The sequence below is a fragment of the Paenibacillus sp. CF095 genome (assembly GCF_900101225.1).
Lineage (GTDB): Bacteria > Bacillota > Bacilli > Paenibacillales > Paenibacillaceae > Paenibacillus.
This window is the reverse complement of the sequence record NZ_FMZN01000001.1, coordinates 1,038,087-1,095,757: the sequence shown is the minus strand read 5'-3', so window position 1 is coordinate 1,095,757 and position 57,671 is coordinate 1,038,087. Positions and strand designations below refer to the sequence as shown.

The window sequence follows — 57,671 nt, the reverse complement described above, 5'->3', positions numbered from 1 at the left end:
GATTTGCCGGCGCTGAATGCTCCAAACAGCGCCAGAGTGAACGTGCCGCCCGCAAGCGAAGCCGCGCGTGCACGAAGATCCCGTACCGCCGACCCCATGGCGGGGTACGGCTCCACCAGCGCAGCAGCGGCTTCGAGCCGTGCCGCTGCTGCGTCCAGGCGTCGGCGGCGTTCAGCACCAGCCGCCGCCGATGGCCCAGGCACTGCCGCTGCGGCTGCGCGCTGCGCTGGCGGTGCCTCTGACGTCTGTGGCTGCGCAGCCACAGACGTTGACGTGCCCGCATGCGGACCGGGTGCTTCGCCCGGTTCAGGCACCGCGGGCACGTGCGGGCCCTTCACCTCCGGCAATAGCCCGGAGGGGAGGGGGCCCGCATCGGGCAGCAGGCTGCGTAGCCCTGCTGCCTCTGCGGCGGCGCTGCGCTGGAGCGCCGTGTAGCGCGCCGCCGCCGCGGATTGCGCCAGCAGCGCTGCGCGGCTGGCGTCCAGCGCCTGGAGCGCGGCTTCGCCTCGCGCGCCCAGCGCTTCCAGCATGCGGTCGGCCAGCATCATGGCCGACTTGCGATAGCGGGCCTCAATCTCGCCCCGCACATCTTTACTGAACTGAATCACATACTCTGGAGATACCTCTGCACTCGCACTACGTTTCATCTCCAATAGTGCTTCATCTACAGCAGGCAGCTCCGTATTAAGCGCTTGCTCCCACTCCGCTCCCCATAGCTGATGGGATTCACCCAGCTGTCTAAGCATCGTACGAATATGTACCTCAACTTGTCCGGAAGCCTGATCCTGTAACAGTCTTACCAGCTCAGAAACACGGCGTTGTTTCTCCTGCTCGGTTTTGCCACCTGAGAACAATAAACCTACCCTGAAGCCCGGTTTGCGGCTCTCCAAATAGGCAGCAGCAGACGTACGAATATCCGCAGGAGTAAGATTTGCATTCGCCAGAAGAGGTTCCAGCTCTGCCCGGAATTTCTCACGCACTCGCGAAGGCCCGGTACGAATGTCTGCTGCTTGTTGATCAAGAAGCTCCAGCTCTCGTTCCAAGCGTTCAATTCCTTCCTTGCCACCAATCTCATCCAGCAGGGAATTCTCTTCGTCTTCACGTTTCTCCGCTTCTCTCGTCAGGTGTTGCTCCGTTACATGACTGGCCGAACTTGCCAAACTGTGCGTAATTAACGCTTCCTTCTCTTGCATCATGTGTTCAATAAGTTTCGGAAGCACATCCCACTGGTTGTAGCGATGCTGCTTGTCGCGGAGGGAAGTAAACAACAGTCCGTCATATCTGACTTCCCAGGCCGCAAATATAGCTTCGACACCTTCGGTATATTGGTCAAAAGAGAGCTCACGCTCCCGATGCTTGTCGATCTGGTTCACGATCAAAAACAACGGTTTGCCCCAATCCGACAGACTCTTGGCAAATGAAAGGTTTGTCTCGGACTGAACATGATTATAGTCCATGACATAGAAGACCACATCGGCCAGATGAAGCGCGGAATGGGTTGCGAGACTATGTCCGCGATCTGTTGAATCCACACCTGGTGTATCCAGCAGGACAGCATCATCTTTCAGCAAAGGAATATCATCCCACACCTCAATCGAGCTGTACGCTCCACCATTTTTGCAATACGCCTCCAATTCCTCTGGAGAAACTTCAAGTGTTCCTGCTCCATTGTCAGCGCTTACGTTTGGAGTAGTATAAATAAGCGCTCTTGGCTTACCATTACGTATGGATACCACATTTGCACTTGTTGGCACGGGACTTGAAGGCAACACCCGCTTACCGCATAAACTGTTGATGAGACTCGATTTGCCTGCAGAGAAATGACCACAGAACGCAATCGTCAGATGTTTCATTTCCGCCTTGCATATTAAATCCGTTAAAGCCTGTACAGCCGTATGGTCCCCTGTCTGCTCCATCGCTTCACGCAGCGGAAGCAGAGGTTTGGCCATTTCTTTTGGGTAATCTGTTCTGGACATGACTGGCCTTCCCCCTGGCTCCTCTAATTTGACATCCGTTTCGACGTCTATCTCTTTTACAACATTTATTTTAACATTATCAAGTTTGAATTTGAACGGTTGGAATTGAATATACATAAATGAACGTATAAATCTATAATCTAAAAAAAATAAAACCGAACAAGTCGGTTTTATCTGTAATACGTTTTATACTCGGTATTTAGCAAATGCTTACGCCAAGTGTCTGTTGCATGAATGCGATGCGATCATCTTAACCACAACGATCCTCATGACATTAATACAACAGAACCCATAGTGTAATCACTTCTTATGAAACTGCGTTCTCCATGGAAGGCAGCAAGATTTCAAATACTTGTCCATGTTGCAGAATTGTAATGTCTCTGCCTTTGTCTCTCATAACAACAACTTCTGGTTTAACGGACATACGCTCCAGATAATGTTCAGGCACGTCGCCAGAGTGGCTTACTGTGATGCCTTCTACTTCTTTTTCTTCATTTTCAGCCATTTCCTGTTCAACGATTTGTTCAAAGATATCGGAGAAGGCCTCAAAATTGTCAGTGTACACGGAAATGCATTTCATGATTATTCATCCTTTTCTGCTCATTAATTTATTTTTCGTTTTCGGGTGGTGACACGTTCCTTATCTTTCCTGATTTGGGACGTTTTCATACGTTTTTTCCCTTCCCTGCATATGTCCAACAATGGACAGATATGACACGCAGGGTTCTGTGCCTTGCAATGGTAGCGTCCAAAAAATATAAACCGGTGGTGAGTTAAAGTCCACTCGTCCCGGGGTACGCGCTTCATTAGTTTCTTTTCGACTTCAAGTACGGAGTCATCCCAACCTGCAAGCGCCAGCCGCTTGGATACACGTTCAACATGAGTATCTACCGCAATTGCCGGTACTCCAAACGCATTGGAAACAACTACATTCGCGGTTTTCCGCCCGACACCTGGTAGCGTCACAAGCTGATCATGTTCCTGCGGTACATCACCGCCATACTGCTCTATTAAAATTCGGCACATGTTCTGAATATGCTTGGCCTTGTTCCGGTACAAACCGATTCGCCGAATATCCTGTTCCAACTCTTCGAGAGGAACCGCCAGATAATCTGCTGGGCTTCTGTACTTCTGGAACAAATCTGCGGTTACCTTGTTCACCGTTTCATCGGTGCACTGGGCAGACAAAAGGACAGCTACCGTCAATTCAAATGCATTGCTGTGATTTAATTCGCAATGTGCATCAGGAAACATTGCTTCCATAGTTTCGAGTATATGTCTAACTGTCGCTGCATTCATGAAGAGCTACCTCCCACAAAATGACTCCACGCTGCGGAGCCTTACTTCGAAGCTTCATCCGAGTACTTTGCGGGGACCTCAAAAAGCTTGCAAAAAAAACGTCTTGATGCGGGAAAGATCCCGTATCAAGACGGTCATTCTTTTGATCCTCGAAAAGAAACGATTACTGTTTTTGAATCTCCAGAATAACATTGTTCAGGAGATACAATACAATATTATCATTATCTCTGAGAGATTGCACGCTTAAAGTATTGTCACCCTGGTGAACAAATACACTTGATCCGAGTGCAAAACGATAGTTCGTGTCTGCTGTCGTTTCCCGTTTAACCAAAATCTGGTTACCAACGCCATCATAAGACCAGAATTGTTTGCTCATGACAGTTAATACTCTGAAGCGTGTGGAATTATCCGTATCTTTTGTCATTTCCACACGATCTCCGACCGTAAGACTAGTCAATGAAGTTAATGTGGAGCCAGATTTTACGACTTTAACAGAACCGCTAACAGGTACGGTTTCAGTCTGGCCGTTATTAAACTGCTTGAGCGTTACAGATGAAGCATCCACCGCTGTAACTTCAGCCAGCGTACGCTTCACGACTTGAACCGCTTTTGGCGTAGCTCCTTCAAACGTTACATTAATCAGGTTGCCTGCTGTCAGTTGTGAAGGCGTGATCGTCTGACCACTCTCTCCTGTCAGTACCGCTTGATCCACGTAGAACTGACTTGTCAGCAGATCGGATTTTACTCGAATACGACTATTTGCTTCCAAGGCAACCACTTCGAATTGAGCCACAGTGTTCAGTGCAACCTTCTGCACTACATCCTGATTTGCTCCAAGCGTTACGGTCACTTTGTCACCAATCTTCAAATCTCCCAGACTTGCGCCCGATTTGTTATAGATCTCAACCGTAGGTAAGGTAGTATAAGGCACTGTAATCGTCTGATTACCAGACAACAAACTGATTTTTCTGCCCGATGTGTCAATGTTGCTGATCGTACCTTCGTACTTGTAAATCACTTTAACGGACAACGCACGTGTTCCCACATAGGTCAGATCCAATTTGCGACCATCATTTAAAATCGACTCCAGACCAGCGAGTGTAGGTTTGGTCGTATTGTAGTCCAGTTTGGTTTTTTCGTCCAATGTAAATACAAACGGTTTTTTGTTGTTGTCCAGTACGGTAAGTACCTTTGTTTTGCTGTTGTAAGATACAACCGTTACCCCGTTCATAGGTTCCATTTGACGTCCAATCACCTGAATACGCGTAACCTGATCGTCAGCGTTTAATGACAACTCAACCTGATCCCCGTTCGTTGCATCTGTGATGAGATCATTCAACGTTGCATCCTGAATGCCATTAATGATGACTTCCGGCTTTTCAATCAGCAATTTCGCCTCAAGGGAACCCCCTTCACGTTTGAACGTTAACGTGGACTGGTTGCCACCGATCTCAACCAATGTTCCGCGCACAGATTGCTCCACACCTTGAGACAATGTGATAGTTTGCAAAACACTGTCCTTTACGGTGTATTTCACGGCACTGCCGGCTTTGAGATCAGCCACTGACATGATACGGTTTTGATATGTGATAAGCAGATTGTCATTGTACGCAAACTGTTCTGTAGCACCCGCTGTATTGACAAGTTTAATCGTTTTGCCAGAAGTGGATACTTCAGCAATTACGCCATTGTCACTCTTGTTAACAATGCCGGATTTCACACGAATAGCGACTGTTTTTTTGTCAGCCGAGAACGTCTCACGCTGTACTTCGATGATGCTATCTGCCGTAATATCGGACAGTTTGATTGCATTACCATTCTGATCGATGAATGCAGTTGCCTCATCATAACTGTACGTTTCGTAATTCTCGCCCACAAAGATACCAATTTTATTACCAGACAATGAACGTGCAAATGTACCTTCAACACTTTCCACCTGCGGTGTAGCATCAACAACTTCCACATAGGAAGCCCCACCTGCCGAACCTACAACCATAACTTTCGTATATAGCTTCACATCTGTGGCGGAAGCACGAGTTTCACTGTCTTTCGTAAAGTAAGGCGTACTGCTGTTCACTGCGAAGTTAACGGCTTTGCCGTCCACAACCAGCGTGATCTGCCCATCTTTCAATCCTGTCACATAACCCGTGGATGTGTTCGGGTACGTTGTATCCGTTAACGATTCACCACGACTGAAGAAGGTAGCCAGTTGAGCACGGGTTACGGAACCGGTTGGATTGAATTTGTTGCCTTCCACACCTTTGGCCAGATCCAGGCTAACAGCCAGATTGACATAACCTTTACCACTTTCGGAAATACTTGCATTATCAGCAAATCCGGTAGATTGATTATTTTGTGCCTTCGCTTCAGCATCCTTGTCCAATGAACGGATTAACAATTTCGTAATCCATTCCCGTGAAGCCGGCTTTTGACCCCAGGAGGTCTTGGATACATCCACCGATGATTCTTCCGTTTTGTCAATTAGTCCCAGTTGAAGTGCCAGCGCGACATATGGCTTGAAATAATTTCCCACTTCCATGTTTGTCGGTAATGCCGCAGCCGTGTCGGTATTCAACTGCCCCTCTTGATTCATAAAACGGATTGCCATCGTTACAGCTTCTTGCTGTGTTACCGCGTCTCCTGGACGGAACAGGCCGTTGTTACCGAGAAGAATACCTTGATATGCCAGTTTGTACACATGTTTCTCAGCCCAGTATCCGACCTTGATGTCACTGAACAAACCAGTTGGTGCAGCCGTATTTGTTATTGCAGCAGTCTGACCCTGCCCTGTTTCTGTTGATTCTGCTGCCATGGCAGCTCCGCCGGCGCTAAGGGCCATCATGCCTGCAAGCACGGCTGATACTACTTTTTTAGAGTGTGATGGATTGTTATATTTAAAAGTCACCTATGATTCCCCTCTCTCATGTAAAACGACCCATATTCCGTGGATTCACGGTACAACAGCATGCTGTACAGCCTATTCGGATCTTGTCATTGGATGTTCAAGATCCACATGGCCCATCAGACTCTCAGTCTGCTGACCATCCACCAGTAAATCAAGTGATTTTACTTCATCAAACTGGAAGAACGTTTGTTTTAGTGCATCCAGCGCATAAGATTCTCCACCTGCTCCAAGACGCGCCGTATCTGGCATATGAATATCCAGCGTAAGAGCTCCATCCTTGAACTGAACAGACTTCAATTCAATTTCTTTAGACCACAGCGGAACCAGTTTAGCGTCTTTGCTCTGTTGCAGTGATTCAAAGGCAGCTTTATATTTGGCATCATCCGATGCGTATGAAATCTCTGCCGAAGCTTTGTGCAACTCCAGTTCTTCTTCATCCGTATAGAATACAGTGATCGTTTTCTTTTCATTACTTTCGGAAGTTGCCGGCTTCTCCGTAGACGTTTCGCTTGGCGGAGTAGTTGTAGTCGCTTCCTCTGAGCTGCCTTCCTCCGTGGATTCTGTAGGCGTTGTATTCTCTTCAGGCTCAGCAGTTACTGGTTCGGTAATTGTTTCACCTTCAACCTCGGTTACATTGTTTTCAGTTCCTGCGCCTTGCGTCTGATTCGGAGCAGCTGTTGGCTTGCTTCCACATCCAGCAGCAACTGCCATAACCGTTACCAGCAAGGCTGCAATCCATATTTTCTTGTTCATTCTAACTCCGCCTCCTCAACATAAGGGCTTGTCCCTTATTTAATTCCCAGATACTCCTTGATTCCTGCAACAATCCCTTTGGCAACACTGTTCTGGAAACTCTCAGTGAACAGGGCTGCTTCGTCGCTCTTATTGCTAAGGAATCCACCTTCCAGCAGAACTGCTGGCATTGTCGTTTCACGGGTCACATGGAGACTTGCCGTTTTCACTCCACGATCTTTCAGTCCGGAAGACTGTAAAAGATACTTGTGCATCACTGTAGCAAGTGCTTTGCTGTTGGAGCGTGTATAGAATGTCTCTACACCGTTCGCAGCAGCAGGGCCACTGTTAGCATGAATGGAGATGAAGATATCCGCTTTTATGTCTTGTGCAATCTTCACACGTTCTTTCAATGCCAAAAATGTATCATCGCTGCGCGTTAACACAACGTCAATTTTGGATTCTTTTTTCAACAAGGCTTCCACTTTCAGAGCCATTGCCAGATTGAAGTCTTTTTCACGTTTACCAGTTACACCGATTGCCCCAGGATCATGATCTCCGTGACCTGCATCGATAACGACAACTTTTTTGCCATTATTACCAACCGGAGGAGCAGGTGTACCACTTTGATTGTCGAGGTTAATCATAACCAGTCCGGAATCATTTTGCACACTGTACCCTTTTGAACTGGACAGATCTATTACAAAACGAATTGTAGATGGACTGTTGCTGTATAACGAGTAACGAATCTTCGACACATCCGGATAGCCGCTAACGACGAGTTGTCCATTCTGGTTGCTGTCTAGAGCCTGTCCTTCACTGAACGAATCAGCAAATGCGGTATTCGGCAAGTCTATAACGATTCGATCTGGTCCTGTCATCGTGAAGACGTTCGGCTTCGTACTTCCGCTTGTTGCAATCATGAAGCGGTTGTCGCTGAAGCTGATGCCGTTCACCAGTACAAGACCTTCTTGATCCGATCCTCCGCCTTCATTGCCAGAGTTCGGAGGTGTGGTTGTCCCGTTTCCGGAACCTGAATTCTGGGTAACTAATGTTACCGTCTTCGTGGTATTGTTCCAACCCACCTTAAGACCCATTTCCTCACCAATAAATCGAAGAGGTACGAGCGTAGTACCATTTTTCACGAGTGGCGGGGCATCCAGGTTTACGTTACTGCCGTTCACCGTTGCCGTCTTCTGTCCAACAATCATCTGCATGGCAGTGTTGTCTTTGCTAATAGTCACCGTTTGCGTTTGCTGCTTCCACTCCACGCTATATCCAAGATTTTCAGACACAACCCGGATCGGAACCATCACCTTGCTGTTGATAATTTCCGCTTTTGTGTCCGATGGCTGTACGATTTCTTTTCCGTCTAGGATAATTTTCGTGTCTGTTGCTGCGTGACTATAGCCCGGGAATACGAGCCCAAAGACAAATAACAGTACCAAAAAACCGAACTTCTTCATCCTTCACCCCTACCATTCTCATATTTTTTTGCCGCATGTTGTCATTTTCCAACTCCGACTGACCGCTTGGGCATTACCAGACACCTATTAGACGCCCCTCACTCTCAAAAGTTGCGAATATATTCCAACATAACAGAAAAAAAACGTTGTCAGATCAAGCTTTTTTTACATTTTAATGTCTTCTTTTTTCCTTATTTATCAAATATACATCTCTAAACAACGTACTACCCTAACCTTCATATTTGCGCACAATTCAATTTACAGTCCCAAAAATTCAACAATTCCGTCCACAATCGCCTGTGCACATTTGTCCTGGTACTCTTCCGTGAGCATAACCGCTTCATCTGTAGGGTTACTTAAAAAACCAAGTTCAAGTAACACAGCAGGCATGGTTGTTTCACGCGTCACATGCAGACTAGCCGTTTTAACCCCACGATCCTTGAGTCCTGTCACCGGCAACACATATTTGTGAAGAGTGTCAGCCAAAGTCTTGCTTTCTTTACGACTGTAGAGCGTTTCAATGCCGTTTGGTACCGGTGTAGTGAATTTGTTTCCATGAATGGATACAAAAACATCTGCCTGATTCAATTCAGCAATATCCACACGCTGTTTGAGCGAAAGTTCTGTATCATCCTGGCGTGTAATTACCGTTTGAATATTTTTGTATTGTTGAAGGATTGCCTGTACCTTCAGCCCTACAGCCAGATTGAAATCCTTCTCATAAGCACCTGACAAACTCACTGCACCCGATTGACGACCACCATGTCCCGGATCAATGACCACAATCGTTTTACCATCATTCGTAGGTACTGCCGGTTGGCTTGTCGGTTCTCCACTCGTGGCTGTCAGGTCAACGAGCAAGACATTGTTATCTCCAACAGACCATTTGGCTGTAGCCGTCTGACTCAGATCCAGAACGACACGCACGGTAGAAGGCGATTTACTGAACATGGCATAACGGACTTTGGAAACTATTGATGAATCCATAACGAGAATCTGTCCACTGCCATCCGGATTAGAGGCTTGTCCCTGAATGAACTCCTGAGAGAATGTCGCTGAAGGCAGATCAACAATAATTCGGTCTGGCCCACCAATACTGGATACTTTGGGGCTAATATTACCGTTTGTTGCTACAATCAAGCGATCTCCGCTGAAGCTGATGCCTTGAAGTTCTGTCAAACCATCCGGGACTGGTGCCTCGACGGGGTCACTGTCACTTTCCGTTTCAACTACGGGAGGAATACTAAATAGGCTTACTGTCTTGGTTCCATTGTCCCAGCCAACACGCAGACCCATGCCTTCCCCAACAAAGCGTAACGGAACAAGCGTAGTTCCCTGTTTGACCAGTGGGGGCGAATCCAAGTTCACCACGTTTCCATTCACTGTAGCTGCATCTTTGCCAGCCGTCATTTGGATCATGCTGTTTCCTTTTTGAACCTGGACTGACTGAGTTTCCTTCTCCCACTTCACCTTATAACCCAGGTTCTCGGATACAATTCGAATTGGAACCATGACCGTTTTCCCAATATTCTCTGCAGGTGCACCCGTCTGCTGGTTAATGGTTACACCGTCGAGTACAATCGAGGGAGTGGTGTTCGCATGGGCCATGACTGGGAATAAACATAGGAACAGAAGAAAAACGACTGCTGCCGACCATTTTTTCATACCTCATCCACCATTCTTTTTGTCTTTTGAACATCCGACCTGATTCTCTGCAGCGTAACATCAATGACAATATGTAACCTTCCATAATCTACTAATCAGTTTATCAGATATTGTCCCTTCATCCGGTTACAACGTTGTCATATTCAGTCGGAAATAAGATAAAAAAGCAGATCACATTTAAGAACATAATCTCTTTTACACGAATGTGTATCGATTTCGTATCAGTGATGTCATAAATTGATGAAATTCCATCTATTAATGTAACTTTAAAGTATACATATATCGGAATAGGAAGTATTACAAAAAAGACTGATCATTAGATCAACGTACTCTTTGAGATGGAAATGAATACTCACACGATTATGCTCAAAGATAGACGCGATTGGATTATACTCCAATCAAAGTTGCCTCCCTAGAACTGAATAATGGCCAAGATTGCGTGTTGAAATATTCCACCAAGAAGGATCAGGACTTCTATGTATAGAGAACTCATTAAGATAATGTACTTCTGAAATTACAAAAAGCTTCTGTCTCACCGCTGGGAACAAGATCCCTTCGGCGAGCAGAAGCTTTCTGCTATACGATACTTTAGACTTTAGAGATTAACCGAACAGTTTTGCCGCGTGGCGTTGCTCATACGCAGCAATTTCATCGTCATGTTGAAGAGTGAGACCGATATCGTCCAGTCCTTGCAACAGGAATTGACGACGATGCTCATCCAGATCAAAATCGATATGCAGTCCGTATGCATCGGTAATCGTTTTGTTTTCCAGATTTACATTCATCTCATAACCTTCATGTGTAGCTGTACGTTGGAACAAGTCTTCAACTTGCTCTTCTGACAACTTGATTGGCAAGATTCCGTTCTTAAAGCAGTTATTATAGAAAATGTCTGCAAAAGATGGAGCGATCACACAACGGAATCCATAGTCCATAATTGCCCATGGCGCATGCTCACGGGAAGATCCACAGCCAAAGTTGGCACGTGAAATCAGGATGGATGCCCCTTCATAACGAGGTTTATTCATTTCGAAGGAAGCATTATTGTTGCCCTCTTCATCGAAACGCCATTCATAGAACAAAAATTGTCCAAATCCGGTACGTTCAATCCGTTTCAAAAACTGTTTCGGAATGATTGCGTCTGTATCTACATTGACCCGGTCTACCGGTGCAACGATGCCTTGTAATGTTTTGAATTCTTCCATATTAAACGTTCTCCCTTCTGTCTGTTATAGATTAGATCGCTGCTTCTGTTTTGAAATTCCAGTCCCGTACGTCCACAAAGTGACCCTTAACTGCTGCTGCTGCTGCCATTGCCGGAGATACCAGGTGCGTACGTCCTCCACGTCCTTGGCGTCCTTCAAAGTTACGGTTGGAAGTCGAAGCACAACGTTGTCCTGGCTTCAATACATCCGGGTTCATCGCCAGACACATACTGCATCCCGCATCACGCCATTCAAATCCAGCTTCCGTAAAGATTTTATCCAAACCTTCTTGTTCAGCCTGAATTTTAACACGACCTGAGCCTGGTACAACAATTGCTGTAACCTGACTGGATACCGTGTGACCTTTAGCCACTTTTGCAGCTGCACGCAGATCTTCGATCCGACCATTGGTGCAAGAACCGATAAATACATAATCAATCGGAATTTCGGCGATTGGTGTTCCCGGTTCAAGTCCCATATATTCAAGGGCTTTTTCAGCCGCTTTGCGTTCGTTTTCTGTAGGCAATTCAGCCGGAACAGGAACTTTCGAAGAGATATCGGTTCCCATGCCTGGGCTTGTTCCCCAAGTTACTTGCGGGATCAATGTTTCCACATCGATTTCAACCACATGGTCGAACTCCGCACCTTCATCTGTTACAAGCTGTTTCCAACCTTCTACAGCTTCATCGAACTTCGCATCCGCTGGTACGTATTCACGTCCACGCAGATATTCGAATGTTGTTTCATCCGGCGCGATCAATCCTGCTCTTGCTCCACCTTCGATGGACATGTTGCAGACCGTCATACGCTCTTCCATGCTCAACTCACGGATGGATTCGCCTGTGTACTCAATAACATAACCTGTTGCAAAGTCTGTACCGTATTTGGCGATGACTGCGAGGATCATATCTTTCGCGGTTACACCCGGGTTACGTTTGCCGACAAAACGAACTTCCATCGTTTTGGCTTTTGCTTGTTGCAAACATTGCGTTGCCATAACGTGCTCAACTTCACTTGTTCCGATTCCGAATGCCAGTGCACCAAACGCACCGTGTGTGGACGTATGACTGTCACCACATACAATCGTTTTACCCGGGTGAGTCAGACCGAGTTCAGGTCCCATAACGTGCACAACGCCTTGATCAATCGTGTCCAGATCATACAATTTCACGCCGAAATCACGGCAGTTTTGCGAAAGTGTATCAATTTGTTGTTTGGAGATTGGATCTGTAATGTTGAAGCGGTCTTTGGTTGGAACGTTGTGGTCCATTGTTGCAAATGTCAGCTCAGGGCGACGAACTTTACGTCCGCTCAGACGAAGACCTTCAAATGCCTGTGGAGAAGTTACTTCGTGCACCAGATGCAGATCGATATACAGAATGCTTGGTTTGCCTTCTTCTTGATGAATCACGTGGTTTTCCCAAATTTTCTCAAACATCGTTTTTTTACTCATCATTTTCACCTCATTATAAGTTCGGTCCTTGGAAGAGCCTCGTGTTTCCTTTAAAAAGTGAAGCTCTTGAATGACATAAATATATCACCCTGTCCTTCATTGTTCCAAGATATAATATCTATAGATGTAATAGGTTTAACCTATAATGAGATAAGGACAAATAAACCACTGCTCATCGCAGAGGTTTCAATTGATAACAATTATCATTATCAGATAAGTCTTATACTACGTTTCCGCTGCTTCGCTGTCAATGCTTTTATACAAAATAAAGAAGCACTCTCCTGATATTTGAGTTTACCGGTAGTTCCGGCAAAGAGAATGATTTCTTCATTTGTAATGATATAATGGTGGCATAACGAAAGGAATGACCAATGACAATGGAATTCAGACAACTTCAATATACGTTGCAAATTGCGGCCGAACGCAATTTCTCCCGGGCAGCAGAGAAGCTGCATATTGCCCAACCTTCACTAAGCCAGCAATTATCCAAATTGGAAAAAGAATTAGGGGTGCTGCTGTTTCAGCGTAATACAAGTACCGTGGAGTTAACCCATGCCGGTGTTACGTTTGTCGAGCAAGCCCAGAAGATCGTAGATGCCGTGGAGCTATTGCGTCAGGAAATGTCAGACATCTCCCAGCTTCGCAAAGGTAAAGTCGTTGTGGGCAGCATGCCGATCACTGGCTCACACTTGCTCCCACACGTGCTTCCAGCGTTCCAACAAGCTTATCCTGAGATTGAGGTTACCTTATTGGAAGACTCCGGGCTTACGCTTGAGAAATTGACAGCCAGCGGCAAAGCAGATCTCAGCCTTCTATCTCTTCCTTTACAAGAGCCAAGCTTGTCTTATGTAACCATTGGAGAAGAACGAATTGATCTGGCGGTTCCCCCGAATCACCCTCTGGCACGCAGGGCAGATCCGGAACATCCGCTTCCTGTGCGAATTGAAGAACTTCGGGATGAACCCTTTGTTGTATTGAAAAAAGGACAGGGTTTCCGCAAACTTACATTTGATCTCTGTGAGCAAGCCGGTTTTGATCCCAAAGTTGTGTTTGAGAGCACAAATATTGAGACTGTTCAGTCGCTGGTCGCCACAGGTATGGGTATTACACTGGTTCCACGCTTTATTGCCCGTGCGCCGCGCAGTGAGTTCGTGCCTGTGTATGTTCCACTTGCTGAGCCTACTCCCAGCAGAACACTTGTTGTGGCTTATCGTCAAGGCAGAGTGCTGTCGAAGGCAGCCGAGGCATTCATCCATACGTTTCAACAAACCGTGGCCGAACTGTCAAAGGGAGACTAAGAAATTGCTCTGTGGTATAGGTACATTTCTTTAGGTACATTTCATACTGAACCAAAACAAAGGCTTGACCCTTATGGGCCAAGCCTTTGTCATATACTCGTTTCCCGCATTCGCAGGATAAAGTTCTTACTTTGCAATCACAGTAACTGGTTACAGTACAATGTTGCTTGTTAAGTTGTTTAGCTTCAATGCTAATTTATAATGTTAACGTAGAAACGTACATAAGAAAACTTCATGTCTGGCGGTTTATTTACGCAAATTACGATCGCTTGTCAGCCTGTTTTGCTGATTCATTACACGGCCTTCGTCCTGAACAGTTGAATCAGGGGGTGATAGCCCTCCTGCTCCATTCTCTAAGAATGCCCTTAAGTGATCTTCCCTTGTGTTATCCTGTTCCAGTCTCCTGAGCGTATCTTTCACATGGTTGTCCATTGATTGATCATCCTCCTTGGTGACGGGATAGTTATCATTACCCGTGCCCTGGAAAAATAAACACTTTTTCTGAAGAATTTTATTTCAGTTTTTATTTTTTGCCAAAATAAACGCCAGGTCGACGGTCTTCAAATACGGGAATACGCCCGCGAACCTCATCTACCAGAGATGGACGAATAATTCCGGTCACGATCTCTTCCCCTTCGCCCCCTTCAGCCACAATCTCACCCCAAGGATCAATGATAAGGGAATGTCCGAAAAATTCGGTTTCTCCCCCTTTACCTACACGGTTACAGGCGATCACATACATCTGATTCTCAATCGCTCGTGCTGTAAGCAACGTACGCCAGTGGTGCAAACGAGGGTTCGGCCATTCGGCCGGTACAATTAATGCCTTGGCACCATTTAAAGCCAGTGTGCGGGCAAGTTCCGGAAACCGGATATCATAACAGATCGAAGCACCAGCTGTAAGACCGTTCTGCAATTCAAAAATTTCAGGTTCCGCACCTGGCTGTAAATATTTCTCCTCGTCCATTAGACGGAACAAATGTAATTTATCGTATCGTGTTACCTGTTTTCCTTCACGATCATAAGCGTACATTGTATTGTATATTTGACCATCCCGTTTCTCAGCAATTGAACCGCCAACGATGGAAATTTGATGTTTTTGAGCAAAAGCAGACAGCCATTCCCGAGATTTCTGGCCTTCCGGGTCAGCGAGTTCATGAATTTGAGTCAAAGCGTATCCGGTATTCCACATCTCAGGTAACACAGCCAGCCCCAGATCCGGATACTGTTCTACCGCACGCTCAAGCAACGTCTGCATATGTTTATGATTGGCCTCAGGGTCTCCAAGTTGAATATCGCCCTGAATCAGGGCTACACGCATTTCTCCCTGTTGTTTTTCTGTCATGACAAGCACTCCTCTGAACCGTAATACCTGCTATCATAGCTTGATCCTCTTGAGGACTGCAAGCCTGTTTTTGTTATGAACTTACACACAACAACTCAGGGAGCAGGGTCAACAATCGATCACTCGTGAGCGCGTCACCTAGATTCCAAATTGACTCCTCCACAGGGTATACCCGTCCAATCTGTACAGCCGGAAGGGCCTGCCAACTGGGACTTTTCATCAGCATCTCTGTAGCCTGTCTTGCCACAACTTCCTCAGGCAGCATAACAAACACATGATCTCCCGCGTACTGACGTACCGCTTCAGCCGAAATTTCCTTATAGGCTCTGCCTGCCGCAAGTGCTTCCTTCACTTTGGTCACTGGCCTGAATCCCATTGGATGATATAACATAGGCGCCAGACCGATATTTCCCATAACAAATAATCTTGCACCCCGATGGTATGTAAATACGGATGCCGTTTCCCCCTCTTCAATCACAGTATGGATCTTCGCCCACATCTGCTCAGTACGCTCCGCATAGGAGGTTAACCATTGTTCAGCCTGAGGTTGTCTGCCAAACCAATTGCCCAATCTGCGCATTCGTTCTTCCAGGGTGGCATGTGAATTGTAAGCAAGCGTCGGTGCAATCCGGTAAAGTTGTTCATATTGCTGTTCATTGCTGCTATCAAAAATAATCAAATCCGGCTTCATGATAACAGCTGCTTCCACATTAACCGGAGCAACCGCGTCGTAGGTCTGATCTCCCAATATCTGAATGCCCAGCATCAGCAGATCCCCAGCGGAGTCTCCGTAATACATAATTCGTTCCGGGTTTACTGGAATATTCACATCATGGCCCAACCAATCTTGTACCAACGTCTGCTGCTGAATCGATCTTTCATATTGACGAGGAGATAATCCGGTCATTTGGCGAAAACGCCTGCTGAAATAATACTCATCCTTAAAGCCCACGCGGTTCGCTATATCCCGAAGTGGTTCATTTGATTTGCGAAGCCAGTCCTTGGCATGTTTAATGCGTACATGATTCACATAATCGAGTGGCTTGTGACCCGTGAGTTGTCTGAAAAGGGTCGTATATTGTACAGGTCTGATCTCCGCAAGACGTGCCAGTTTCTGTACAGTGATTTCTTCAGCATAATGGTCGTCCACATACTGAATCGTACTATATAGTCTTGCTTCCATACTCTGTTCCGTCTTTGGAGAAGTGTACCGGGTAATGATCATCTCCATCCATTTTTGGAATTGCGCATTCAAATGACTGTATTCTGCATCTGTTTTATAGTTTCGAATGGCATACATTTGCTCAAGCATCCCACTTAACGGAGCATAGGGATAACCATTCAATTGGTTTTTGTGCTCAAACACAGGGCGGGTAAAGAGTTCGGGATCACCCGTCAACACATGAATAACATCAAAAGCCATTACGATATATTTCAATTCCGAGTTGTTACGATGTTCAATCTGGTACCCCTCTCCCGGAGAAAGCGGATAGACACATCCCGTAGTAAACGGAAACTGTTCATGTCCAATATATAAACGCCCATCCCCTTCTTCGCAGATCAGGAACGCATGTTTCTCGCAAGCAACTTCCAGCATCACCTGTTCAGGTGGTTCAATTCGTCGTACCAGATGATCCAGCCGAAACATGAATGCTGAAAAGAACAACGCTCCCCCATCGGCATCCAAAGCCTGCATGTCGGTTCACCTCGTTTTTCTAAAATGAGAATAATTATCAATCATTCTGTATGGTCTGATTATAAGCGAGCGATGGTCAATAATCTAGATATGACTTTATCAGCAAAAAAGAGCGTTCAACGAAATGTTGAAGGCCCCTTTTACTTTTTTATAACTGCATTACTCAAAGGTGTTACTGCTGCCTCACTAGCTCGTCATCATTATTGAATCATCTGTTTTGGCAGCTCTTGTAACAGCCACTCCCTGGAAAGGGCATCACTTGAAGCTTTTACGATATTAAAACGATATACTTTTCCTTCTTTCACCGCAGGCAGGTTCTTCCAGATTGAACTATCCAGCAATTCCTTGGTGGATTGTTTCGCATCGTCGGTCACAGGATCCAGAATAAATATCCGATCACCGGCAAATTCAGATAATTTTTCAGTCGAAATCTCTACAAATCCCATGTCTTCATCCAATACTTTCTGAATTTCCGCGGTTGGCTTCAGCCCGTCTTTACCATATAACAACTGTGGCAATCCTGCACCCGCCATAACAAACAGACGATTCCCGGGATACATGGTGAATACCGAAGCGGTCTCCCCTTCTTTCAATCCGTTCTCATGAAGTTGCTTCCACATCTCTTCTGTTGCTTTTTGATGATTCGTAATCCAATCCTCCGCTTCTTGCTTTTTGTTCAACAAGTCGCCAAGGATACGCATACGATCTTCTATTGACCCGAACGAATCAAATGTAACCGTGGGTGCAACCTTCGCGATCTGATCGTATTGTGTCTCATCACTGTTCGAGAAAATGATCAGATCGGGATTCAAGGCTAGCGCCTTTTCCACACTGATCGGAAATCCTACATCCTCTGCCTGAGCAACCTGATCATCGTATACAGTTCCATACTGACGAAGTATGCCTACAGGAACAACACCAAGCGCCAGCAGATCCCCGGTAACTTCTCCATGATAGATGACTCGTTTCGGATTTACAGGGACCTCTACCTCATGGCCAGTCCAATCTTTGAATACCCGGGTCTCCCCCTCATTTGTCTCTTCTGCTGCAGTCGTGGTTTCTGTGGTTTCTGTGGCTGCTTTGGAATCCTCTGCGCCAGCAGCAGGTGTTGTAGCCTGATTTCCACAAGCCAGCAGCAGAATGGATAACCACGTAATCGTAAATAGTACTGCCGTATTTCGTATGCCCTTTTTCATTGCTATTTCTCCCCCTGTATCATGTGCATTGTGCAATAAAATTTAATGATATTGATTATCATTATCGGATATTATCATAAAACAAGGCTTCTCTCAGCTCAATGGACAAAACTATATGGGCACTTTCAGTTTTGTACAATCCTCCGCTCTTTACTTCTATGTACTCCCTAATCAAGTGGATTTCCCTCTATACAGCTCGGGATTGGCGTGATAAATTAATGAGAACTATTTGCCATTATTAATAACCGGAGTGATGAAGATAATGACCCATTCAGACCATACATCCGCTCGTTCAGCCTTTAAGATACCAACATCTGATGTGATGACACAGCTGCCAACGCAATTTTTTGCTACCCTTGTTCAAAATGTAAATCGTGAAATCGCAAGTGGACATGACGTGATCAATCTGGGTCAGGGGAACCCGGATACACCTACACCACCCCATATTGTGAAAACACTGCAAGAGTCGGCTGAAAATCCTCTCTACCATAAATACTCCCCTTTTAGAGGGTACTCTTTCCTGAAGGAAGCTGTCGCCAAACGTTATAAGGAAGATTACAACGTTGATCTGGATCCCGAGACTGAAGTAGCCATTCTGTTCGGAGGCAAAACAGGACTGGTTCAGTTACCTCAGGTCCTGCTTAACCCCGGTGACACCGTTCTTGTTCCCGATCCAGGCTACCCGGATTACTGGTCCGGTGTTGCACTCGCCAAAGCAAACATGTCATTTATGCCTTTGCTGGAGTCCAATGCATTCCTGCCGTATTATGAAGCTGTTACAGCCGAAGATCGGGAGAAGGCCAAGCTGATGTTCCTCAACTATCCCAACAATCCAACGTCGGCAACGGCTCCACTTTCGTTCTACGAAGATACGGTTGAATTTGCCATTCAAAATCAAATCGTCGTTGCCAGCGACTTTGCTTACGGTGCGATTGGATTTGATGGACATCGTCCAGTAAGTTTCCTACAAGCCCCTGGTGCCAAAGAAGTGGGCATTGAGTTCTATACGTTATCCAAAACGTACAATATGGCTGGATGGCGTGTTGGATTTGCGCTAGGTAATGCAGAGATTGTCTCTAAAATCAATCTGCTTCAGGATCATATCTATGTCAGTCTCTTCGGTGGGATTCAAGCTGCGGCAACGGAAGCACTGACTGGCTCCCAGGAATGTGTTGCCTCGCTGGTTTCACGTTACGAATCCCGTCGCAATGCGTTTTATGACGCTCTTTCCTCGATTGGCTGGCAAGCTTCGAAACCCGCAGGTTCATTCTTCAGCTGGTTACCTGTACCTGCAGGTTATACCTCTGCTTCATTTGCAGACTTGTTACTGCGAGAAGCCAAGGTGGCCGTAGCCCCAGGTATTGGTTTTGGTTCACATGGCGAAGGCTATGTGCGCGCGGGACTGCTAAGTGATGAAAACCGATTACGCGAAGCTGTTGAGCGGATTGGCAAGCTGAATTTATTCAAGTAATTTACAGGACCATAACCCCTTTGCATATGCCAAGTTTCCATGGTATGTTATAAGAAATATTGAACGAAACGTGATGACGGGACCAGTAAGAGAATATCAGTCGCGCCCAGAGAGTAAATTCCACCCTGCTGAAAGAATTTACCGCGGCTCTTCTCTGAAACCTACCCCTGAGCGGCCTGTTACGTGCAGGACAGTGCCTTCTGTTACAGGGCATGAAGCCGGATGATCTAATCATCAATAAAGGTGGTACCGCGGAAGTAACAAACTTTCGTCCTTTTTAACTAAAGGGCGGGAGTTTTTTTTGTACCCGCTAAAGACTGCTCCAGAAGCACTTATTAATCATGTTTAAGGAAGTGAAACCATGACTTCACGTATTGTAGTTAAGATTGGAAGCAGCTCGCTTACCACGGAAGAAGGCGGTCTGGATCGCAGTTCGATCACTTTTTTTGCCGGAGAAATTGCAGCATTGGCTGATCAGGGCCATGAAGTACTCTTGGTCACCTCAGGAGCGGTAGCGGCCGGATTCCGGGAGATCGGTTATCCTCAGCGCCCCAAACTGCTACATGAGAAACAAGCCGCAGCTGCCGTTGGTCAGGCATTACTGATGCAGGCATATCAACAGGCTTTTGCAGCGCACCGCGTTACTACGGCGCAAATTCTGTTAACTCGTACAGACTTTCACAGTCGTAAACGCATGGGTAACGCAGGCATGACCGTAGAAGAGCTGCTTAAACAGCGAGTGATTCCGATTTTCAATGAGAATGATACGGTATCGGTAGACGAATTGAAGTTTGGTGATAACGATCTGTTGTCCGCATTGGTTGCAAACCTGGTGAAGGCACAGCATCTGATCATTCTTACCGATACCAACGGCCTGTACACCGCAGATCCGCGTAAAGATCCTTCTGCCGTACGTTACGACCGTATCCCCGAGATAACGGCGGAGATCTACGCTTTTGCCGGCGGTTCAGGATCATCGGTTGGCACAGGCGGAATGCGTTCCAAAGTTGATGCAGCCAAGGTTGCTACACGTGGAGGCGTGCCCGTATTTGTAGGAAGTGTGAAAGAACCTGGAGATATGCAGCAGGCGGTTGATGGCACGGGCAAAGGTACTTACTTTGAGACACGACTCGCTTCCCTATCCCGTAAAAAGCAGTGGCTCGGCTTCATGTCTACTCCACTGGGAACCGTCGTTGTGGATGATGGTGCTGAAGAAGCCCTTGTCCATGGGGGGCACAGTCTTCTGCCTGTAGGGGTCAAGCGCGTACTGGGAACGTTCCATGCCGGAGACGTCGTAGAGGTCATTGGATTGGATGAAACCTTGCTTGGTCGCGGTATTGTCAATTATGATGATGACCAGCTTCGACTCATTGCCGGACTTCCCAGTGGCGAAGTGATGAAACAACTCGCTAGCATCCATAGGCTTGAGGTTATTCATAGAGACGAATGGATTACGTTAAAATAAACTTGAAGCAATATTAAGTTAAACTAATCATTTACACGTAACGGAGAGGACAGAAAAAACCTGAAAAAGCGGAGCGTTCGCCTAAAAGCTTTCTGAAAGAAAGCTACATCGGAAGCATACGCTTATCCCCGGATTTTCCCCTCAGAAAAGGGAATCAAAAAAATCTGGGGATAACAGCGATTGGAAGGTTATTCTGTCATCGTAGTGTCTGTGTGAATAATCTTTAGTTTAACATGTGGTTGGAATACTTAACTTTATATATATGAGGAGGAATTACGATGAGTGAAGTCAGAGAAAAAGCCAGCAAAGCCCAAGCCACGGTTCCACAGCTGAACCGATTGAATACAGAACAGAAAAATACGGCCCTGCGTGTCATGGCAGATGCTTTGATTAAGGAGACGAATTCCATCATTACGGCAAACGCTGAGGATCTGGAACGCGGCAGAGAACAAGGTACACCGGAATCCATGCTGGATCGGCTCGCACTTAATAAGGAGCGCATTGCTGGCATTGCTGAAGGATTACGTCAGATTGCAGATCTGCCTGATCCAGTCGGTGAAGTACTGGAAACATTCACCCGTCCTAACGGATTGCATGTTGAAAAATTAAGAGTGCCGATTGGCCTAATTGGCATCATCTACGAAGCTCGTCCTAATGTAACTGTAGACGCAGCCGGATTATGTCTCAAAACAGGTAATGCAGTGCTTCTGCGCGGCGGCTCCTCTGCCCTGTCCTCCAATCGTAAAATTGTGGAGGTGCTGCATCAGGCACTCACAACGACAGACATGCCTGCTGATGCTTTGCAACTGGTTGAAGATGCAGATCGTGCTTCCGTAGATGAAATGCTCAAGTTAAACGGACTGCTGGACGTTATCATTCCACGCGGAGGGGCTTCCCTCATTCGTAATGTGGTTGCCAATGCAACCGTACCTGTTATCGAAACTGGGGCGGGCATCTGCCATACCTATGTGGATGAATCAGCCGATCCAGTTATGGCAGCCGAAATTGCCATCAATGCCAAGGCACAACGTCCATCCGTATGTAACTCCATGGAAACGTTGCTGCTGCATGCCGCATATGCAGAAGAGCATCTGCCTGCTCTTGCCGAGCAATTCCGTGAGGCCAATGTGATCTTAAAAGGTTGCGACACGGTGCGTCGTCTTGTTCCGTCTGCCCTTGAGGCAACCGAGGAAGACTATGCGACCGAGTACAACGATTACATTTTAAATATCCGTGTGGTTGAGAACCTGGACGACGCGATGCAGCACATCGCACATTACGGAACCAAACATTCCGAGTGTATCGTAACCCGGGATACAGCCCATGCAGAACGCTTCATGCATGATGTAGATGCAGCAGCCGTCTATCACAATGCGTCCACACGTTTCACCGACGGATTTGAATTTGGCTATGGAGCCGAAATCGGAATCAGTACCCAGAAACTGCATGCACGTGGACCGATGGGACTGCCAGCACTGACGTCAACCAAATATCGCATTACAGGCAATGGACAGATCCGTCAATAATATCCCAGCACCAGTTATATAGGAGGAACGATAAATATGAGTCAAGAGCAACAGACGTTACTACAACAGAAGATTACTTTCCACGGAGCAGGCGCGATGGCTGAAGCCATCGTGCGCGGACTGATCTCCCGCCTAGTCGTTCGTCCTCAGGATATTACGATGCTGAACCGCAGCAACCAGAAACGTCAGGAGGAGCTCAGCACCCGTTATGCAGTACATACCGGAACGGCCTCACAATCTTTGGATCATCTTGCCTCCACTCCGGTCATTGTACTCTGTATGAAACCCAAAGATGCTGCCGCAGCGCTGCGCGAACTCGGTCCATTGTTATCACCTGATCAACTGATCGTATCTGTCATTGCCGGATTATCAATCCGCACGATGCAGTCCTTGCTTGGTCGTAAACAGCCAATCGCGAGAACCATGCCAAATACATCCAGTACCATTGGACTTGGTGCAACCGGTCTTGCCTTCTCTGCGGAAATTACGGATGATCAGCGCAGTACGGTGATGACCATGTTTGAAGCGGTTGGTATCGTGACCATCGTGCCTGAAGATAAACTCGAAGTGCTCACAGGGATTTCCGGAAGCGGCCCTGCTTATGTATACTATTTAATGGAGGCCATGATTGCCGCAGGTATTCGTGGTGGCTTATCCAGCCAGCAATCTCGTGATCTCACTGTTCAGACGGTGCTGGGCGCGTCACGAATGGTACAACAAACCGGTTTGGAACCGATGAAGCTTCGTAGTGATGTGACTTCCCCGGGAGGGGCAACCCAGGCAGCACTGAAAACGCTGGACGAAGGAGATTTCTTTGAAAATGTAATCGCAGCCGTCAACCGCTGTGCAGAGCGCTCACGGGAGATGGGAGCTGCTTTGGAAGGGGATTTAAAATGAATAACATGTGCACAGCCACATATCGTCTGCATGATGACCATGCAGACTTTCGCAAGAAGGCTCAGTCCATCGCGATTGGCATGACCGTGGGCAGCTGGACGGAGTTGCCGCAAGCCCAGCGTGAAGCGATGCAGAAGCATCTCGGTGAAGTAATAAGCGTAGAAGTCCATGAAGCTGATGGGATGGCTGCGGGTGAGCGTTACGCGGATATTACTATTGGATATCCTGATGTGAACTTCAGTCGTGACATTCCTGCCCTGCTCGTGACGGTCTTTGGCAAAATCTCAATGGATGGCCGGATCAAACTTACAAAGCTTGGTTTCTCGGATGGCTTCCTCAGTGCATTCCCGGGTCCCAAGTTTGGACTGAATGGTGTTCGTGATCTGCTTGGTGTGCATGATCGTCCACTGTTAATGAGTATCTTCAAATCGGTTATCGGACTGGATGCAGATGAACTGCGTGAACAATTTATTCGTCAGGCCCTTGGGGGCGTTGATCTGATCAAGGACGATGAGATTCTGTTCGAGAATAAATTGACACCCATCGAAAAAAGAGTCGAGGTCTGCATGAAAGCTGCCGAACAGGCACGTCAGGAGACCGGCAAGAAACTTCTATATGCAACTAATCTCACTGGGCCTACATCACGTCTGAAAGAGCAAGCTGAACGTGCCATTGGCGCTGGAGCAAATGCATTACTGTTCAACGTATTGTCCTACGGATATGATGTGCTGCATGAACTCAGCAGTGATCCTGATATTAATGTGCCAATTATGGCTCACCCTGCTCTTGCAGGAGCACTGTATCCTTCACCACATTACGGCATGTCGGCTTCGGTTGTACTAGGCCAGTTGATGCGTCTTGCGGGTGCCGATCTGGTGCTCTTCCCTTCCCCTTACGGATCGGTTACGATGCCGAAGGAAGAAAATATGGCGATCACGGAGCAATTACTGACAGCTGATCTGCCAGTACGAACCAGCATGCCAGTGCCTTCAGCTGGTATCCATCCAGGCCTTGTACCGCTTATTTTGCGCGACTTTGGAACAGATGTCATCGTTAATGCTGGTGGCGGTATTCATGGACATCCTATGGGCACTGAGGCAGGCGGACGTGCATTCCTGCAAGCCATTGAGGCAGCTCAGCGTTCCATTCCACTCGCGCAATATGCAACCGAGCATCCGGAGCTGAAAAGCGCATTGGACCTGTGGGGTGGCGAACGATGAGAAGTGATAAAAAAACAGTCATTTTCTGTGACTTTGACGGTACGATTACTCTCTCGGACAATATTGTCGCAATCATGAAACATTTCAAGCCTGAGGGCATTGAAGCGATTATGAAAGATACGATCGAGCAGAACATCTCGTTGCGTGAAGGTGTTGGAGCTATGTTCGCTCTTTTGCCTGCATCGCAGAAAGATGAAATTGTGGAATTTGTGCTTGGACAAGCGGGGATCCGTGAAGGATTCAGCGAGTTTCTTGACTACGTTCGCAGCGAAGGGATCGAATTCAATGTGACCAGTGGCGGTATGGACTTTTTTATCGAACCGTTACTCGCACCATTTCATATCCCGCAGGATCATGTCTATTGCAACGGAGCTGACTTCTCGGGTGAAACCATTAAGATTGAATGGCCGAATCCCTGCCAGCCTCCTTGTGAGAACGGCTGCGGCATGTGCAAAACAACAGTGATTCGTACCTTCCCGGAAGAACATTATAATCGAATTCTCATTGGAGACAGTCTGACAGATTTTGAAGGTGCAAAGATCGCCGATCTCGTCTACTCTCGCTCCATTTTGACGGACAAATGTATTGAACTTGGTGTGGACCATGTGCCATTCGCTACCTTTTACGATATCATCGAAGATATGAAACAGAAGCAAACACAAGGAGTGCTGTAAACGATGGGCTTTGAAAAGATTACATTGGAACACAAACGTCAGGTCCTTGAAGAACTGGCTGATATTAAAGCGTTGTTCGCCAGTCGTAACTGGTTCCCTGGAACAAGTGGCAATCTGTCGATGCGCGTAGGAGATTTTGATCCGGAGCAATTTTATTTTGCGGTTACCGCCTCAGGCAAAGACAAATCTCTTCGCACACCGGAAGACTTTCTTTTTGTGGACAAACATGGCAAAGCGATTGAGACAACAACGTTGAAACCAAGTGCTGAAACTTTGATTCATTGCGAAATCTATCGTTTGACCGGCTGTGGCGCTGTATTCCACGTGCATACCGTGTTTAACAACCTGATTAGCGAATTCTTTGGAGCAGATGGACACGTACCGATTCAAGGAATCGAATTGATCAAGGCTTTCAACATTTGGGAAGAAAATGCGGAGATTCGTGTACCCGTCCTGCCTAACTTTGCAGATATTCCATCTATCGCTGAATTGGTGCCAGGTGTACTTGATGCCAACGTACCAGGGATCTTGCTTCGGAACCACGGTATATATGCGTGGGGTAAAGATGCTTTTGAGGCGAAACGTCATCTGGAAGCGTTCGAGTTCCTGTTCGAAGTGATGTACCGTCAACTTCTGTTGAAGGGCGCTACGAAATAGCAATCATTTATTCGAAATCAAAGTTGTTCAACCCAAAAACACGCCAGAGGCTGATATACATAGCCCTTGGCGTGTTTTTATGTTGTAGGGATAACAGCGATTGAAAGGTTGCTCTGTGCATCGTAGTGTCAGTGTAAACAATCTTTAATTCAACTTGGATCGTAAATTACAGTCGATCATCCCTATCCTTGAATAAAAAGAGACTGTCTGCTCCCTCTTCATTTCGATGAGCAGCACTTTGGATACCCGTCCCCCGTTGCTTGCCAAACAGCAATTTCAAGCCGCCAAAAATGAGCAGCAAGGATACGATGACGGTGTTTAGATAGGAACGGATCTCATACGTCATAAATGCATTAGGGAAGAGCTCATTCAGCTGTGGAATGACAAGACGGATCGTCAGGTAATATAGACCCAGCGCGGCAATCCCGAATCCAATCAGACGCTGATGGCGGGCCCAGTCCTTGAAGATCGGTTGATCAACCAAAGGTTCGCGTCCATAGCGACTGGAGCACTGGAGCCCGTCAAAGAAGCTATAGAACCAGACCAGTGGAATCATGAACAGAAACACCGATAAATGAAGCAGGTCCAGAACATAGATGCTGCCCAGGAACAGGAACATCAATTGCATGCCTCTTTTCTGCAATCCAAGATATAGATGACCTGCACCTGGAAAAGCGGATAGCAGCGTTGCAAGCACTTTGCTACGTCGTCCGGCTACTCTGCCCATCTCCAATTCCTCAAATAATGTCCGATCCTGCAACACCTCACCAGCCTGCTTACGGTGGACATGCTGCACCGCATCAAACATGCAGTATACCCAAATTACAGGCAGAATGAGTAGGAACATTAAAAACACCGATTCATTAGTGATCGAAGCCACAAAAACCATCATGGCAAATGAACCAAAGAACGCCATCAGGAAGGACAACCCACGATGCAACAATCCCAGATGAAGATGTCCCAATCCTGGAACAAATGAGAGTAAAATGGTGAAGAAGCGTTCACCCTCACTGCCTTTTCGATACATGGGTTGACCATAGGTCCCTTCAGCGTGAGCATACTCACTACCAGGATGCTGATGCAGCTCATCTTCATTCATATGTTCCATAGGCCCTTGATGGCTCATGTGTGCTCCCTGATAGGCTGCTCCTGGATGTTGCGGTCCGTAATGTGCTCCATATCCCCTGTAATGAGCATCTCGGCCGGAAGGCGCACGGAGCAGAACAATAACCATGTCCAGCATGCTGATCCCCCAGAAGAAAGCAGCAAAAAGTGCACCGAAAATCATTAAATCTTGTTCATTAGTGACCATTGCTAACATGAATGAGCCAACAGCTGTTCCGAAGAAAAGCAATGGATAAATCACGGCTCTTGCGGCCCGACCCCAATACATAAAACCAAGACCGGGTATCAGGTTTAATAGAAATGCGAGTAGTTTGTTACGATCTGAGTGCACAGTCGTCATCCTTTCTTTTCAGGCAATGCGAAACTATTTATGGTTTAGGCTTGAGGTTATCCAGCCATGAAGTGGCTGCCTCCGTCCATTTCTCGGTAAAAGACCCTCTGTGGTCGCCATCCTGGAACTTGTGATATGGTGCTACCTTGTCAAAAAGTCCAGACGAGAGGAAGATCAATGTCAAACAGGCTGCTACCGCGTAATGGAACACTTTATGATCAAGCCAGCGCCGGTTTCGTCCAGCACGGGATTTGCGTTGTACCTTGGGTGATTGAATGCCCTCAATCCGATGCATGACTGAATCCGCAAACCCTGTTGGGTCATGTAGCGGAGGTAGTTCCCCAAGGATACCGAGTGCTTCCAAATAACTGTCCATCGCATCCGGGTCTTCCAGCAAAAGCTGTTCCATTTGGTTCGCTTGAGTTTCACTCATATGGCCTTCAATATAATCAGTCCATTGCGCAGTGGTATATTTCTCCTGTTTACTCACGCCATTCATCCTCCTTCCAATGTTTTCGAATCCACTGCCGGGCACGATACAAGCGGGATTCCACAGTCTTCACAGCCACCTGTGCATCACTGGCAATCTGCTCATAATTTTTTTCGCTTAGATAATACGCAGTGATAATGTCACGATGCTGAGCAGGCAACTGATTAATTCGTTCGCGAAGTTTATCCTGACGCTCTTCACGAACGAGACGGGTAAGAACGTCTTCATCCCGTCCGGGAATATTGATTATTTTTTCTTCTCCACCCAGATCCTCAGCAGTTCGTCTGCCCAGCTTGCGTTTGGCATCAATCGCTTTGTGAAAGGCAATTCGGGTTAACCACGTCTTGAAACCTTCAGAACGGTAGTCGGGGAGAGACTTATACATCTGTATGAACGCCTCCTGAGCTGCATCCTGTGCTTCCTGATCGTTCCTGAGTACGGAATAGGCCACATGGTATACATGCTGGCTATATTTATCAATCAGAGTACGCATCTGGGATGTATCTCCTTGACGGATTTGTTCGATTACACGCGCTTCATCAATAACTCTCCCCTCCTCTCCAATACAATAGACGACAGCTTGTGCGTTAACCCCTGCGTGATCTATCAAATTTTTGTAAAACAAAGTGAAATCATTGCCTGAAAGGTTGATGTTGCTGATCACTCATCCAATCTATAATCCAAAAAAAACAGGCACAGAATGACTTCTGGCCTGTTTCTTGTCCCTGCCTACGCTGGAATTAACGTCCACCATTACGAAACCGCTGCGTGTACGCCTTTGCATCTTGAACGGTCTTGACACGATTGCGACTCCACTCAAGCAGAATTCGATCGATATACCGGAAATGTACTTTGCCTGCAAAAACCGCTTCCTTCAGAGCCATTAGAATCAATTCCTCTTGATAACGGTCCTGATCCAACCAGCCGGATATCGTTTCGCACTCCATTGGAGAGAGCGGACGTCCAAATTCTTTTTCAAAGATGGAGAACATGTTCCGTTCTTCCTCTTCTTTTTGAACACTGTTCGAATCTTGACGTGCTGTATTGCTACTATGCTGCTCCGCACGGAATGCGGCTACTTCTTCAGCAGTGCACGCTGCAAGTTTGGCATATAATCCATGTAAATCATATCGCTCGTACTGGATGTCCCGTTCTTCGTCACGGTGCTCGTCAATAGCAATATACCCATCCCTCATCAGACGTTGCAACATTCTGGCAATGCCTTCAGGTGCAAGTCCCATGCGCGCCGCAAGCTCTTCAAGCGTGGGAAACTCATTGAACTCTGCCTGACGGAACCCTAGCAGTTGAATCAGAAGAAGCACTTCTGCATCTGATAGACCAAGCTGGTGATAAAAACGTAACAAGGCATACGGCAGATGGGCTGTACCCGAAGTCATGCCATAAGCTGCTCCATCCAACCAAGCTTTGGATGTGGTGTCTTCCATAGACGCTCCTCGGTTAAGCATTAAGGGTACAGACGATAGAGCATACGTGGGAATGCGATTGTTTCACGTACATGATCCAATCCACAGATCCATGCTACCGTCCGCTCCAATCCCAGACCGAAACCGGAGTGAGGAACCGATCCGTATTTACGCAAATCCAGATACCATTGGTAAGCTTCATCCGAGAGATTGTGCTCCTCAAAACGTTGTTGCATCAATTCCGGATCATCGATACGCTGCGAACCGCCAATAATCTCTCCGTAGCCTTCTGGTGCAATCATATCAGCACAGAGAACAACTTCTGGACGATTCGGATCTGGTTTCATGTAGAATGCCTTGATTCCAGCAGGGTAATGCGTGATAAAGACGGGTGTATTGTACTTCTCAGCAATTGCTGTTTCGTGCGGTGCACCAAAGTCTTCTCCCCAAGGAATATCAAAGCCTTGTCCATGCAGGAATTCAATCGCTTCATCATACGTAATTCGTGGGAATGGAGCTACGATGCCTTCGAGTTTGGATACGTCACGACCGATAGATTCCAGTTCTGCACGGCAGTTTTTCACCACGGATTGAACGACATGAGCAATAAATTTCTCTTGTACGCGCAGACTTTCCTCGTGATCTACAAATGCCATTTCCGGCTCAATCATCCAGAACTCAATCAAGTGACGACGTGTTTTGGACTTCTCTGCGCGGAATGTTGGACCGAAGGAATATACCTTGCCCAGCGCCATGGCTGCGGCTTCCATATACAATTGACCACTTTGTGTCAGATAAGCATCTTCATCAAAGTATTTGATGTGGAACAGGTTCGTTGTTCCTTCCGCAGACGATGGTGTCAAAATCGGAGGATCAACTTGTGTGAATCCGTTACCATCAAAGAACTGTTGAACAGCGCGAATAATCTCTGCACGAATCACCATAACCGCACGTTGCTTCGTAGAACGAAGCCACAGATGACGATGGTCCATCAAGAAATCAACACCATGCTCTTTAGGCGTAATTGGATAGTTTTCAGTCAGGTGAATGATCTCAACCCCTGTAACAGTCATCTCGTAACCGGACGCACTGCGAGGTTCTTCACGAATAATACCTGTAACATACAAAGAGCTTTCTTGAGTCAGGCTCTTGGCATTGTTCCAGATTTCTTCACTAACTTCACTTTTTACAACAACCCCTTGGATATATCCGGTTCCATCACGCAGCTGTAAAAACTGAATTTTACCGCTGGAACGTTTGTTGTTAATCCAGGCACCGATTGTTACGGTTTCGCCCACATGCTCGTTCACATTACGAATTACACAATTCGTATTCATGCCCATATCTCCCCTTGGTTCCTGAATTTGAAAATGCAGCGGGCAGGCTTATGCCTGTCCTCTGCACTTCCTTGTCATTCTATATTTACTTTACAGTTAGATTACTGAGAATTCAATACGATTCGGTGTGTATCACGTGCAATTACCAATTCTTCGTTAGTTGGCACAACGAGAACTTCCACTTTGGAATTCGCTGTTGTGATCCGGCGCGGTTCGCCAGAACGAATGGCATTCAACGCTTCATCCAGTTCAACACCCAGATAAGTGAGCTGCTCACATACTTTTTGGCGAAGTACAACAGAGTTCTCACCTACACCAGCCGTAAAGACGATCACGTCTACACCGTTCATTGCAGCTGCATATGAACCGATGTATTTACGCAGACGGTATTCGTACATCTCAAAAGCAAGCGTGGAGTTGGCATCGCCATTCTCCATACCTTCCGTAATCTCACGCATGTCACTGCTGATTCCGGAGATCGCAAGCAATCCACTGTGTTTGTTCAACATGGAGTTCACTTCGCTTACGCTCAGTTCTTCCTTGTTCATTACATAAGGTACGATGGCTGGGTCAAGGTCACCAGAACGCGTTCCCATCATCAGTCCTTCAAGCGGAGTCATACCCATCGAAGTATCCACGGATACGCCACCTTTAACTGCTGTTACACTACCACCGTTACCGACGTGACAAGTGATAATTTTCAAATCTTCCACTGGACGATCCAAGTATTCAGCAGCTGCCTTGCTTACGAAATCATGGGAAGTACCATGTGCGCCGTAGCGACGTACTTTATATTTTTTGTAAAGTACACGCGGAATGGCATACAGATAAGCTTTTTCAGGCATCGTCTGATGGAACGCTGTATCGAAGACCATAACCTGTGGCACACCAGGCATATTGGCTTCAGCCGCACGAATACCCATCATTGCTGCCGGGTTATGAAGAGGAGCCAAGTCGAACAAACGACGAATTTCAGCTTTGGCAGCATCATCTACCAATGCAGATTCTTTAAATGCTTCACCACCGTGAACAACACGGTGTCCAACAGCTTGAATTTCACTTACAGAATCCAGTACACCATTTTCTTTGTGAGTCAAAATATCAATGACTTTACGGATCGCTGTTGTATGTTCCAGAATTTCACTAACTTCTGTAACATCCTCACGGCCTGTTGGTTTGTGCGTCAGAATGGAGGAATCCATTCCGATCCGCTCTACCAGACCTTTAGCCAGGACAGATTCGTCAGTCATATTATACAGTTGATATTTGAGCGAGGAACTCCCCGCATTAATTACGAGTACTTTCACAGTCGGTCACCATCCTTGTCGTACTTGAAGAATCCTTCGCCTGTTTTGACACCCAGGTGTCCTGCACGCACCATTTTCTTCAGGACCGTGGAAGGACGATATTTCAATTCTCCGAATTCACGGAACATTCTTTCGAGCGCAGCTTCAACAGAATCCAATCCGAAACGGTCAGCCATTTCGAGTGGTCCATGTTGGAAGTTGTATCCGATACGCATTGCATCATCGATATCTTCAGCAGATGCAACACCTTCTTGCAATACATGCAACGCTTCGTTAATCAACAGGCAGATCAAACGGGAAGTTACGAATCCAGGGGATTCATAGATCATGACTCCTTTTTTGTCCGCTACTTCTTCAACAAAACGTCTGGTCTCTTCGAAAGTTGTATCCGAAGTTTTCAGTCCACGAATAATCTCTACAAGATCAACCCGGGATACCGGGTGAATAAAGTGCATACCAATAACACGCTCTGGGTATTTGGTCGAGCTTGCAAGCTCGGTCAAACTCAGCGTGGATGTATTACTTGCCAGAATGACATTGCTTGGACAAACTTGGTCCAGTTGGCTGAATACTGCTTTTTTCGCATCCAGATCTTCTGAAATCGTCTCAATGACCATGTCGCAAGTTCCAAGTTCAGCTAAATGAGCTACCTTGGTAATGCGGGAAAGAATCAACTTCTTCTCCGCTTTTGTAATCGCCCATTTCTCCAGTTGTTTATCCAGATTGGTTTCGATCATGTCATATGCATGATCCAGCTTTTGTGTTGTATGCTCCACGAGAAGCACATCAAGTCCTTTGGCTGCGAGCATCTGGGAAATACCTTGCCCCATCGTACCGCCGCCGACAACTCCTATTTTTTTGAAAAACATGGTTCTGCTCCATCCTTTCGGTTCTCTATTTCTCTATTGTACCCTGTTCGCCGAAAATTACAAATTTCGACCCAACATATAATAATATCTTAGCACGAGTGAAATGTAAAAAAAAATAACCAGCATAAATAAATTATGCTGGTAGAAGGGCACTGTCACGAAATTGACAACGAAATTGTTCGCCAGACAAAACTTCCTCACGAATCAAGATGTCGAGTGAATTGTCGAAAATTGTCCGTTGTTCTTCAAGCAACCGCTTTGTCTGTTCCATCAGTTCTTGCAGAATTAATTTATTCTCTCGCATCAGTTCCTCGGTTGTGACCATATCCATGTTCACAATCCCAAGTGAAGTCAACCCCGAAGCCATCATGGTCTGTACCACATTGGTTGCCTGATCAAAGTCATTGCGTGACCCTGTGGAACGACCACCGTAGTACATTTCCTCCGCAGCTGCTCCTCCGAGTGCAATCATAATCTGCTCTTCCAGGAAGCGCTTCGTATAGAGGAACTGTTCCTGTTGCGGGTTATGACGTACATATCCCAGCGCCTGTCCACGCGGACTAAGTGCCACCTGACTAACACTGCCTGGACGAACAAGTTCTGCCATAATGGCATGTCCCAATTCATGAATGGCGACCCTTTTCTTCTCTTCCACACTGGACTCACGGTCTGTCTTCTCACCCATCATGACTTTATCAATAGCTAGGGACAAGTGCCGCTGTTCGATGTTCAACAGCCCGTCCCGCATGGCGTATATTGCTGCTTCGTTCATCACACTTTCGAGCTGTGCACCGGAGAAACCATACGATTCTTCAGCTGTTTTCTCCAGATTAACTTCCTTCATCAGAGGTTTATTCACCGCATGCAGTTCCAGAATATGCTTTCTGCCCTTTTTGTCAGGCAAGTCCACTTGAATGTGGCGGTCAAAACGTCCCGGTCGCGTCAGGGCGCTATCCAGCATCTCTTTGCGGTTTGTTGCAGCGATAACAAGGATTCTTGGCGTATCAGAAGAATAGATTCCATCCATTTCAGTCAGGAGTTGATTCAAGGTCTGATCATATTCACGCTGTTGACCACCTTCACGTTTACCCCCAATGACATCAATTTCATCGATAAAGATAATAGCGTTTTCCTTATTTTCCTTGGTGGCACGGGTTCTTGCGTCCTTGAACAAATCCCGAATTCTGCTGGCACCCACACCAACATACATTTCCACGAACTCACTACCCGATGCTGCTACAAAAACAGAATCGGTGTAATGGGCAGCAGCCTTGGCCATCAACGTTTTCCCTGTCCCTGGAGGGCCCGTCAGCAAGATCCCTTTTAACGGACGAATCCCGAACTTCCGAATTTCTTCATGTTTGATGAGAAAGTCAAGCGCTTCACGCAATTCCTGCTTGGCACTGTCCTGTCCGCCAATTTCTTCAAAAGTAAGCTTGGAAGGTCCTTTTTTCTTCCGTTTACGTTCCTGTGCAGCGCCTACTGTAATTCCGCCACGCATTTGCATCATGAACAGCAAAGCTCCGACAAACACCGCTGCAATCAGAATCGGAACAATATTAACACCAGTAAAAGCAAGAAAAATAATCAATACGGGAAAAAATCCGATGGCAACTTCTTTTGTCCACTTAGGCATTAGGCCACACTCCTATCTGACCGGGCACACGCGGCAGAATAATAAACTTGCTGGCATCTCCGTCTCTGAGACTGACATATACATTGTTGTCATCCATCGCTGTATTTACCTTAATTCCATTCGTCGCCATCTTTGACAACGTTGGTGTAATCTCGGTGTATTGCTTGTTCTCCATCGCCTGAGCTACGGTAAACATCGCATCACCCCACCAACTTTCCAGTGCTTCACTGGAATGATCCACAACATCCAACTTTAGTGAACGTGTTCCAATTAACGTCTGTCCTTCTTTGTGAATATATTGTACCAGTCTGCCCAAATCAACATCAGGTTGCAGATCCAGTTTCAATTGTACGTCATTGCGGTTAATAGTTAATTGAACGTCATTGACTCCATCGTACTGGGTAACCATCTTTTCAATCGGATTCTGCACGGCCACCTGACGATATACAAACCAACCTCCAAACAACACAACGGCTGAAATGACGGCAGTTAAAGCAATAGGCAATACTTTTAGCTTCAAGTGAATTACCCCTCCCAGATTTTGGCCTAACCTACTGGCTTATTGGTATATACGAATATGTGCACATTGACTCCTGCGAGAATTTCGACAGGATTATTTGTTTTTGAATGTAACTTTGAGTACATATCTGAGTATATCACATCGTATATACATTTTCGAAGGCGAAAATATGAATAAATTATTAATTTTAACTATTTAAATCAAAAATGTTTACAGACAACACAAAGAACCGGTTCAGTCGGATTTCCGTCTGCCGGTTCTTTCATTTCTCTAATTCTCTAGTTATGTCACTCTATTTGTTCTAGCTGTTCGGGAGTGTGTAGACCAGGTCCACCTGTTCTCCGTTGCTAAAACGATAAAAGCGATAGTGGTTATGCGTACCGTCTTTATAATACACTTGCCACACATATATTCCATTCACAACTCCGGGCATGATTCGCTTAATCTCGCCGGCAGGAACTTCAGAACTGAAGCGATTGCGGATCTGCGCTTCGGACATGCCATTCTGCAGCAGCTCACTGTGTACAGCGTTTGCACCCTTAGCCGGTTGATTGTTTGCATCGAATTTAACCCAGACCATAACATCCTGGTTATCCTTATTTTTACCGATCAGTGTCCAGTAGATGTTGTCAGAGCCTTCTTTGTCTCCCCAGATGTACTTGCGCAATTCATCATAGGATGTAATGCCCAGTTGCTTCTGTGCTGCTTGTATGGCGAGCGCTTCTTCCTTACGTTGGTCCTGTGTGACATAGACGTAATAACGCTGAAGTCCAAACAGAATCAGAACCAGTGCAAGCAGCGAAATCCATATCCACTTCTTTTTTTTCTTCAAAAGCCGAACTTCCTTTCCCTATGATGCTCTGTCCTGCAATTAACGAGCAAGCAGACCATCAAATGCCAATTGAGACTCACGCAAAATGCGCTCTTCATCCAGCGTCAGACATTCGCCGTGTTTCACCACTTGTTTCCCATCCACCCATACGTGCTCTACATCTTTGGCAGAAGCCGAGTAGATGGTATGCGAGATCAGGTCTGTATGTGGATAGAAATGTGCCTGTTCAATGTCCAAAGCGATAAAATCAGCCTTCATGCCAACCTGGAGTGCTCCGGTATTGTTCAAGAAGATGGATTTGGCACCGTATGACGTTCCGAGGAGTAACGCTTCGCCTGCTGGCACTGCCGTCGGGTCACCAGATACACCTTTGTGGATCAATGCAGCCAGTCTCATTTCCTCGAACATATCCAGGTTGTTGTTGCTTGCCGGTCCGTCTGTTCCGAGTGACACGGTAACTCCTGCTTTCAGTAACGCAGGAACCCGCGCAACACCGGAAGCGAGTTTCAGGTTACTTCCCGGGTTATGGGATACAGCCACATCATGACGGGCCAAAATTTCAATCTCTTCGTCATTCAGATGCACCGCATGTGCAACCAGGGATGGACGGGAGAAAAAGCCCAGTTTCTCCAGATGTGCCACAGGACGCAGTCCATAATCAGCCACGTTCTGCTCCACTTCACGAAGCGTTTCAGACATATGTGTATGGAGAGGAAGGTTCAGGTCGTTCGCAACCTGCACAAGCTTCTCTATGTAGTCAGGAGGGCATGTATATGGTGCATGTGGCGAGATTACGGTTGTAATGCGACCATCTGCCTGTCCATTCCACTCACGTGCAAACGCTGCCGACTCCTCCAGCTTCCGCAGTTGCTCTTCTTCCGAGCACAGCCCGATTACACCACGTGCCAGTGCTGCTCTAACGCCTGATTGCTCCACAACTTTGGCAACTTGATCCATGTGATCGTACATGTCCAGGAAAGCTGTAGTTCCGCCTTTCAACATTTCAAGCACCGATAGGGAAGTTCCCCAATATACATCTTCTGAAGTCATTTTCGCTTCCATCGGCCACATTTTTTCCTGCAACCATACTTGCAACGCAAGATCGTCTCCGTGCCCTCTGAGCAACGACATTGCTGCATGACCATGCGTATTGATCAGACCCGGCAGGAAGAACAGTCCTTTTCCATCCACTTTGGTACAATTTTTGTCTCCATCCGGCAATGTCTCACCAATATGCACAATCTTGTCATCCTCGACAACCATGTATCCTTGAACCACGTTCCATGTTGTGCCGCCTTCATTAACGGCAAATTTGCCGTTGTGAATTACCCATCTATTTGTTGTCATCTTCCTCGTCGTCCTTTCCAGTCTCCAAGTAATAGGCCAAACTAAGCAGATCCGTTGTAAAGTCAGCATGGTGAATGCGGATATGCGGCGGTGTTTTTAGAATTGTTGGTGCAAAATTAAGGATCGCTTCAATTCCTGATTCAATAAGCTGATCCGCAACATTTTGGGCTTCCGTATCCGGAACCGTGATAATACCGATGCGGATGTTTTCCGTTTTAACCGCTTCCGTCAATTCATTCATTGGTTTTACCGTCAAACTGTTGATTTGGCTACCAATTTTCGGTCCATATGCATCAAATACAGCAACAATCTTCATGTTGTCTTTCAGATATGCGTTGTAGTTGGACAAGGCTTGACCGAGATTACCCGCGCCTACCAGAGCTACATTAATTTGCTGATCGATTTTGAGAATGTGACGAATTTTCTCAATCAAATAAGATACATCATACCCGATCCCTTTACGACCAAAATCACCGAAGTAAGCCAGGTCTTTACGAATTTGGGCCGGATTCAGATCCAGCCTCTGTCCAAGCTCTTGAGAAGAAACAGTAGCCACCTCACGCTGATGCAACTCGTTCAAATAACGCAAGTATACAGGCAGACGGCGTACCACCGCTTCCGAAATTTTATCCGATTTCATTCTTGCTCCCCCTTACCAAGGCCACGATAAAATAATAGATGAAAAGATGAGCATCCTGTATAAACTCAAAGATAAACGTGACATTTTATACAGAATGCTCCTTGTAATTTAGGTTATAAGTTCTTACGTGCAACTGCTTTAATCGGATACGGAAATATCTAATAAAGTTTAACGCCAAACGATAGTGTCATGCAATGATATAACGAACAAAACAACCATTATTTTTGTTCATTAGCAGGTTTTTCCAACCACTCGGTAATTCGTGGAACCATCTGCTCCGTGAGCATGTGTTCCATTTTGGGACCAGGTAAAGAATATAAAAAGAATTTACCATAGTACGCTTCAATCACCCGTGTATCATAAACAATGACAATTCCTCTGTCCTTCGCTGTACGCACCAACCGGCCAAATCCCTGCTTGAAACGAATGACCGCTTGCGGCACGGACAGTTTCATGAACGGATTTTTCTTCTGTTCCTGAAGCAGCTCACTCTTGGCTTCCACCAACGGATGATTCGGTGGCTGGAAAGGCAGTCGCACAATAGCGAGACAGGTTAGCGCCTCTCCCGGGATATCTACACCCTCCCAGAAGCTGCTTGTACCCAGAAGTACCGTAGCTTTGGCATCTTGGAACCTGCGAGTCAGCTTGGAGCGGCTTCCACTGTCAACGCCTTGCCCAAGCAACGAGATGTCGTTACCAGACAGTGCTTCCTTCAGCGGATCATAGACCTGTCGCAACATCTTGTATGAAGTAAACAGAACCATCATGCGTCCACGCGTGGCAATTGCCGTCTCTGCGAGTGATCGCACCAGCATATTAACAAAGTGCGCATCACCCACACTGCCCTTCACACTCGGGAAATCACGCGGAATCACCAGAAGTGCCTGATCGCGATAGTTGAAAGGTGATGGCAGCATCGAAGTTAACAACCGATTATTCTCGGAAGCTTCCTGCAAGCCAAGTTGTTCAATCATGAACTGGAATGACTTATCTACCGAAAGCGTAGCCGATGTAAGTACAACACTTTTCTTTTTATCAAAAAATAAATCCTTAAGTTGTGCACTGACATCTACAGGTACAGCATACAGCTGAAGAGATTTACTTCGGAACTGACCACTGGCTTCCATCCAGTACACCGTTTTGGCATCATCCATACGCATGAAGAAACGTAGATTCTCCTTCAATGTGGTCAGATCTTTCAGCAATCCTGTAATGTCCGTGATCAGACTATCCGATTGATAATCATCCTGATCCTCTTTCACCTCAAGCAGCAATTTGTCCCCTTTGCGAACCAAATCGCCCAGAGTCACATAGATCTGGTTCTCCAGATCCTGCAACTCCTGCCATTTTGCAGGTTTCTGAGAAGCTTTCAGACGCAGTGAAAATTGCCCCGTCTCTCCCGGTGAAGCATCACTTCGTTCAGGCAACAAACCGAACAAGGCATCGCTCATACGATCCCACAGTTCCTTGACCTCAACAGCCAGCGGGAACATCTGATCCACCATGGAGCCCCATTGAACCGAATTTTCATGCCCGGATAACTGGGAACGAAGCATAGGCAGCTGACCATTACGACTGTCTTTAAACAGGCGGGTCAGTGTATGAACCAAGGTGAAATATTTCATATGCATTCCAAGATGTTTACCAGCGACATCCTCCAAATGATGTGCCTCATCGATCACAAGACTCTCATAGGCTGGCAGCAGCTGATGCGCGGCTTTCACATCCGTAAATAATTTGGAGTGATTGGTGATTACAATATCAGACAACCCGGCCTCATGTTTGGCACGATGGTAGAAACATTTGCGGAACCATGGACATGATCTTCCCAGACAGGACTCGGATTCGCTCTGTACCGTCTCCCAGAAGTCCCCTCCGCGTCCGCTAAGGTTAAGTTCCTCATCATCTCCGGTTTCGGTCTGCGTGAGCCAGACAATCATCTGAGCAGCTGTGAAATAATCCTCTTTGGGTGTAGCGAATTCACGTTTATTGATTTTGTGTTCAAATTTGCGCAGGCACAGGTAATGTCCACGTCCTTTGAATACAGCAGCCTTAAACGGGAACGGAACCACTTGAGTCAGCATCGGAATGTCCCGCTCTCTCAATTGCTCCTGCAGATTGATCGTATGCGTGCTGACCATAACTTTCTGTTCCTGCTTCACACTTTCGTAAATAGCAGGCAAGAGATAACCCAGAGATTTACCGGTGCCTGTTCCTGCTTCGATCAAGAGATGTTTCTCTTCATCCAGGGCTTGCCTTACACTGCTGAACATCTGAGTCTGCGCTTCACGCTCTTCGTAATGATCCAGCGTATCCTTCAGGTTCTCCCGAACCTGGTCCATAAACTGTTCGAAGCTTACACCATCAAGGGGGTTAGCCTCCCGCTCATCGCGTGGTGCACCAATATCGGTCCAATCACTTACATTAAGAGCAAGCTGACGATAATAGGTATGTCCGTCCAGATCCTGAATCGGCTCTGCTTCCTTCTCACTGCGCATTCCGTCCAAGAACCAGCCCAAGTCACTGTCTTCTGGTGCAAACAGGTCACTGAGGCGCTGAATCGTTATGAGCGGTAATTCCTTTAACTCATCCAGGCACTTGAGCAGCACATAGGCTGTCGCCAGTGCATCACTGTCTGCCTGGTGAGGGCGATCATGTTGAAATCCAAATTCGGAAGACACATAACCGAGTTGATAAGAACCCAGTGATGGGAATGTGATCTTCAGAAAATCAATCGTGTCCAGAATGCGGCCAGTGAACGGCAAATAACCGCAACGGTCAAGAGCATTCTGCAAAAAGTGAAAATCAAAAGCGACGTTGTGTCCAACAAGCACCACATCATTAAGTAGCGGAACCATCTCCATCATCATCTCTTCGAGTGAAGGAGCGTCCGCGACATCTGCATCGGTAATACCCGTCAACCCCGAAATAAACGGGGGAATCGGTACACCAGGGTTCACATAAGAACTATATATTTGAGTTATGCTGTAGTCATGATCTATGATGGCAAGTCCGGCCTGTATAATCTCACCGTCGGACTGCGTGCCGGTTGTTTCGAAATCCAATACGGCAAATTTCATTGCAATGTACGGTCCCTTCCATTCCAGTCTATGTTACAGCATAGCAAAAAAAAGGGGATTTGAAAATTAACTGACAAAAAAGCGGTGTCCCCGCCGCTATGCCAAAGGAGGGAACACCGTTTTTTGTCGCCGAATTCCCGCTTAATGAAGGGTCGTCAGCTGATTAGCATATTGCAATTTTCCCCTGTTCAACCTGCAAGCTTCCATGTTGTACAGTGGTTCGGTCAATGTCGGGTCATACTGAAGGGCCTGTGCAAAGAGTGAACATGCAGCTTCGGGATTCGCAAGCTTGGCTTGAATACAGCCCAGGGCGTTACATACAAGCCCTTTCAAGCGAGGTGAACCCTTAAGGTACATGATCTGCTGCAAATGTGTCCCGGCTTCCGCCATTTGTTCCAAATTCAGATACGCGAGCGCCAGGTAAAAACGAGTCAATGCACTCTCCGGATGATCGGTCACAACCCGGGAGAACTGCATTATCGCCTGCGGATACATCTGTAATTTGAAATAGCCCTGACCTCGACTGAAACATTCCAGATGGAGTTCAGGCAGAGCGGTAACAGCTTCCTGTTCCGGTTCAAGGGAAGCAGGCTTATCCATCTCCCGCTCCCTCACCTGGCTCATTTTTTCTTCAAACATCAGCCATTCATCCAGCATTCCGTCACTCATCCGCTTAAGCAAGTTCCACTTTTGCAGCAATTCCTGTTTGTTCAGGCCTTCAGCGGAAGGATAGCTCTTGATAATTTCATCTAACATGTCGTTCATTTCTGCGAAAACATGCTGGAACATCGATGCATCCCCACCCTTGAAAAAATGGATTAGTGCAGTGACCTGTACTCATTTTTTGCTTCAAGGGCCGATTTCATTCTCCTTACCAGTCGATTACATAATTGTTGCGTGGACTTCCTGTTTCATCGTTTGTACAGGTTTATTCTGTCCATCTACAAATACAACGGTTGGTTTGTGAGTATTTGCCTCTTCTTGCGACATCATGGCGTAAGAAATGATAATGACGTTATCTCCAGGCTGCACCAGACGTGCAGCTGCCCCGTTAAGACATATGACCCCGCTTCCGCGTGGTCCTGGAATCACATAAGTTTCCAGACGTGCACCATTGTTGTTGTTCACAATTTGCACTTTTTCGTTTTCCATCAAGTCGGATGTTTCCATCAAGTCTTCATCTATGGTAATGCTACCCACATAGTTCAAGTTGGCTTCCGTTACCGTAGCCCGGTGAATTTTGGATTTCATCAGTGTTCTAAACATGGGACAGTACCTCCGATTTTTGCAACCTTATATTGTCAATCAATCTTGTTTTTCCGAATTTCACCGCAAGTGCGATGAGCAGATCATCACGTCCTTGAACTTCCTCCTGATCTGCGAGTGGCTCCAGACTTGGAAAAGCCTGAATCTCGGCGTAGTCGATAACGGCAAGCGGTGAGCTTGCAATCTGCTCGCGCAGAATACGACGGATATCTGCGGCGTTTGTAGCTGCACCTGTATCTGCGGCATCCTGAGCTGCACGCAGTGCCTTCGACAGAACTAACGCCTGTGTACGCTGTTCAGCGCTAAGATAGACATTACGTGAACTGAGGGCAAGACCATCCTCTTCGCGAACAATCGGACAAGGTACAATCTCTACAGGCATATTCAAATCATTCACCATCTGTTGAATGACCGCAACCTGCTGAGCGTCTTTCATTCCAAAAAATGCACGCTGCGGCTGTACGATGTTGAAGAGCTTGGAGACTACAGTTGTTACTCCGTCAAAATGTCCTGGACGTGAAGCGCCACATAGGCGCTCCGTCAGTTTTGAGACAGATACCGTCGTTTGCGTTGCCTGTGGATACATCTCTTCAACAGAGGGAATAAATACGATATCCACTCCTTGTGAACGTGCTGTTTCCACATCTCTGGCTTCATCCCGCGGATAACTGTCAAAATCTTCATTAGGGCCAAATTGAATCGGATTAACGAATATGCTTAATACCACGATATCGCTCTGTTGTCTGGCTGCCTGCATCAAGCTTGCATGACCTTGATGAAGATAACCCATTGTCGGTACCAGACCTACAACGGACGCACTGGACCGAATCGCTTGACGCTTCAAGCTTAGTTCCTGTCTTAACTCTGCGATTGTCCGTAATACTTTCATGAGTTACTCCCCACCTTCTCCTTGCGTTGTCCGCCGTACAGTTGATCCAGAACACCATCCGCAGCATTAAATACATGCTCTTCGGCCGGGAACGAACGATCTTTAACTTCTTTCACGTAAGCTTCGATGCTCGTTCTGATTAATGTACCCACATCTCCATAGGTTTTGACAAATCGTTTGGGCGTATACGGAGAGGCGTATTGAACCACATCGTGGAATACCAGTACCTGACCATCACAGCCTCGACCTGCTCCAATTCCAATGGTAGGGATGGACAGTTCCTCCGAGATCGCCCGTGCAACTTCTTCCGTAACCAGTTCAAGCACGATACCAAACGCACCAGCAGCTTCCAGGGCTTTGGCTTCGTCCATTAGACGTTTCGCATCCGCTGCATCCTTGCCCTGAATGCGGTAACCACCAATCTGATTAACCGATTGAGGTGTCAGTCCGATATGCCCAAGAACAGGTACGCCTGCTTGCACGACTGCTCTAACGGTGTCCGCAATCTCGACTCCGCCTTCCATTTTAACCGCATGGGCATGCCCCTCTTGCATCAGTCGACGTACACCCTTAAGCGTCTCATCCACGCTGCCATGATAGGTCATAAAAGGCATATCAGCCACAATAAACGTCTTCTCAGCACCGCGCACTACGGAACGTGTGTGGTAAACCATGTCGTCGATGGTCACCGGAAGCGTAGAATTATAACCCAGTACTACATTGCCAAGTGAATCGCCAACCAGGATCAGATCGATACCTGCTTCCTCTGCGAGGAGCGCTGTTGGATAATCGTAAGCCGTAATCATACTAAGCGGCACGCCATCCTGCTTATATTTTTTCATTTTCACAATATTCAACGCTTGTTTGTTCGCCATTTTCTCTCATGGCTCCTTTCTTCTTTTCAAATAAACGCAACAAAAAAACCTTTTAGTTTTCCACTAAAAAGTCCCGAAAAGTCAAAAAAGAGTCACTTGCGATCGTCCCTTCTGTCTCGGTCCTCTTCGGCTCAGAGCAGAATCCAACAACTCACTTAAACGTATTTCATTCTTGCACTGCGGTCTGCTTGTATAAAACACATCAAAGCAGAACAAAGGTTACTGTTACGGGAGTGCAATTCGGTCTGCATTAGCCGATATCGCCTCACGAACACAGTATACCAAAGTTCTGCTCAAACTTCACGTCTTATGTTCATTTTACCAGTGAAAATTCGACAAATTGTTCATGATTTCCAGGAAATCTCACCAGAGATGATTAGTGTATGTTCTCCATCGTGCTTCTCCACGATAAGTGCTCCAGAAGGGTCAAGACCGATTGCCTTCCCTTCAATGACACCATGAGGATTAGTCACTGTAATCTCTCGATTCATTGATACGGACAGGGCCTCCCATAGGGCTGAGATTACGCCAAATCCTTCTTTTTGATACAAATAATACAACTGTTCAAGCTCCGTCAGAATGGCAGCCGTTAGTTTGGTACGATCAACGGATTGACCCGTCTCCATCTTGAGCGAAGTAGCGATTGTGGTCAGATCTTCCGGATAATCCTCTGGATCAAAATTCACGTCAACGCCTATACCTGCAATACAATATCTGACTTCATGATCTTCCACCGTGGATTCAAGCAATATGCCGCATACCTTGCGCCCATCAATCAATAAATCATTTGGCCATTTGATGCCTGCATCAGCTCCTGAACAAGCTCGAACGGCACGACATACAGCCACTCCTGTTAATAAAGTTAGCTGCGGCGTATGCTGAAGTGGTAGATCAGGGCGTAACAGGACACTCATCCAGATTCCTTTACCCGGAGGAGAGAACCACTGTCGACCGAAACGTCCTCTTCCTCCTGTTTGTTCTTCCGCAATGACCACAGCACCTTCTGCCTGCCCTTTCTCAGCTAGCTTGAGAACATCCCCTTGCGTAGACAGGGTCGAAGTCAACAAAACAGCCTTACGGCCAAATACGGTTGTATTCAGTGCCAATTGGAGGGCAGTAGCGTCAATGCTATCCGGCTTCGTTACCAGACGGTATCCTTTGCGGGATACCGCTTCAAACTCATAACCCATGTCTCGTAACTTGTTCACATGTTTCCACACAGCGGTCCGACTGATGGACAGATTGCGGCTGATCTCTTCACCCGATACGAATCGTCCTTCTGCATTTAATAACATATGTAACAGATCTTCATGTTTGGTCATCTTGAACCACCCGCTTCACTTCTGCACTTAGTGCTTCATGCTGATTCGCTATCGTTCCAATCGCTGTTTCTCGTAACAAATGTTTCATCAGTTGACCCAGCCAAGGCCCGCCTTTGCGCTGCACCATTTGTAACACTTGTTCCCCTGTGATATCCAGCTCTTTTAAGTCATGCACAGGGATCGATTGACTCCATTGGGCTGCAAGTTCTTGAACCAAAACAACCTGCGTTTCTGCCTGTTCGGATTGATTCCGCCATCCTGCTGGCAGTGTAGACTGTATTTGAAGCCAATCATCCGCCGCCTGAACACCACAAGCCAGAACAGTAACGATCCAATCGGAACGGAGACTGACCGTATCCTTCTGCTCCTGAACGGAAGTATGAATCAACTGTTCCACCTGAAGGACCCCTGTTATTCGAGAGCGATGTTCATTGGAGAATGTCCACTGACGTAATAATACATCTGCTTCATCCTTACTATAACCGCCAGCAATCAGAATGAGTGACCAACGAAGCAACACATGCTGACCTGACAATTGTTCCAGATTGGATAACAACGTCTTGTTAAAACGCGCCGAACTAACTGGCGCTTTGATGTGCGCAAGCGCATCACTTCTGAATAACAGCTCCAATCCTCTTAGAGGATGCGGTCCCAACATCATTTTTACCATCTCGGTGCGTACTCGTTCCATTGCTATATGTTGAAGCAGGTCTTTCTGCCTTACAAGACCCTTCCACGTGTTATGGGCAATTTTGAAATCAAATACGGAAGCAAACCGGACACAGCGGAGCATCCGCAGTGCATCTTCACCAAATCGTTCCATCGCAGAACCCACACATCTGACTCGCTCTTCCTTGATATCTGCCTGTCCACCAAACGGGTCAACGATTGTCCCAGTGACGTCCATAGCAAGAGCATTCATCGTGAAGTCACGCCGTTGTAAGTCTTCCTTGATATCCTGAACAAATTGAACCGCAGCAGGTCTGCGGTTATCTTGATATTCGGATTCTGTTCGAAAGGTGGTCACTTCAAAATAATAACCGCCTGAACGAACGGTAACCGTACCGTGTTGCAAACCTGTAGGAATACAATCGTCAAACAGTTCCATGACTTGCTGAGGAGAAGCAGATGTCGTGATATCCATATCGTCTACAACTCGTTCCAGCAATTCGTCACGAACGCAACCACCTACCCAATATGCCTTGTAGCCATGTTTGTTTAATGTTGTGAGTACATTCTCACTTTGAATTGCCATTTCACGATCTACCTGTGTCCATTGAACCACCACACATCACCTCTTCTCTTGCCTGTTGTGGTATGCACAGTATAATTTCGTCAGACAAATTGATTAACCGCAAACCGGCTTCAAGTTCGGAACTTCCCTTCCCAGCACCCGGTAATAAATCTGTTCATATTCATGCCGAATGGCATCATTGCAAAAGTCGTGATGTGCGCGTTGAAGACACGCTTCCCTGAACTCCGCAGCCAAACGATCATCTGTTAACAAACGGATTGTGTTCTCGGCCATGGATTGTGTATCCCCGATCGCGGATAAGAATCCCGTCTTACCGTGTAATACCAGTTCCGGAATTCCTCCGGCCTGTGAACCGATCGTGGGTACGCCACAAGCCATTGCTTCGAGCGCCACAAGTCCGAAACTTTCCTTCTCCGATGGAAGCATCAACACGTCTGCCATGGAAATGACCTGAGCAATGTCATCCTGTTTGCCAAGGAAATGAACTTTATCATTCAACCCGAGATCATTAATTTTCCATTGCATCTTCGGCAAATCAGGTCCTTCACCAACAAATAACAGTTTGGCAGGAACCTGCTCCTGTACCTGACGGAAGACCTCTACCACATCCTGAGTTCTCTTCACCGGTCGGAAATTGGAGATGTGCATTAATATTTTTTCGTTGGGCGCAGCGAAGTCTCTTCGCAGACTGGCAGCATCCCGCGGATAATATATTCGTTTATCAATAAAATTATAGGTTAGATCGATTGGGCGCTGAATATCCAGCAGTTCGACCGTTTCTCGAATCAAATCTTGTGATACGGCAGTAACCGCGTCACTTTCATTAATGGCTAGACGGATCAGATCCTTCAGAGATTCATCCTGAGCCAGAACCGTAATATCCGTTCCATGTAACGTGGTAACCACTTTAAGGCCGTCTCCTACCATCTGTTTCGCAAGAAAAGCACATACTGCGTGTGGCACGGCATAGTGAACATGCAGCAGATCGAGCTGCTGTGACTTAGCCACCTGAGCCATCTTTGTTGCCAGTGACAGGTCATACGGAGGGTAACGGAAAACATAATAATCATTTACTTCAACTTCGTGATAAAAAATATTTTTCTGGAACGTACCCAGTCTGAACGGGATACTGTTGGCAATAAAATGAACCTGATGCCCCTGTTCGGCAAGTAATTTGCCCAGCTCCGTTGCGACAACGCCAGACCCGCCGAGGGACGGATAACAGGTGATGCCGATTTTTAGCTTTTTATCCATCCTGTGGACGCTCCTTTGATCTCCCGCTTCATGCAGGTTGATATAATGCAATGGAATAATGAAACCCTTCGTTTCATTAAACGTAAAATGTGAAATCGTTTATTGGGCACCCGAGCCAAATTGATGAACCACGTAAGGTGTAATTGTAGCAAAACCTTCTGCAAACGGGATGAGACTGCGTTGTCCGAGCAAGGAATCACGGGCTCTTACACGTTCGATATACCCTTGATTCAATGGCGTCGAGACCGCTCCGTCTCCCAGTTCGAATTGGGAACGATAAGAGAGCAATGAGGCTTCTTTTTGCTCATAGTGTTCCGTAATATCGACAATCAAATCCGTAGGCCCGATGTCATTAATAAAGTAAAAATAAAGTTCCTTCACCTGCACGGCAGGCATGTCCGGCATATAGTTGCGAAGCTTGGCGTTAAATACAGCCTCCTGCACAAGCTTACTGCAATTGACGTGATCCGGATGACGATCTTCCCAATACGGAGCAAACACCATCCGAGGGGCATGACGCCGTATCTCAGCCGTCACCGCCTGTACATGGTCAGGCGTAAGATACAAGCCACGATCAGGAAGCCCCAGATTCGTTCGACACGAAAGACCGAGGACGCGGGAGGCTTGCTCCGCTTCCTCGGTTCTGCGCTCTACTGTTCCGTTGGAAGACATCTCAGCACGAGTCAGATCACACACGCCTACTTTCAAGCCAGCAGCGGTATGTTTGGCAATCGTTCCACCCATACCAATCTCCGCATCGTCTGCATGTGCTCCAAAGATGAGAATATCCAGACTCATTCGGTATCACCCGAATTCAATCCAGCCTCCGGCTTGTATTTATGTACCAGCTCTCTCCAGGCAAAATCACCACGATCCAGAGCCTTAACCAGAATCTCAGCGGTTGCGATATTGGTGGCAAGTGGAATTCCCTGCACATCACAAAGACGCAGCAACGCATTAATATCCGGCTCGTGAGGTTGTGCCATCAGTGGATCACGCAAGAAAATAATCAGATCCATCTCATTTTGCGCAACCAAAGCTCCAATCTGCTGATCTCCGCCCAGTGGGCCTGATTCGAATCGATGAATCTTCAGCGACGTTCCTTCCATAATACGAAGGCCTGTTGTTCCTGTAGAATATAATTGATGGTCCGTAAAAACAGGCTCATATGCCGTCACGAAGTTAACCATCTCTTCTTTTTTACGATCATGGGCGATAAATGCTATTTTCAACATGACAATCTCCTTTAGTCGATAAAGTGGTCAAATCCGTAGATCATTCCTGTATATTCCATAACCTTTTGCACACCAATCTTAACACCAGGCATATAACCTGCGCGCTCGTAGGAGTCATGCCGAATTTTGAGTGACTGTCCATAGTCTCCGAAAACAACTTCCTGCTGCGCGAATACGCCAGGCAATCGTACACTGTGAATTCGGAAGCCGTTGTAATAACCGCCGCGTGATCCTTCAATGGTTTCTTCCTCATTCGGGTTACCCTGACGAAGTTCTTCCCGATTGGCAGCAATCAGTTCAGCAGTTTTGATCGCTGTTCCAGAAGGAGCATCCAGCTTCTGATCCCCGTGATATTCGATAATCTCCACATTTGGCATATGTTTGGCAGCCTGTGCTGCGAATCGCATCATCAAAATGGCACCGATCGAGAAGTTAGGGGCAATAAGCCCTCCAATTCCTTTGTCCTGGCATTGCTTGTCCAACTGTTCAATCTGCTCCGGCGTAAAGCCGGTAACACCCATGACAGGTCTGACTCCATGACGGATCGCGATCTCGGTATGTGTAAAAGCATATTGCGGCACTGTAAAATCAACCATAACCTGCGGTTTTGTTTCGGCAAAAGCCATTTCGATATCATCAGTCACCAGCACCCCACACTCTGGCAAACCAACAAGGGTTCCTGCATCCGTGCCTGCTCCGGAGCGGTTGACAGCCGCTGCAAGCTCCAATTCCGGGTCCTGAAGTACCAATTTCACAACTTCACGGCCCATACGGCCAGCCGCTCCGATCACGGCAACTCTGATTACTTCACTCATATTGACTGCATCTCCTCGCTATGTTGGATCATATCGTAGAATCCATTTCAACTCGAAAGAAATCTTTGTAAAATGAATTCTTATTGAATGGATTTCATACGTTGCTTGATTTCCTGTAACATCTGATGCAGTTGCCCATTCTGCGGGTCCAGCAAAATTGCCTCACGCAGCGCCTGAATTGCATAGTCAAATTCATTCAAATCACTGTAAGCCAGGGCAAGCATAACATGAGCTTCCACTGAGAGCGGATCAAGTTTGACCGCTTCTTGCAGAAGCGTAGACGCTTCCACATACCGCTCCTGTGTTGCAATACCCGCCTGCTCCAACAGTAACTTCGCTCTGGAGGTCAACTCTTTTGCTTCCAACGTCTGCAGATGCAAGATATACTCTTCTGTTCCTGGCGACAATTCAACCGCCTTACGTGCATATTCAAGCGCTGGAACCAGATGTTTGCTGCGGGCGTGTGTAATGGAACAGCGATAATATAACTCCGCATGTTTTGGATGAGCGTGAATGGCTGACTCGAACCAACGAATCGCCTGCTCAAAATCATTTTGCAATATACAGCGGTAAGCCTGCTGCATATATTCTTCCGGTTTCATCATTAAGCTGACCCTCCCCGATCGGGTGATGGTACAGCATATGTAATCTACGCCTAATCGGTGTTTTTGGGAGTCCACCGATTGGCATCGCGGGTGTTAAATTTATGCATGACTTTATCGTGCGCCTCAGCCAGATCAATTCCCAGTGAGTTCGCAAAACAAATCGTGATAAATAAAATATCTCCAAGCTCAAGTTCAATGGAATTGGCTGCTTCGGAAGATTTCTTCGGCTTTTCGCCGAACTCATGATTCACTTCCCTTGCAAGCTCCCCAACCTCTTCAGACATCCGGGCCAACATGGCCAGAGGACTGAAATACCCCTCCTTGAACTGGGAGATATACTGATCAACCTCACGCTGCATTTCTGCGATGCTTTTCTCCATGAGAACGGATTCTCCTTTAGAAATGATGTCGTATTTGTTCCTAATAATATCAGTTATTTAGATTCACTTCCACCATCATCAGCGACAAATCATTTTTAAAGAATCAATAAACAGGTATACTAGATGGGAATGATTGCTTCTTCATTCTAATTTATCTACAGCGAGGGATCTTATGAGCACTGCCAAAACCTGGATTCAAGTTAAACTGGTTCTTCCCATCGTGCTGGGTACAGCCTTATATGCCTTTGGGCTCCTCTATTTCATAATCCCCAACCAGCTTATGGAAGGTGGCCTCACCGGGGTTACGGTGCTGATCAATTACGCTTTTGGCATCTCACCTTCACTTACAACCTTAATTCTGAATGTTCCTCTCTTTCTGATCGGGCTCAAAATTTTGGGCGGCAGACAGATGATCTATACGGGTATCGGAATCGGGGCACTGACCGTTTTTCTATGGTTGTTTGAGAAGTTGATTCATCTGGGGTGGATTGAACCATTACATACCGAGAATGACCTCCTGCTCGCAGCCCTATATGCAGGTGTCACCCTAGGAGCCGGCCTTGGCATTGTATTTCGTTGGGGCGGAACGACGGGCGGTTCGGACATCATTGCCCGTATTCTCAACCGCAAGTATGGATGGAGTATGGGCCGAGTATTACTGGGCATCGACTTCGTCATTATCGGGCTCTCTCTCATCTACATCCCCAAAGAAAAAATTCTGTATACGCTCGTAGCTGTATTCATAGCCTCCAAAGTCATCGACTTTATTCAGGAAGGTGCATATTCTGCCCGGGCATTTATGATCATTAGTGACCATGCACCCGAGATTGCCGACCAGATCACACGGGATATGGATCGTGGAGTTACCCTTATTCCAGCCATTGGCGCGTACTCTAAACAGGCCAAACACATGGCCTACTGCGTGATCTCCAGGCAAGAGTTCAGGCGACTGCAGACGATTGTACGTTCCATTGACCCCAGAGCATTTGTCATCATCAGCGATGTTCACGATGTACATGGAGAAGGTTTCAAAGAAAGTTGATTCACTATACAGAAACTACAAGAAAACCTCTTTTCGCATGAAGAGCCGTTAAAGTGGCTGTTTATGTGAAAAGAGGTCTTTTTTTATATACCACATATAGACCAGGATCAAATTCATATTCAATTAGCGCCGAAAAGGAAAAATCCCCTGCTGCTGCGCACGATATTTACGATATCCGGCGTAACTTAACGTCGCCACAATGACCGAACTAATGAGCAGCCCGGCTGCCCTGCGATCAGGACCCTGTACAAACGGTACAAAGGCACTCTCGTCCTTCTCGCGACCAAACAACTGGTTCACCAGTTCCTCCCCATGGCCCACCATGTTCTTTAATTGAGCCAGATCAGGTTGCTTGGCAGCGGTAAGCCCTTTGGTATGAGATAACCAGGCGTCCATCTGAGCAATCTCATACGGTTCACGGCGAATCAGCGCGGCAGGACGAATCGTCTCATAATGCTCCTCCAGAACGGTGTAGCGGTTTGCAAGTACGGCCGCAGTTTGCCCTTGATTTGTAGCAGCGGATAAAGCGTCCAGATCGTTTTTCACGATTTTATAATACTGAAGCCATAAAGGCTTGGTTGGATTCGCGAGACTATCGGCTGCAAGTCTGAGCTTGGCAGAGGACTGCTGAAGAGAAGCATCGTCATTTTTCACCTTCACAACGGCTTGTTTCACTTCAACAATGGTTTCGGACAAGGCGTGAATGCCCTCAACCGTTGTTTGTCCCTCAAAGGAGATATGCTCCAGACTTTTACTGATACGCAGAATGCTTCCGCGCACTTCTTCAATATTATTCTCGAGCGCCTGACGATACAATATGGCTGCTTCCTCATTCAGTTGTGCAATTGAATTGCTTGTGGACACTTGTTGATCTGAATTCGAATTCAATGCTTCACTTTGCGCGAATACACGATATGCTAAGTTCGTCCAAAGCAGCAGAGCTATGAACGATACCACCAATAAGCCAGTTTTGATCCCAAACGTTCTCTTCATGGACATCCCTCCCACCACCAATGTATGGCGGGGGACAGTCCGTTAGAACAAGCTCAAGATCGGATATCAGGTTCGTCTCGCTTGTCTTAAGGCCAACCATGCGCACAGAATGCTTACCAGTGTCAGTCCGAATGTGAAATTACGCACACCATCTACATGATCATAGAGGGAAGCGGGTAACCAAGGGTAAATATCATATGTATAATCCATCGTATCGTTTAACAACGTCCAGAGACCTGCAACGACAAGGGAAGCCCAGCGGAAGCCGAAAAAACGTACATAAATAAGAGCTTCAATGGCCATTGCACTATGCGAAGCAATCAACATCCAATCTTGCCAGTGCTGTGTACCGCCTTGCATCCATCCAGCGAATATAATGGACACGGCCCACAAGCCATATTTCACAGATGTGACTACGGCAAGCGCCTGAATCACATGTCCGATCCGTTTGATAATGATGGACCGAGGTGGGTACAAAACCCATAACAACGCTAAAGTAAAAAACAAACTCGCTGTTGGACTATCTGGCACAAATACGATCTGCCACACCGGCTGCTCAGCCAGCGTCAATTTCATTTGCTCTCCATACCAGATGTATCCGTATACCGTTCCTACCGCATTACACCAAAATAATAGCCACAGGAAATAACGATTGGTCAGAAATTCCCTACTCCAGAAATACGATAAAGCCACATTCCCTGCCCCTTCCTTCATCATATATTGTGGACGATACAGTGCTGTCCAAAAAAACACTTCAAAAAACCTGACCGCATAAACGATCAGGTTTCATTGGTTATTTCGATTTTACTGTTCTGCTTTCTGTTTCGCAAGCCATTCGGTCAGATGAGTGATCTCTTCATCTGTGACGCCTTGAGCAATCGCTTGATCGTACATCGCAGGCATCTCGTTATAACCTTCTTTAATAATGGTCAGAATCTCTTCCTGGCTGTGCTTGTCACCCACGCCCCGAAGTGACGGTCCACTTGCACCCTTCATATCAGCCGCATGGCAACCGATACATCCAGCCTTTTTGTACGTTTCCATTGCAGGATCATCCTGTTCCACGATCGCAACTTCCTCTTGCTGTCCAGGTGCATTGGAAACGGGTGGGAGCCCCTGTTCACGCCTCTCCAGCGCTTCTTCTTCACGTTGAATATGTTCAGGCTTCTGTCCACTTGCTTCCAACTCATGCTCGTAGTGCGTCCACGCTACATTTGTCAGGTAGAATACAGAAATGACCGACAAAATCATCAGTGATGAAGCAATTGGGCGTTTATAGAAACGCCGCTCCTTGCCTGTATCCAGGAATGGTGCCAGCAGCAAAGCTCCAAAAGCGACTCCGCTGACCCCCAGTACCCCGAGCAGAACGTAATCGCCCGATGCGTATGGATACTTCAAGTACTGATACAGAAAAAGGAAGTACCAATCCGGCATAGGAATTACGGATGCGCTCGGATTGGCCGGATACCCCAAAGGTGCAGGTTCTGAGATCGTTAGTACCAGAATCCCCACCAATACAACGACACCAACCATCCATTCTTTCAGCAGGAAGTTGGGAATAAAGGCTTCGGATTTTCCAGGATACGCCGTGTAATCAGGCGGGGTAATGAAGCCCGCCCCTTTACGGACCCGTGAATCACCGACAAAGATAACCTTTTCCTCATCATCCTTCTTATGTCCGTGAGCCATTGCGATTCCTCCCTTCTCAGTTTATAGTGGTCCCGAAATGCCCTGTCTGCGGATCATGATAAAGTGTCCGACCAGAAGCACCAGAAGCACAGCGGGGAGGAAGAATACATGCAGGGCAAAGAATCGGGTTAGTGTCTGTGCACCGACAATCGTACCGCCTTGCAGGAATTCTTTAATAATCGGTCCCAGCCAAGGAACCGTATTGGCAATCTCCAGTGTTACTTTTGTTGCAAAATAGGCTTTGTTATCCCATGGCAACAAGTACCCTGTCAGCCCCAGGCCCAACATGACGAAAAAGATCAGCATGCCGACAACCCAGTTCATTTCACGCGGTGCCTTGTAAGAGCCTGTAAAGAACACACGCATCGTATGTAAGAACATCATTACGATAACCAGACTGGCTCCCCAGTGGTGCATGCCGCGAACAATTTGGCCGAAGGCTACTTTGGTCTGCAGGTACTCCACACTTGCGTAGGCATTGATAATATCAGGTACATAATACATGGTCAGGAACATGCCTGACAGAATCTGAATAACAGTAATAAAGAACGTCAATCCACCAAAGCAGTACACGAATGCGGAAAAGTGATGAGCCGGATTTACATGCTCTGGAACTTCATGATCCGCAACGTCCCGCCAGATTGGCGTGATGTCGAGACGCTCGTCAATCCAGTCATAGACATTTTTAAACATCTGCGTTCACGCCTCCTAATTCACTCGGGTGTTCGGAACAATGTCGCCCAGATATACCCAACCCTGCTCTTCCTTGACTACGTACTCATCCAGCGGTTTGGGGGCTACGGCAAGATTCTTCCCTTCCTTGTCATAGTGCGCGCCATGGCAGGGGCAATGATACTCGTCAGGGTATTGCTTGTCACTATTCCAGCCTACTGTACATCCCAGATGTTTACAGATAGGTGAGAGTGCATAAATTTTGCCCTGCTCGTCTTTGCGAATCCACGCCACTAACGATGCATTACTCAGATACCAACCATCCTGTTGTTTAAGTTCAAAGGTGAATTCTTGAGGCTCATTCGTAATTTTGCTGATTTCAGCTACTTTGACAGAGGTGCCTTCTCCCTTATGTTGCAAAATCGGGTCCACCGCAAAACGGACCATAGGAAGGATTGCACCGGCGGCCATGTAGGCTGTAGCTCCACCAAGCGTGTACGTCAAAAACTGCCTGCGTGACATCTCCATGCGGCTTGGCAATTTCAATGAAGCTTCGTGGTGGTCATGCTCACTGCTCATACTGTCTCCAACCCCCTTTTTCAGCCAACTCTCTCAAACGTTTTCATTTTCATAAATTCCACGACTTACTAGAACATACATAATCATATAGTAGCCCTAGAACACCGTCAAGAATTTGTCACACATTTTTAAGGTTCAATTGTAAGCGTTATTAAAAAATTGTTGGTAAATTGTCACATTTGTCGCCAAAAACTATTTTTTCCACAACTCTCGTATCTTTTCCCCTATAAATCTCGCAATCCCCTCTTCTCCGACCTCATGAGTTAACACGGACCGACTCAAAATCAGATCAGCAGATGGAATGTCCACGCCATCCAAATGACCATCTGATGACATAATAACCACATATTTGAATCCTGAGGATTTAAGCTGTGCGGACAAGGAATTTAATGTCATTGACAATTCCGAATTAGCATAATGAAAGGCTGGATAAGTCATGATTCTCCCTTTGAAAGGAATTTCGACCAGATCCAGAAAATCACGCAGCCGCTCCAATGCCTCGGTAGCTTCAACTGGCGACTGCTTACCGCTAAGAGCTGTGTATGGAATAAGGCATGTATCCAGATAGAGTTGCAGTTCAGCCCAGCTGTCTTGAGTCATCTCACTGAATTTCAATTCCCTATATCCCCTCTCTATCCATTTTATTCCCATATTATATATGACCATATCTTATAAATCCAGACATTCATTTCAGAATTACACATATCAAAAAAGGAAATACGCCTCTGCGCATTCCCTTTTATCTCAGCAAGGATATATTTTGCCTATCAGTTTATGGTCCTCAGTTCATCCGTCAGACTCCGGAAAGCTACTTCGTCTCCGGTAGCTAACGCTTTATCGATTTCCAAATAGAGCTTCTCGCTGCGCTGTTTGCGAAGCGCTTCGTCCCACACCATCTCAGCTGCCAGCCCCAACATGACTTCATACGTAACTTTCATTTTATCCAATAGGATGCACCTCCAAAACGGATTTAAGAGCTCCTATATTCTTTTCCTTTGGTAACATAACCCAGTGAAGTTCTGGACATCCGCTCCAGATCGGCATCTGTCAGCTCACGTATCACTTTGGCAGGTGTCCCCAAAGCAAGAGTATAGGGCGGAATCTTACTATTCTCAGTAACAACAGAACCGGCTCCAATCAGCGTATATTCGCCAATGTCGGCTCCATTCAGCAGAATGGCTCCCATGCCGATTAATGATCCTGTTCCAATACAACAACCATGAATGATCGCTGTATGTCCTACTGAAACATCATCTCCCACAATCAAAGGTTGATCAGTATTGACATGCCCGACAACGTTATCTTGAATATTACAGCGCTTTCCAATGATAATAGGAGCCAAATCAGCCCGCAGGACTGCATTGAACCAGACGGAAGACTCTTCTCCCATTCTCAAATCACCGATCAGTTTTGCACCCTCAGCCATATATACCGAAGAGTGTAACTGAGGTTGTAAACCTTTGTATGGAATTATCATTATTATTATCACTCCTTAATTTGGGAGTGATTTTAGCAACTTGTCCTTCACTTGTCAAACATAATAGGTGTAATGTCTCCTGAGATGGAGCGACAGGATGCAGCAAGACTCGTGCCCCAGGCTGTCATTTGTATAGTCCGGCCTTCCTCATGTTCCCCAATACGGACCATGCCAAGATGCAGCATCATTTTAACAATTCTGTTATCATAGATGGCCGCTGCCGTATCATAATAGAACGG

General features: G+C 46.7%; 56 protein-coding genes and 1 other annotated feature (2 of these 57 cut by a window edge). Of the genes, 9 read left to right on the top strand and 47 right to left on the bottom strand.

The genetic code is table 11. From position 1 onward, the window contains the following. The 9 genes from BLS69_RS04920 to leuC all read right to left on the bottom strand — a co-directional run. Positions 1-1,976, bottom strand: the 5' portion of a protein-coding gene (locus BLS69_RS04920; RefSeq protein ID WP_091029000.1) for a dynamin family protein. 1,711 nt of this gene lie to the left of the window's left edge; the window shows 1,976 of its 3,687 coding nt (coding positions 1-1,976); the start codon lies at positions 1,974-1,976; its stop codon lies beyond the left edge, outside the window. Between the two features lie 307 nt (positions 1,977-2,283). After that, on the bottom strand, positions 2,284-2,556 hold the full coding sequence (locus tag BLS69_RS04915; protein ID WP_017687779.1) for a hypothetical protein: 273 nt from the start codon (positions 2,554-2,556) through the stop codon (positions 2,284-2,286). Positions 2,557-2,579: 23 nt separating this feature from the next. Next, a complete protein-coding gene (gene nth, locus BLS69_RS04910; RefSeq protein ID WP_036607558.1) occupies positions 2,580-3,275 on the bottom strand; it encodes an endonuclease III in 696 nt (231 codons plus the stop codon). Between the two features lie 163 nt (positions 3,276-3,438). Beyond that, complete coding sequence (locus BLS69_RS04905; RefSeq protein ID WP_091028998.1) at positions 3,439-6,180, bottom strand: S-layer homology domain-containing protein; 2,742 nt, start codon at positions 6,178-6,180, stop codon at positions 3,439-3,441. Between the two features lie 72 nt (positions 6,181-6,252). Next, a complete protein-coding gene (locus BLS69_RS04900; protein ID WP_036671957.1) occupies positions 6,253-6,933 on the bottom strand; it encodes a GerMN domain-containing protein in 681 nt (226 codons plus the stop codon). A gap of 35 nt (positions 6,934-6,968) precedes the next feature. Further along, the gene (locus BLS69_RS04895; RefSeq protein WP_036607564.1) at positions 6,969-8,378 is read right to left on the bottom strand and encodes an N-acetylmuramoyl-L-alanine amidase family protein; all 1,410 of its coding nucleotides are present in this window, start codon (positions 8,376-8,378) and stop codon (positions 6,969-6,971) included. 258 nt (positions 8,379-8,636) lie between these two features. Beyond that, the gene (locus BLS69_RS04890; protein WP_091028997.1) at positions 8,637-10,043 is read right to left on the bottom strand and encodes an N-acetylmuramoyl-L-alanine amidase family protein; all 1,407 of its coding nucleotides are present in this window, start codon (positions 10,041-10,043) and stop codon (positions 8,637-8,639) included. 602 nt (positions 10,044-10,645) lie between these two features. Continuing rightward, positions 10,646-11,248, bottom strand: a complete 603-nt coding sequence (leuD, locus tag BLS69_RS04885; RefSeq protein WP_091028995.1) for a 3-isopropylmalate dehydratase small subunit — start codon at positions 11,246-11,248, stop codon at positions 10,646-10,648. 31 nt (positions 11,249-11,279) lie between these two features. Next, on the bottom strand, positions 11,280-12,701 hold the full coding sequence (leuC, locus tag BLS69_RS04880; protein ID WP_091028993.1) for a 3-isopropylmalate dehydratase large subunit: 1,422 nt from the start codon (positions 12,699-12,701) through the stop codon (positions 11,280-11,282). 377 nt (positions 12,702-13,078) lie between these two features. Here leuC and BLS69_RS04875 point away from each other — a divergent pair, with 377 nt between their 5' ends. Next, complete coding sequence (locus BLS69_RS04875) at positions 13,079-13,999, top strand: LysR family transcriptional regulator (protein ID WP_091028991.1); 921 nt, start codon at positions 13,079-13,081, stop codon at positions 13,997-13,999. Positions 14,000-14,245: 246 nt separating this feature from the next. On the opposite strand, the gene BLS69_RS04870 is transcribed toward BLS69_RS04875, so the two are convergent. From BLS69_RS04870 to BLS69_RS04855, 4 genes are all read right to left on the bottom strand, one after another. After that, the gene (locus BLS69_RS04870) at positions 14,246-14,431 is read right to left on the bottom strand and encodes a hypothetical protein (RefSeq protein ID WP_017687767.1); all 186 of its coding nucleotides are present in this window, start codon (positions 14,429-14,431) and stop codon (positions 14,246-14,248) included. 91 nt (positions 14,432-14,522) lie between these two features. Continuing rightward, complete coding sequence (locus tag BLS69_RS04865; protein ID WP_091028990.1) at positions 14,523-15,344, bottom strand: carbon-nitrogen family hydrolase; 822 nt, start codon at positions 15,342-15,344, stop codon at positions 14,523-14,525. Between the two features lie 73 nt (positions 15,345-15,417). After that, positions 15,418-17,040, bottom strand: a complete 1,623-nt coding sequence (locus BLS69_RS04860; RefSeq protein WP_091028988.1) for an ABC transporter substrate-binding protein — start codon at positions 17,038-17,040, stop codon at positions 15,418-15,420. A 200-nt stretch (positions 17,041-17,240) separates the two neighbouring features. Next, on the bottom strand, positions 17,241-18,236 hold the full coding sequence (locus BLS69_RS04855; protein ID WP_091028986.1) for an ABC transporter substrate-binding protein: 996 nt from the start codon (positions 18,234-18,236) through the stop codon (positions 17,241-17,243). A 262-nt stretch (positions 18,237-18,498) separates the two neighbouring features. Between BLS69_RS04855 and BLS69_RS04850 the strand changes: the two genes are divergently transcribed. From BLS69_RS04850 to BLS69_RS04820, 7 genes are all read left to right on the top strand, one after another. Then, positions 18,499-19,707: a pyridoxal phosphate-dependent aminotransferase gene (locus BLS69_RS04850; RefSeq protein ID WP_091028984.1), complete on the top strand. Its 1,209-nt coding sequence runs from the start codon at positions 18,499-18,501 to the stop codon at positions 19,705-19,707. 64 nt (positions 19,708-19,771) lie between these two features. Continuing rightward, positions 19,772-19,986 (top strand) — a binding site (T-box leader). An 82-nt stretch (positions 19,987-20,068) separates the two neighbouring features. Next, positions 20,069-21,172 (top strand): glutamate 5-kinase, encoded by a 1,104-nt coding sequence (proB, locus tag BLS69_RS04845; RefSeq protein ID WP_091028982.1) that lies wholly within the window; start codon positions 20,069-20,071, stop codon positions 21,170-21,172. A 278-nt stretch (positions 21,173-21,450) separates the two neighbouring features. Then, a complete protein-coding gene (locus BLS69_RS04840) occupies positions 21,451-22,698 on the top strand; it encodes a glutamate-5-semialdehyde dehydrogenase (protein WP_091028981.1) in 1,248 nt (415 codons plus the stop codon). Positions 22,699-22,734: 36 nt separating this feature from the next. After that, positions 22,735-23,595, top strand: coding sequence for a pyrroline-5-carboxylate reductase (gene proC, locus BLS69_RS04835; RefSeq protein WP_036607595.1), 861 nt, complete (start codon positions 22,735-22,737; stop codon positions 23,593-23,595). Continuing rightward, complete coding sequence (locus BLS69_RS04830; protein ID WP_176872585.1) at positions 23,592-24,815, top strand: 2,3-diketo-5-methylthiopentyl-1-phosphate enolase; 1,224 nt, start codon at positions 23,592-23,594, stop codon at positions 24,813-24,815. Before proC ends, BLS69_RS04830 begins: the two co-directional genes overlap by 4 nt. Further along, the gene (locus BLS69_RS04825; protein ID WP_091028979.1) at positions 24,812-25,489 is read left to right on the top strand and encodes a 2-hydroxy-3-keto-5-methylthiopentenyl-1-phosphate phosphatase; all 678 of its coding nucleotides are present in this window, start codon (positions 24,812-24,814) and stop codon (positions 25,487-25,489) included. The genes BLS69_RS04830 and BLS69_RS04825 overlap by 4 nt, the downstream gene beginning before the upstream one ends. Positions 25,490-25,492: 3 nt before the next feature. Beyond that, positions 25,493-26,146, top strand: coding sequence for a methylthioribulose 1-phosphate dehydratase (locus BLS69_RS04820; RefSeq protein ID WP_036607600.1), 654 nt, complete (start codon positions 25,493-25,495; stop codon positions 26,144-26,146). Positions 26,147-26,312: 166 nt separating this feature from the next. Here BLS69_RS04820 and BLS69_RS04815 read toward each other — a convergent pair whose 3' ends face one another. The 25 genes from BLS69_RS04815 to BLS69_RS04695 form a co-directional block, all read right to left on the bottom strand. Then, complete coding sequence (locus BLS69_RS04815) at positions 26,313-27,602, bottom strand: multi-tm2 domain protein (RefSeq protein ID WP_371129032.1); 1,290 nt, start codon at positions 27,600-27,602, stop codon at positions 26,313-26,315. Between the two features lie 37 nt (positions 27,603-27,639). Beyond that, positions 27,640-28,092 carry a hypothetical protein gene (locus BLS69_RS04810; protein WP_091028975.1) on the bottom strand — a complete coding sequence of 151 codons (453 nt, stop codon included), beginning with the start codon at positions 28,090-28,092 and terminating at the stop codon, positions 27,640-27,642. After that, on the bottom strand, positions 28,085-28,585 hold the full coding sequence (locus tag BLS69_RS04805) for an RNA polymerase sigma factor (protein WP_235200725.1): 501 nt from the start codon (positions 28,583-28,585) through the stop codon (positions 28,085-28,087). Before BLS69_RS04805 ends, BLS69_RS04810 begins: the two co-directional genes overlap by 8 nt. Before the next feature lie 247 nt (positions 28,586-28,832). Then, a complete protein-coding gene (locus tag BLS69_RS04800; RefSeq protein ID WP_082219126.1) occupies positions 28,833-29,537 on the bottom strand; it encodes a DnaD domain-containing protein in 705 nt (234 codons plus the stop codon). A 20-nt stretch (positions 29,538-29,557) separates the two neighbouring features. Next, positions 29,558-30,853, bottom strand: coding sequence for an asparagine--tRNA ligase (gene asnS / locus BLS69_RS04795; protein WP_017687752.1), 1,296 nt, complete (start codon positions 30,851-30,853; stop codon positions 29,558-29,560). Positions 30,854-30,954: 101 nt separating this feature from the next. Next, positions 30,955-32,160, bottom strand: coding sequence for an acetate/propionate family kinase (locus BLS69_RS04790; RefSeq protein WP_036607607.1), 1,206 nt, complete (start codon positions 32,158-32,160; stop codon positions 30,955-30,957). Continuing rightward, entirely contained in the window at positions 32,157-33,029 is an 873-nt protein-coding gene (locus tag BLS69_RS04785; protein WP_062835158.1) for a 3-hydroxyacyl-CoA dehydrogenase family protein, read from the bottom strand. The genes BLS69_RS04790 and BLS69_RS04785 overlap by 4 nt, the downstream gene beginning before the upstream one ends. Positions 33,030-33,162: 133 nt before the next feature. After that, positions 33,163-34,665, bottom strand: a complete 1,503-nt coding sequence (locus BLS69_RS04780) for an AAA family ATPase (protein WP_036607609.1) — start codon at positions 34,663-34,665, stop codon at positions 33,163-33,165. Next, the gene (locus BLS69_RS04775) at positions 34,658-35,185 is read right to left on the bottom strand and encodes a hypothetical protein (RefSeq protein ID WP_017687748.1); all 528 of its coding nucleotides are present in this window, start codon (positions 35,183-35,185) and stop codon (positions 34,658-34,660) included. Before BLS69_RS04775 ends, BLS69_RS04780 begins: the two co-directional genes overlap by 8 nt. A 301-nt stretch (positions 35,186-35,486) precedes the next feature. Continuing rightward, positions 35,487-36,017 carry a cell wall elongation regulator TseB-like domain-containing protein gene (locus BLS69_RS04770; protein ID WP_036607612.1) on the bottom strand — a complete coding sequence of 177 codons (531 nt, stop codon included), beginning with the start codon at positions 36,015-36,017 and terminating at the stop codon, positions 35,487-35,489. A 39-nt stretch (positions 36,018-36,056) separates the two neighbouring features. After that, entirely contained in the window at positions 36,057-37,364 is a 1,308-nt protein-coding gene (locus BLS69_RS04765; protein ID WP_091028972.1) for an amidohydrolase, read from the bottom strand. Beyond that, entirely contained in the window at positions 37,351-38,004 is a 654-nt protein-coding gene (locus BLS69_RS04760) for a redox-sensing transcriptional repressor Rex (RefSeq protein WP_036607616.1), read from the bottom strand. Before BLS69_RS04760 ends, BLS69_RS04765 begins: the two co-directional genes overlap by 14 nt. 218 nt (positions 38,005-38,222) lie before the next feature. Beyond that, complete coding sequence (gene dinG, locus BLS69_RS04755) at positions 38,223-41,084, bottom strand: ATP-dependent DNA helicase DinG (RefSeq protein WP_036607618.1); 2,862 nt, start codon at positions 41,082-41,084, stop codon at positions 38,223-38,225. Positions 41,085-41,225: 141 nt separating this feature from the next. Further along, positions 41,226-41,873, bottom strand: a complete 648-nt coding sequence (locus BLS69_RS04750; RefSeq protein WP_036607621.1) for a tetratricopeptide repeat protein — start codon at positions 41,871-41,873, stop codon at positions 41,226-41,228. Between the two features lie 93 nt (positions 41,874-41,966). Continuing rightward, positions 41,967-42,350, bottom strand: coding sequence for an aspartate 1-decarboxylase (gene panD, locus BLS69_RS04745; protein WP_017687742.1), 384 nt, complete (start codon positions 42,348-42,350; stop codon positions 41,967-41,969). Then, complete coding sequence (panC, locus tag BLS69_RS04740) at positions 42,343-43,239, bottom strand: pantoate--beta-alanine ligase (protein ID WP_036607623.1); 897 nt, start codon at positions 43,237-43,239, stop codon at positions 42,343-42,345. Before panC ends, panD begins: the two co-directional genes overlap by 8 nt. Then, positions 43,236-44,114, bottom strand: coding sequence for a 3-methyl-2-oxobutanoate hydroxymethyltransferase (gene panB / locus BLS69_RS04735; RefSeq protein ID WP_036607625.1), 879 nt, complete (start codon positions 44,112-44,114; stop codon positions 43,236-43,238). Before panB ends, panC begins: the two co-directional genes overlap by 4 nt. Before the next feature lie 344 nt (positions 44,115-44,458). Beyond that, complete coding sequence (locus BLS69_RS04730; RefSeq protein WP_036607626.1) at positions 44,459-45,436, bottom strand: biotin--[acetyl-CoA-carboxylase] ligase; 978 nt, start codon at positions 45,434-45,436, stop codon at positions 44,459-44,461. Next, entirely contained in the window at positions 45,423-46,721 is a 1,299-nt protein-coding gene (locus tag BLS69_RS04725) for a CCA tRNA nucleotidyltransferase (protein WP_256332225.1), read from the bottom strand. The genes BLS69_RS04730 and BLS69_RS04725 overlap by 14 nt, the downstream gene beginning before the upstream one ends. A 63-nt stretch (positions 46,722-46,784) precedes the next feature. Then, the gene (gene bshA, locus BLS69_RS04720) at positions 46,785-47,945 is read right to left on the bottom strand and encodes an N-acetyl-alpha-D-glucosaminyl L-malate synthase BshA (protein WP_091028971.1); all 1,161 of its coding nucleotides are present in this window, start codon (positions 47,943-47,945) and stop codon (positions 46,785-46,787) included. A 99-nt stretch (positions 47,946-48,044) separates the two neighbouring features. Then, entirely contained in the window at positions 48,045-48,743 is a 699-nt protein-coding gene (gene bshB1, locus BLS69_RS04715; RefSeq protein WP_091028969.1) for a bacillithiol biosynthesis deacetylase BshB1, read from the bottom strand. Then, positions 48,740-49,180: a methylglyoxal synthase gene (mgsA, locus tag BLS69_RS04710; RefSeq protein ID WP_091028967.1), complete on the bottom strand. Its 441-nt coding sequence runs from the start codon at positions 49,178-49,180 to the stop codon at positions 48,740-48,742. Before mgsA ends, bshB1 begins: the two co-directional genes overlap by 4 nt. A gap of 11 nt (positions 49,181-49,191) precedes the next feature. Next, positions 49,192-49,995 (bottom strand): 4-hydroxy-tetrahydrodipicolinate reductase, encoded by an 804-nt coding sequence (gene dapB, locus BLS69_RS04705; RefSeq protein WP_017687734.1) that lies wholly within the window; start codon positions 49,993-49,995, stop codon positions 49,192-49,194. Positions 49,996-50,075: 80 nt separating this feature from the next. Continuing rightward, positions 50,076-50,600 (bottom strand): tetratricopeptide repeat protein, encoded by a 525-nt coding sequence (locus BLS69_RS04700; protein ID WP_091028965.1) that lies wholly within the window; start codon positions 50,598-50,600, stop codon positions 50,076-50,078. A 50-nt stretch (positions 50,601-50,650) separates the two neighbouring features. Continuing rightward, on the bottom strand, positions 50,651-50,980 hold the full coding sequence (locus tag BLS69_RS04695; protein WP_017687732.1) for a nucleotide pyrophosphohydrolase: 330 nt from the start codon (positions 50,978-50,980) through the stop codon (positions 50,651-50,653). A 172-nt stretch (positions 50,981-51,152) separates the two neighbouring features. On the opposite strand from BLS69_RS04695, the gene BLS69_RS04690 reads away from it, so the two are divergent. Beyond that, a complete protein-coding gene (locus BLS69_RS04690) occupies positions 51,153-52,022 on the top strand; it encodes a YitT family protein (RefSeq protein ID WP_036607636.1) in 870 nt (289 codons plus the stop codon). A gap of 123 nt (positions 52,023-52,145) precedes the next feature. Here the strand turns inward: BLS69_RS04690 and BLS69_RS04685 are convergent, their stop codons facing one another. The 9 genes from BLS69_RS04685 to BLS69_RS04645 form a co-directional block, all read right to left on the bottom strand. Continuing rightward, positions 52,146-53,015, bottom strand: a complete 870-nt coding sequence (locus BLS69_RS04685) for a sporulation protein YpjB (protein ID WP_176872578.1) — start codon at positions 53,013-53,015, stop codon at positions 52,146-52,148. Between the two features lie 66 nt (positions 53,016-53,081). After that, complete coding sequence (locus BLS69_RS04680; protein ID WP_091028961.1) at positions 53,082-53,708, bottom strand: DUF1405 domain-containing protein; 627 nt, start codon at positions 53,706-53,708, stop codon at positions 53,082-53,084. 111 nt (positions 53,709-53,819) lie between these two features. Further along, positions 53,820-54,704 carry a menaquinol-cytochrome c reductase cytochrome b/c subunit gene (locus BLS69_RS04675; protein WP_091018012.1) on the bottom strand — a complete coding sequence of 295 codons (885 nt, stop codon included), beginning with the start codon at positions 54,702-54,704 and terminating at the stop codon, positions 53,820-53,822. 21 nt (positions 54,705-54,725) lie between these two features. Continuing rightward, complete coding sequence (qcrB, locus tag BLS69_RS04670; RefSeq protein ID WP_017687726.1) at positions 54,726-55,397, bottom strand: menaquinol-cytochrome c reductase cytochrome b subunit; 672 nt, start codon at positions 55,395-55,397, stop codon at positions 54,726-54,728. Between the two features lie 15 nt (positions 55,398-55,412). Beyond that, positions 55,413-55,955, bottom strand: coding sequence for a QcrA and Rieske domain-containing protein (locus BLS69_RS04665; RefSeq protein ID WP_017687725.1), 543 nt, complete (start codon positions 55,953-55,955; stop codon positions 55,413-55,415). 192 nt (positions 55,956-56,147) lie between these two features. Continuing rightward, positions 56,148-56,570 carry a DUF2487 family protein gene (locus tag BLS69_RS04660; RefSeq protein ID WP_091028959.1) on the bottom strand — a complete coding sequence of 141 codons (423 nt, stop codon included), beginning with the start codon at positions 56,568-56,570 and terminating at the stop codon, positions 56,148-56,150. Between the two features lie 152 nt (positions 56,571-56,722). Beyond that, positions 56,723-56,902: an IDEAL domain-containing protein gene (locus tag BLS69_RS04655; RefSeq protein WP_017687723.1), complete on the bottom strand. Its 180-nt coding sequence runs from the start codon at positions 56,900-56,902 to the stop codon at positions 56,723-56,725. A gap of 23 nt (positions 56,903-56,925) precedes the next feature. After that, a complete protein-coding gene (locus BLS69_RS04650; protein ID WP_091028957.1) occupies positions 56,926-57,432 on the bottom strand; it encodes a gamma carbonic anhydrase family protein in 507 nt (168 codons plus the stop codon). Between the two features lie 47 nt (positions 57,433-57,479). Then, a protein-coding gene (locus BLS69_RS04645; protein WP_091028956.1) for a hypothetical protein crosses the window boundary here: on the bottom strand, positions 57,480-57,671 show its 3' portion. 927 nt of this gene lie beyond the right edge of the window; 192 of the gene's 1,119 nt are visible here — the last part of the coding sequence; its start codon lies beyond the right edge, outside the window; the stop codon is at positions 57,480-57,482.

Excerpts from the sequence above, each read along its gene's own strand:
- BLS69_RS04915 (WP_017687779.1), bottom strand. The coding sequence starts at position 2,556 with ATGAAATGCATTTCCGTGTACACTGACAATTTTGAGGCCTTCTCCGAT.
- nth (WP_036607558.1), bottom strand. The coding sequence starts at position 3,275 with ATGAATGCAGCGACAGTTAGACATATACTCGAAACTATGGAAGCAATG.
- BLS69_RS04900 (WP_036671957.1), bottom strand. The coding sequence starts at position 6,933 with ATGAACAAGAAAATATGGATTGCAGCCTTGCTGGTAACGGTTATGGCA.
- BLS69_RS04895 (WP_036607564.1), bottom strand. The coding sequence starts at position 8,378 with ATGAAGAAGTTCGGTTTTTTGGTACTGTTATTTGTCTTTGGGCTCGTA.
- BLS69_RS04890 (WP_091028997.1), bottom strand. The coding sequence starts at position 10,043 with ATGAAAAAATGGTCGGCAGCAGTCGTTTTTCTTCTGTTCCTATGTTTA.
- leuD (WP_091028995.1), bottom strand. The coding sequence starts at position 11,248 with ATGGAAGAATTCAAAACATTACAAGGCATCGTTGCACCGGTAGACCGG.
- leuC (WP_091028993.1), bottom strand. The coding sequence starts at position 12,701 with ATGAGTAAAAAAACGATGTTTGAGAAAATTTGGGAAAACCACGTGATT.
- BLS69_RS04875 (WP_091028991.1), top strand. The coding sequence starts at position 13,079 with ATGGAATTCAGACAACTTCAATATACGTTGCAAATTGCGGCCGAACGC.
- BLS69_RS04870 (WP_017687767.1), bottom strand. The coding sequence starts at position 14,431 with ATGGACAACCATGTGAAAGATACGCTCAGGAGACTGGAACAGGATAAC.
- BLS69_RS04865 (WP_091028990.1), bottom strand. The coding sequence starts at position 15,344 with ATGACAGAAAAACAACAGGGAGAAATGCGTGTAGCCCTGATTCAGGGC.
- BLS69_RS04860 (WP_091028988.1), bottom strand. The coding sequence starts at position 17,040 with ATGCAGGCTTTGGATGCCGATGGGGGAGCGTTGTTCTTTTCAGCATTC.
- BLS69_RS04855 (WP_091028986.1), bottom strand. The coding sequence starts at position 18,236 with ATGAAAAAGGGCATACGAAATACGGCAGTACTATTTACGATTACGTGG.
- BLS69_RS04850 (WP_091028984.1), top strand. The coding sequence starts at position 18,499 with ATGACCCATTCAGACCATACATCCGCTCGTTCAGCCTTTAAGATACCA.
- proB (WP_091028982.1), top strand. The coding sequence starts at position 20,069 with ATGACTTCACGTATTGTAGTTAAGATTGGAAGCAGCTCGCTTACCACG.
- BLS69_RS04840 (WP_091028981.1), top strand. The coding sequence starts at position 21,451 with ATGAGTGAAGTCAGAGAAAAAGCCAGCAAAGCCCAAGCCACGGTTCCA.
- proC (WP_036607595.1), top strand. The coding sequence starts at position 22,735 with ATGAGTCAAGAGCAACAGACGTTACTACAACAGAAGATTACTTTCCAC.
- BLS69_RS04830 (WP_176872585.1), top strand. The coding sequence starts at position 23,592 with ATGAATAACATGTGCACAGCCACATATCGTCTGCATGATGACCATGCA.
- BLS69_RS04825 (WP_091028979.1), top strand. The coding sequence starts at position 24,812 with ATGAGAAGTGATAAAAAAACAGTCATTTTCTGTGACTTTGACGGTACG.
- BLS69_RS04820 (WP_036607600.1), top strand. The coding sequence starts at position 25,493 with ATGGGCTTTGAAAAGATTACATTGGAACACAAACGTCAGGTCCTTGAA.
- BLS69_RS04805 (WP_235200725.1), bottom strand. The coding sequence starts at position 28,585 with ATGCGTACTCTGATTGATAAATATAGCCAGCATGTATACCATGTGGCC.
- BLS69_RS04800 (WP_082219126.1), bottom strand. The coding sequence starts at position 29,537 with ATGGAAGACACCACATCCAAAGCTTGGTTGGATGGAGCAGCTTATGGC.
- asnS (WP_017687752.1), bottom strand. The coding sequence starts at position 30,853 with ATGAATACGAATTGTGTAATTCGTAATGTGAACGAGCATGTGGGCGAA.
- BLS69_RS04785 (WP_062835158.1), bottom strand. The coding sequence starts at position 33,029 with ATGTTTTTCAAAAAAATAGGAGTTGTCGGCGGCGGTACGATGGGGCAA.
- BLS69_RS04780 (WP_036607609.1), bottom strand. The coding sequence starts at position 34,665 with ATGCCTAAGTGGACAAAAGAAGTTGCCATCGGATTTTTTCCCGTATTG.
- BLS69_RS04765 (WP_091028972.1), bottom strand. The coding sequence starts at position 37,364 with ATGACAACAAATAGATGGGTAATTCACAACGGCAAATTTGCCGTTAAT.
- BLS69_RS04760 (WP_036607616.1), bottom strand. The coding sequence starts at position 38,004 with ATGAAATCGGATAAAATTTCGGAAGCGGTGGTACGCCGTCTGCCTGTA.
- dinG (WP_036607618.1), bottom strand. The coding sequence starts at position 41,084 with ATGAAATTTGCCGTATTGGATTTCGAAACAACCGGCACGCAGTCCGAC.
- BLS69_RS04750 (WP_036607621.1), bottom strand. The coding sequence starts at position 41,873 with ATGTTCCAGCATGTTTTCGCAGAAATGAACGACATGTTAGATGAAATT.
- panD (WP_017687742.1), bottom strand. The coding sequence starts at position 42,350 with ATGTTTAGAACACTGATGAAATCCAAAATTCACCGGGCTACGGTAACG.
- panC (WP_036607623.1), bottom strand. The coding sequence starts at position 43,239 with ATGAAAGTATTACGGACAATCGCAGAGTTAAGACAGGAACTAAGCTTG.
- panB (WP_036607625.1), bottom strand. The coding sequence starts at position 44,114 with ATGGCGAACAAACAAGCGTTGAATATTGTGAAAATGAAAAAATATAAG.
- BLS69_RS04730 (WP_036607626.1), bottom strand. The coding sequence starts at position 45,436 with ATGACCAAACATGAAGATCTGTTACATATGTTATTAAATGCAGAAGGA.
- bshA (WP_091028971.1), bottom strand. The coding sequence starts at position 47,945 with ATGGATAAAAAGCTAAAAATCGGCATCACCTGTTATCCGTCCCTCGGC.
- bshB1 (WP_091028969.1), bottom strand. The coding sequence starts at position 48,743 with ATGAGTCTGGATATTCTCATCTTTGGAGCACATGCAGACGATGCGGAG.
- mgsA (WP_091028967.1), bottom strand. The coding sequence starts at position 49,180 with ATGTTGAAAATAGCATTTATCGCCCATGATCGTAAAAAAGAAGAGATG.
- dapB (WP_017687734.1), bottom strand. The coding sequence starts at position 49,995 with ATGAGTGAAGTAATCAGAGTTGCCGTGATCGGAGCGGCTGGCCGTATG.
- BLS69_RS04700 (WP_091028965.1), bottom strand. The coding sequence starts at position 50,600 with ATGATGAAACCGGAAGAATATATGCAGCAGGCTTACCGCTGTATATTG.
- BLS69_RS04695 (WP_017687732.1), bottom strand. The coding sequence starts at position 50,980 with ATGGAGAAAAGCATCGCAGAAATGCAGCGTGAGGTTGATCAGTATATC.
- BLS69_RS04690 (WP_036607636.1), top strand. The coding sequence starts at position 51,153 with ATGAGCACTGCCAAAACCTGGATTCAAGTTAAACTGGTTCTTCCCATC.
- BLS69_RS04685 (WP_176872578.1), bottom strand. The coding sequence starts at position 53,015 with ATGAAGAGAACGTTTGGGATCAAAACTGGCTTATTGGTGGTATCGTTC.
- BLS69_RS04675 (WP_091018012.1), bottom strand. The coding sequence starts at position 54,704 with ATGGCTCACGGACATAAGAAGGATGATGAGGAAAAGGTTATCTTTGTC.
- qcrB (WP_017687726.1), bottom strand. The coding sequence starts at position 55,397 with ATGTTTAAAAATGTCTATGACTGGATTGACGAGCGTCTCGACATCACG.
- BLS69_RS04665 (WP_017687725.1), bottom strand. The coding sequence starts at position 55,955 with ATGAGCAGTGAGCATGACCACCACGAAGCTTCATTGAAATTGCCAAGC.
- BLS69_RS04650 (WP_091028957.1), bottom strand. The coding sequence starts at position 57,432 with ATGATAATTCCATACAAAGGTTTACAACCTCAGTTACACTCTTCGGTA.